This is a genomic window from Klebsiella sp. 1SOBk10mer (assembly GCF_046602535.1).
GTDB lineage: Bacteria > Pseudomonadota > Gammaproteobacteria > Enterobacterales > Enterobacteriaceae > Klebsiella > Klebsiella quasipneumoniae.
In genome coordinates this window covers 1-57,671 of record NZ_JBKIUP010000004.1, presented here as the reverse complement: position 1 = coordinate 57,671, position 57,671 = coordinate 1, and the positions used below count along the sequence as shown (strand labels likewise).

At 59.7% G+C, this 57,671-nt stretch carries 48 protein-coding genes and 1 pseudogene (1 of these 49 running past the window's edge); 20 read left to right on the top strand and 29 right to left on the bottom strand.

What is annotated here, in order from left to right; translation table 11 throughout:
• Both argA and ACLH1I_RS12615 read left to right on the top strand, forming a co-directional pair.
• Positions 1–201: the 3' portion of an amino-acid N-acetyltransferase gene (gene argA / locus ACLH1I_RS12620; RefSeq protein WP_004149616.1), read on the top strand. It extends 1,131 nt beyond the left edge of the window; the window shows 201 of its 1,332 coding nt (coding positions 1,132–1,332); the start codon falls outside the window, past its left edge; it ends in the stop codon at positions 199–201.
• 229 nt (positions 202–430) lie between these two features.
• Positions 431–751, top strand: a complete 321-nt coding sequence (locus ACLH1I_RS12615) for a hypothetical protein (RefSeq protein WP_017899229.1) — start codon at positions 431–433, stop codon at positions 749–751.
• A gap of 57 nt (positions 752–808) precedes the next feature.
• Here the strand turns inward: ACLH1I_RS12615 and recD are convergent, their stop codons facing one another.
• From recD to rppH, 12 genes are all read right to left on the bottom strand, one after another.
• Positions 809–2,653: an exodeoxyribonuclease V subunit alpha gene (recD, locus tag ACLH1I_RS12610; protein ID WP_048325616.1), complete on the bottom strand. Its 1,845-nt coding sequence runs from the start codon at positions 2,651–2,653 to the stop codon at positions 809–811.
• Positions 2,650–6,186, bottom strand: coding sequence for an exodeoxyribonuclease V subunit beta (gene recB / locus ACLH1I_RS12605; protein WP_048325618.1), 3,537 nt, complete (start codon positions 6,184–6,186; stop codon positions 2,650–2,652). The genes recD and recB overlap by 4 nt, the downstream gene beginning before the upstream one ends.
• Positions 6,183–9,068: a pitrilysin gene (ptrA, locus tag ACLH1I_RS12600; protein ID WP_048325621.1), complete on the bottom strand. Its 2,886-nt coding sequence runs from the start codon at positions 9,066–9,068 to the stop codon at positions 6,183–6,185. Before ptrA ends, recB begins: the two co-directional genes overlap by 4 nt.
• Before the next feature lie 120 nt (positions 9,069–9,188).
• A complete protein-coding gene (gene recC / locus ACLH1I_RS12595; protein ID WP_004205451.1) occupies positions 9,189–12,566 on the bottom strand; it encodes an exodeoxyribonuclease V subunit gamma in 3,378 nt (1,125 codons plus the stop codon).
• A 12-nt stretch (positions 12,567–12,578) separates the two neighbouring features.
• Positions 12,579–12,902 (bottom strand): prepilin-type N-terminal cleavage/methylation domain-containing protein, encoded by a 324-nt coding sequence (locus ACLH1I_RS12590; RefSeq protein ID WP_004205450.1) that lies wholly within the window; start codon positions 12,900–12,902, stop codon positions 12,579–12,581.
• Complete coding sequence (locus ACLH1I_RS12585) at positions 12,887–13,294, bottom strand: DUF2509 family protein (protein ID WP_017899234.1); 408 nt, start codon at positions 13,292–13,294, stop codon at positions 12,887–12,889. The genes ACLH1I_RS12590 and ACLH1I_RS12585 overlap by 16 nt, the downstream gene beginning before the upstream one ends.
• Complete coding sequence (locus tag ACLH1I_RS12580; RefSeq protein ID WP_004205448.1) at positions 13,291–13,848, bottom strand: prepilin peptidase-dependent protein; 558 nt, start codon at positions 13,846–13,848, stop codon at positions 13,291–13,293. The genes ACLH1I_RS12585 and ACLH1I_RS12580 overlap by 4 nt, the downstream gene beginning before the upstream one ends.
• A complete protein-coding gene (locus tag ACLH1I_RS12575) occupies positions 13,845–14,396 on the bottom strand; it encodes a prepilin peptidase-dependent protein (RefSeq protein ID WP_004205447.1) in 552 nt (183 codons plus the stop codon). Before ACLH1I_RS12575 ends, ACLH1I_RS12580 begins: the two co-directional genes overlap by 4 nt.
• A gap of 190 nt (positions 14,397–14,586) precedes the next feature.
• Entirely contained in the window at positions 14,587–15,381 is a 795-nt protein-coding gene (thyA, locus tag ACLH1I_RS12570) for a thymidylate synthase (protein ID WP_023319077.1), read from the bottom strand.
• Positions 15,382–15,387: 6 nt separating this feature from the next.
• Complete coding sequence (gene lgt, locus ACLH1I_RS12565) at positions 15,388–16,263, bottom strand: prolipoprotein diacylglyceryl transferase (RefSeq protein WP_004205445.1); 876 nt, start codon at positions 16,261–16,263, stop codon at positions 15,388–15,390.
• A gap of 243 nt (positions 16,264–16,506) precedes the next feature.
• The gene (gene ptsP, locus ACLH1I_RS12560; RefSeq protein WP_004205444.1) at positions 16,507–18,753 is read right to left on the bottom strand and encodes a phosphoenolpyruvate--protein phosphotransferase; all 2,247 of its coding nucleotides are present in this window, start codon (positions 18,751–18,753) and stop codon (positions 16,507–16,509) included.
• A 12-nt stretch (positions 18,754–18,765) separates the two neighbouring features.
• The gene (gene rppH, locus ACLH1I_RS12555) at positions 18,766–19,296 is read right to left on the bottom strand and encodes an RNA pyrophosphohydrolase (RefSeq protein ID WP_004205443.1); all 531 of its coding nucleotides are present in this window, start codon (positions 19,294–19,296) and stop codon (positions 18,766–18,768) included.
• Between the two features lie 453 nt (positions 19,297–19,749).
• Here rppH and ACLH1I_RS12550 point away from each other — a divergent pair.
• The 5 genes and pseudogenes from ACLH1I_RS12550 to ACLH1I_RS12530 all read left to right on the top strand — a co-directional run.
• Positions 19,750–19,890, top strand: a pseudogene (locus ACLH1I_RS12550) (hypothetical protein); the annotation flags it as partial.
• A gap of 88 nt (positions 19,891–19,978) precedes the next feature.
• Positions 19,979–20,674, top strand: a complete 696-nt coding sequence (gene mutH / locus ACLH1I_RS12545) for a DNA mismatch repair endonuclease MutH (RefSeq protein ID WP_048325625.1) — start codon at positions 19,979–19,981, stop codon at positions 20,672–20,674.
• Between the two features lie 63 nt (positions 20,675–20,737).
• Complete coding sequence (locus tag ACLH1I_RS12540; RefSeq protein WP_004205441.1) at positions 20,738–21,451, top strand: TerC family protein; 714 nt, start codon at positions 20,738–20,740, stop codon at positions 21,449–21,451.
• Between the two features lie 123 nt (positions 21,452–21,574).
• Positions 21,575–21,793, top strand: a complete 219-nt coding sequence (locus ACLH1I_RS12535) for a YgdI/YgdR family lipoprotein (RefSeq protein ID WP_002915974.1) — start codon at positions 21,575–21,577, stop codon at positions 21,791–21,793.
• A gap of 221 nt (positions 21,794–22,014) precedes the next feature.
• Positions 22,015–23,055, top strand: coding sequence for an NADP(H)-dependent aldo-keto reductase (locus ACLH1I_RS12530; protein WP_048325627.1), 1,041 nt, complete (start codon positions 22,015–22,017; stop codon positions 23,053–23,055).
• A 198-nt stretch (positions 23,056–23,253) separates the two neighbouring features.
• On the opposite strand, the gene lplT is transcribed toward ACLH1I_RS12530, so the two are convergent.
• Both lplT and aas read right to left on the bottom strand, forming a co-directional pair.
• Complete coding sequence (gene lplT / locus ACLH1I_RS12525) at positions 23,254–24,447, bottom strand: lysophospholipid transporter LplT (RefSeq protein WP_048325629.1); 1,194 nt, start codon at positions 24,445–24,447, stop codon at positions 23,254–23,256.
• Positions 24,440–26,599, bottom strand: coding sequence for a bifunctional acyl-ACP--phospholipid O-acyltransferase/long-chain-fatty-acid--ACP ligase (aas, locus tag ACLH1I_RS12520; protein WP_004205437.1), 2,160 nt, complete (start codon positions 26,597–26,599; stop codon positions 24,440–24,442). Before aas ends, lplT begins: the two co-directional genes overlap by 8 nt.
• 620 nt (positions 26,600–27,219) lie before the next feature.
• On the opposite strand from aas, the gene galR reads away from it, so the two are divergent.
• Positions 27,220–28,236 carry an HTH-type transcriptional regulator GalR gene (galR, locus tag ACLH1I_RS12515; RefSeq protein WP_002915981.1) on the top strand — a complete coding sequence of 339 codons (1,017 nt, stop codon included), beginning with the start codon at positions 27,220–27,222 and terminating at the stop codon, positions 28,234–28,236.
• Here galR and ACLH1I_RS12510 read toward each other — a convergent pair.
• From ACLH1I_RS12510 to ACLH1I_RS12495, 4 genes are all read right to left on the bottom strand, one after another.
• Positions 28,197–28,676 carry a GNAT family N-acetyltransferase gene (locus tag ACLH1I_RS12510; RefSeq protein ID WP_017899241.1) on the bottom strand — a complete coding sequence of 160 codons (480 nt, stop codon included), beginning with the start codon at positions 28,674–28,676 and terminating at the stop codon, positions 28,197–28,199. The two genes, galR and ACLH1I_RS12510, sit on opposite strands and share 40 nt — an antisense overlap.
• Positions 28,673–29,446: a GntR family transcriptional regulator gene (locus tag ACLH1I_RS12505; RefSeq protein ID WP_004205433.1), complete on the bottom strand. Its 774-nt coding sequence runs from the start codon at positions 29,444–29,446 to the stop codon at positions 28,673–28,675. Before ACLH1I_RS12505 ends, ACLH1I_RS12510 begins: the two co-directional genes overlap by 4 nt.
• Positions 29,447–29,513: 67 nt before the next feature.
• Positions 29,514–30,941, bottom strand: coding sequence for a glycoside hydrolase family 1 protein (locus ACLH1I_RS12500; RefSeq protein ID WP_049004102.1), 1,428 nt, complete (start codon positions 30,939–30,941; stop codon positions 29,514–29,516).
• A 7-nt stretch (positions 30,942–30,948) separates the two neighbouring features.
• Complete coding sequence (locus ACLH1I_RS12495; RefSeq protein ID WP_004205429.1) at positions 30,949–32,286, bottom strand: PTS sugar transporter subunit IIC; 1,338 nt, start codon at positions 32,284–32,286, stop codon at positions 30,949–30,951.
• 299 nt (positions 32,287–32,585) lie between these two features.
• Between ACLH1I_RS12495 and ACLH1I_RS12490 the strand changes: the two genes are divergently transcribed.
• Positions 32,586–33,587 carry a LacI family DNA-binding transcriptional regulator gene (locus tag ACLH1I_RS12490; RefSeq protein ID WP_004229436.1) on the top strand — a complete coding sequence of 334 codons (1,002 nt, stop codon included), beginning with the start codon at positions 32,586–32,588 and terminating at the stop codon, positions 33,585–33,587.
• On the opposite strand, the gene lysA is transcribed toward ACLH1I_RS12490, so the two are convergent.
• Positions 33,580–34,842, bottom strand: a complete 1,263-nt coding sequence (gene lysA, locus ACLH1I_RS12485) for a diaminopimelate decarboxylase (RefSeq protein WP_004205426.1) — start codon at positions 34,840–34,842, stop codon at positions 33,580–33,582. The genes ACLH1I_RS12490 and lysA overlap by 8 nt on opposite strands.
• Before the next feature lie 136 nt (positions 34,843–34,978).
• On the opposite strand from lysA, the gene ACLH1I_RS12480 reads away from it, so the two are divergent.
• Complete coding sequence (locus tag ACLH1I_RS12480; RefSeq protein ID WP_023319085.1) at positions 34,979–35,905, top strand: LysR family transcriptional regulator; 927 nt, start codon at positions 34,979–34,981, stop codon at positions 35,903–35,905.
• Here ACLH1I_RS12480 and ACLH1I_RS12475 read toward each other — a convergent pair.
• Positions 35,871–36,584, bottom strand: coding sequence for an aspartate/glutamate racemase (locus ACLH1I_RS12475; RefSeq protein WP_004205421.1), 714 nt, complete (start codon positions 36,582–36,584; stop codon positions 35,871–35,873). The two genes, ACLH1I_RS12480 and ACLH1I_RS12475, sit on opposite strands and share 35 nt — an antisense overlap.
• A 139-nt stretch (positions 36,585–36,723) precedes the next feature.
• Between ACLH1I_RS12475 and ACLH1I_RS12470 the strand changes: the two genes are divergently transcribed.
• The 5 genes from ACLH1I_RS12470 to ACLH1I_RS12450 all read left to right on the top strand — a co-directional run bounded on the left by ACLH1I_RS12470 (position 36,724) and on the right by ACLH1I_RS12450 (position 41,730).
• Positions 36,724–37,050 carry a cupin domain-containing protein gene (locus ACLH1I_RS12470; protein WP_004205420.1) on the top strand — a complete coding sequence of 109 codons (327 nt, stop codon included), beginning with the start codon at positions 36,724–36,726 and terminating at the stop codon, positions 37,048–37,050.
• Between the two features lie 451 nt (positions 37,051–37,501).
• Positions 37,502–38,392, top strand: coding sequence for a carbohydrate ABC transporter permease (locus tag ACLH1I_RS12465; RefSeq protein ID WP_004205419.1), 891 nt, complete (start codon positions 37,502–37,504; stop codon positions 38,390–38,392).
• Positions 38,385–39,287 carry a carbohydrate ABC transporter permease gene (locus tag ACLH1I_RS12460; RefSeq protein ID WP_004205418.1) on the top strand — a complete coding sequence of 301 codons (903 nt, stop codon included), beginning with the start codon at positions 38,385–38,387 and terminating at the stop codon, positions 39,285–39,287. Before ACLH1I_RS12465 ends, ACLH1I_RS12460 begins: the two co-directional genes overlap by 8 nt.
• Before the next feature lie 12 nt (positions 39,288–39,299).
• Positions 39,300–40,427: an ABC transporter ATP-binding protein gene (locus ACLH1I_RS12455; RefSeq protein WP_004205417.1), complete on the top strand. Its 1,128-nt coding sequence runs from the start codon at positions 39,300–39,302 to the stop codon at positions 40,425–40,427.
• A gap of 16 nt (positions 40,428–40,443) precedes the next feature.
• The gene (locus tag ACLH1I_RS12450; RefSeq protein WP_004205415.1) at positions 40,444–41,730 is read left to right on the top strand and encodes an ABC transporter substrate-binding protein; all 1,287 of its coding nucleotides are present in this window, start codon (positions 40,444–40,446) and stop codon (positions 41,728–41,730) included.
• 55 nt (positions 41,731–41,785) lie between these two features.
• On the opposite strand, the gene ACLH1I_RS12445 is transcribed toward ACLH1I_RS12450, so the two are convergent.
• The 4 genes from ACLH1I_RS12445 to ACLH1I_RS12430 form a co-directional block, all read right to left on the bottom strand.
• A complete protein-coding gene (locus ACLH1I_RS12445) occupies positions 41,786–43,129 on the bottom strand; it encodes a carbohydrate porin (RefSeq protein WP_017899249.1) in 1,344 nt (447 codons plus the stop codon).
• Positions 43,130–43,250: 121 nt separating this feature from the next.
• Positions 43,251–44,684 (bottom strand): glycoside hydrolase family 32 protein, encoded by a 1,434-nt coding sequence (locus ACLH1I_RS12440; protein ID WP_017899250.1) that lies wholly within the window; start codon positions 44,682–44,684, stop codon positions 43,251–43,253.
• 19 nt (positions 44,685–44,703) lie between these two features.
• Positions 44,704–45,945 carry an MFS transporter gene (locus tag ACLH1I_RS12435; protein ID WP_004205406.1) on the bottom strand — a complete coding sequence of 414 codons (1,242 nt, stop codon included), beginning with the start codon at positions 45,943–45,945 and terminating at the stop codon, positions 44,704–44,706.
• Between the two features lie 12 nt (positions 45,946–45,957).
• On the bottom strand, positions 45,958–46,092 hold the full coding sequence (locus ACLH1I_RS12430; protein ID WP_017899252.1) for a hypothetical protein: 135 nt from the start codon (positions 46,090–46,092) through the stop codon (positions 45,958–45,960).
• A 94-nt stretch (positions 46,093–46,186) separates the two neighbouring features.
• On the opposite strand from ACLH1I_RS12430, the gene ACLH1I_RS12425 reads away from it, so the two are divergent.
• Positions 46,187–47,182 carry a LacI family DNA-binding transcriptional regulator gene (locus tag ACLH1I_RS12425; protein ID WP_198079869.1) on the top strand — a complete coding sequence of 332 codons (996 nt, stop codon included), beginning with the start codon at positions 46,187–46,189 and terminating at the stop codon, positions 47,180–47,182.
• Here ACLH1I_RS12425 and ACLH1I_RS12420 read toward each other — a convergent pair.
• On the bottom strand, positions 47,179–48,600 hold the full coding sequence (locus tag ACLH1I_RS12420; protein WP_004205402.1) for a sugar porter family MFS transporter: 1,422 nt from the start codon (positions 48,598–48,600) through the stop codon (positions 47,179–47,181). The two genes, ACLH1I_RS12425 and ACLH1I_RS12420, sit on opposite strands and share 4 nt — an antisense overlap.
• A 296-nt stretch (positions 48,601–48,896) precedes the next feature.
• Entirely contained in the window at positions 48,897–49,658 is a 762-nt protein-coding gene (gene kduD / locus ACLH1I_RS12415) for a 2-dehydro-3-deoxy-D-gluconate 5-dehydrogenase KduD (RefSeq protein WP_151629031.1), read from the bottom strand.
• Between the two features lie 484 nt (positions 49,659–50,142).
• Here kduD and ACLH1I_RS12410 point away from each other — a divergent pair, with 484 nt between their 5' ends.
• Entirely contained in the window at positions 50,143–51,318 is a 1,176-nt protein-coding gene (locus ACLH1I_RS12410) for an oligogalacturonate lyase family protein (protein WP_004205399.1), read from the top strand.
• A 134-nt stretch (positions 51,319–51,452) separates the two neighbouring features.
• On the opposite strand, the gene ompK26 is transcribed toward ACLH1I_RS12410, so the two are convergent.
• From ompK26 to ACLH1I_RS12395, 3 genes are all read right to left on the bottom strand, one after another.
• On the bottom strand, positions 51,453–52,148 hold the full coding sequence (gene ompK26, locus ACLH1I_RS12405; protein WP_004205398.1) for a KdgM family porin OmpK26: 696 nt from the start codon (positions 52,146–52,148) through the stop codon (positions 51,453–51,455).
• A gap of 248 nt (positions 52,149–52,396) precedes the next feature.
• Complete coding sequence (locus ACLH1I_RS12400) at positions 52,397–53,575, bottom strand: acetyl-CoA C-acetyltransferase (protein ID WP_004205397.1); 1,179 nt, start codon at positions 53,573–53,575, stop codon at positions 52,397–52,399.
• A gap of 118 nt (positions 53,576–53,693) precedes the next feature.
• Positions 53,694–54,563 (bottom strand): LysR family transcriptional regulator, encoded by an 870-nt coding sequence (locus ACLH1I_RS12395; protein WP_004205395.1) that lies wholly within the window; start codon positions 54,561–54,563, stop codon positions 53,694–53,696.
• Positions 54,564–54,665: 102 nt separating this feature from the next.
• On the opposite strand from ACLH1I_RS12395, the gene ACLH1I_RS12390 reads away from it, so the two are divergent.
• From ACLH1I_RS12390 to ACLH1I_RS12380, 3 genes are all read left to right on the top strand, one after another.
• Positions 54,666–55,127 carry a multidrug/biocide efflux PACE transporter gene (locus ACLH1I_RS12390; protein ID WP_004205393.1) on the top strand — a complete coding sequence of 154 codons (462 nt, stop codon included), beginning with the start codon at positions 54,666–54,668 and terminating at the stop codon, positions 55,125–55,127.
• A gap of 123 nt (positions 55,128–55,250) precedes the next feature.
• Complete coding sequence (locus ACLH1I_RS12385) at positions 55,251–56,480, top strand: amino acid permease (protein WP_004205392.1); 1,230 nt, start codon at positions 55,251–55,253, stop codon at positions 56,478–56,480.
• A gap of 120 nt (positions 56,481–56,600) precedes the next feature.
• Positions 56,601–57,479: an aldo/keto reductase family oxidoreductase gene (locus ACLH1I_RS12380; RefSeq protein WP_049092883.1), complete on the top strand. Its 879-nt coding sequence runs from the start codon at positions 56,601–56,603 to the stop codon at positions 57,477–57,479.
• Positions 57,480–57,671: the final 192 nt, after the last annotated feature.

The window sequence follows — 57,671 nt, the reverse complement described above, 5'->3', positions numbered from 1 at the left end:
GGAGAGGTGCTGCTGGAGCGTATTGCCGCCCAGGCCAGACAGATGGGCCTGAGCAAGCTGTTCGTGTTAACCACCCGCAGCATCCACTGGTTCCAGGAGCGCGGCTTCACGCCGGTGGATATCGACCTGCTGCCGGAGAGTAAAAAGCAAATGTATAACTATCAGCGCCGGTCGAAGGTGCTGATGGCCGACCTCGCTTAGCTCCTTCTCCCCCCTTTCTAACGGCCCGGGATAGCGCGACGCTCATCGCGTTATCCCCGAGGCCGGTATCCCCCTCTTCGCGCCGATCTGACGTGCGGCACGCGGGCTAAATTCCTGGTTTCCGCGCAGACCATATCTTTCTCGCTGGCTCACCGATATGCTACTGGCTGTCGACAGGATATCGACTGGCGCCACGGCCACCACCCGCCCTGCAAGGATCGCTTAACGAATGGAAACCCAACCGAACTGGCTGGTCAGACATATCAACCTCATTACCGCCGCGGTCGCCCTCTATCCGTGGTTGCTGTTGATTTTGTTGCTCTGGGACAACCAGCGCCATCATCAGAATGGCTATGCCGCGCTTGGCGCCGCCGTGGCGATATTATTTCTGCTGGCCCTGACGTCCGGCATGAATCTTCTCATCTCCTCGCTGGTGATTTTTTGTGCCCGCTGTTCCACCCCACCGCTGGCCGGCGGCGCAGCAGTCCGCTTTTTCGCCATGAACTCGATCTCGGCGCTCTGGCTTATCCCTCTGTTCTTCAGTTACTGATTTTTCCGCCAGCCCGGGCAACGGCTGCAGCATTTTCCATCGCCCGGACCCGGCGTATCAGGGGGCTTCACGCCCGGCGAAAATCTCCGCCAGGCCGCTGCGCCGCTCGGTGCGGGTCACAATGGCCTGGGAGAGCACCTGCTCGTCGGCATAGAGCGACAATCGCCGTTTTGCGCGGGTGATCGCGGTATAAACCAGTTCGCGTGTCACCAGAGGAACGCTGCGCGCCGGCAGGATCAGCGCCGCATGGTCGAACTCAGAGCCCTGCGATTTATGCACGGTCATCGCCCAGGCGGTGTCATGCTCCGGCAGGCGGCTCGGCTGCACCGACTTGATGTCGCCGTCGGGCATCAGGAACCATACCCGCAGCTCGCCGTTGCGCTCCAGGGCGATGCCGATATCGCCGTTAAACAGCCCCAGCGCGCTGTCGTTGCGCGCGATCATAATCGGCCGGCCGTCATACCAGCGGGAGTGGCGCGGCAGAGCGATCGCCCGCTGGCGGTTGAGCCGCTGCTCCAGCCGCTCATTGACGCCACTCACGCCGTACGGCCCTTCCCGCAGCGCGCACAGCAGCTGAAATTCGCTGAAGGCGGCCAGCATGGCCTGCGGTTCCGCCCGCTCGCGGCGCAGCTTCAGGTAGCGCTCATAACCCTGCTGGGCCGCGCCGAGCATGGCTTCGTACTCTTCGGTCGTACTGAGAGGATGAAGCGCGATATCGTCAAACGGCTGGCGCAGCGTGGCCTTCACCTCCGCGCGCGCGCCAGCGTTCACTGCCCGCGCCAGGCTCCCGATGCCGGAGTGACTGCCGAAGCGATAGCTCTTTTGCAGCAGGCACAAGCTGTCTCTCAGCGCGCCAGCGATAGCCCCCTCGCCCGCTGGTACCGGCGAACCGGTCAGCCGGGTCAGCTCCTGCGCCCGCGCGGCGGTGTAGCCCGAGCTCGCCCAGGCGCAGATATCCCCCAGCACCGCCCCCGCTTCTACGGAGGCCAGCTGGTCACGATCGCCGAGGAAGATCACCCGCCCGTGAGCCGGCAGCGCGTCGATGAGCCGCGACATCATCGGCAGGTCGATCATCGAGGCTTCATCCACCACCAGCACGTCGAGATGCAGCGGGTTGCCGGCGTGATAGCGCATGCGCTGGCTGCCTGGCTGGGCGCCCAGCAGACGATGCAGCGTGCTGGCCTCGGTGGGAATCAACGCTTTCTGCGCGTCGGTCAGCGGCAGTTTTCTCAGCGCCGCGCCCAGCGATTCGGTCAGGCGCGCCGCCGCTTTCCCCGTCGGCGCCGCCAGACGAATACGACAGCGCGGACTATCTTCAATCTGGATCAGCGCCGCCAGAAGTTTGGCCACGGTGGTGGTCTTCCCGGTCCCGGGACCGCCGGAGATCACCGAGATGCGGCGGGTCAGCGCCACCGCCGCGGCCACTTTTTGCCAGTCGGTTTCGCCGGTAGCAGGGAACAGGGCATTGAGGGTTGCCGCCAGCCGGGCCTCATCCATCTCCAGCACCCGGTTGGCTTCGTTGAAGAAGCGGGCGACGGTCAGCTCGTTGCGCCACATCCGGTTCAGATAGAGCCGGTCGCCGCATAAAATCATCGGCGCCGGGGCATCGCCGCAGCTCACCGCCGATGAAGCGAGCAGCAGCGCGGGCCAGTCCTCCGGCGCGCCGGCGTCGGCCAGCAGCCGATCGCGGATCTCCCCCGCTTTCCCGCTTAGCGCCTCGTCGCCGCTCAGCCGCGAGAGCGGCAGGCACACGTGCCCCTCTCCGGCATCACGGCTCAGCAAGGCCGCCGCCAGCTTGACCGCCGGCGGGTCGTTTTGCGCCACCATCAGGGCAAACTGGACGTCCAGCGGCCGCAGCAGACGCTGCTCCACCGCCGCCAGCAGTAGTTGATCAAAAGTCATGAGGCCTCCTCCTGAGTTTCTCCGGCAAAAAGCTGATCCAGACCGTCAATCAGCGGTCGCACCGGCCGGGTAGTGAAGATCCCCTGCCCCCCCTCCTGACCGTCCATGCCGCGCAGGAAGAGATAAATCACGCCGCCGAAGTGGCGGTTATAGTCGTAATCGGCCAGCCGGTGGCGCAGATAGCGGTGCAGCGCCAGGCTGTACAGCTGATACTGCAGATCGTAGCGGTGGGCCCGCATCGCCTGCTCCATCGCTGGCCGGGTATAGGCCTCGCGATCTTCCCCCAGCCAGTTGGATTTGTAATCCAGCAGGTAATAGCGGCCTTCGTGGCGGAAGACCAGATCGATAAAACCCTTCAGCATGCCGCGCACCTGGCGGAAATCCAGCGGCGGCGTGTCGGCGGAAAGGGGATCGTACTGGCGGATAAGCGCATCAAGGCGCTCCGCCGTCAGCAGCTGCGCGATGGGCAGGTAAAATGCCATTTCCACCTGTTTATCCCGCGCCGCAAGCTGATTGAGCGCGATATCCGGCCCCGGCAGGCGGGTCTTCAGCACGCCCCCCAGCCAGTCGGTCAGCACCGGCGCCCACTGTGCGTCAAACCCGCTCAGCTGCAGTTTCTCCGCCATCCATCCGTCCGGCACCGGCTGGGTAAAGTCCAGTTCCTCAAACAGACTGTGCAGGAAGGTCCCCGGCGCAGCGCCGCGCGGGAACTGGTGCGGGGTCAGCTGCGGCTCTTCCACCACCTCGCCGACGCCGACGGCATCGATATCCAGACGTGGCAGCAGATCCTGCCCGCTGCTGAAGCCATGCTGCTGCAGACCGGAATAGCTGGTTACCCGCCAGTCATCGGCGATGCGGCGCTGCAGCTCGCGCGCCGACAGCGGGGGGATGCTCGCCGCCGGCGCCTGCCACGGGGTCAGATCCAGCTCGCCCGGCCTCTGCAATGCAATATCGCCATGGCAGAAGTCCGCTAAGCGCGCGGCCAGCCCGGCGGCATCCATGGCTTCGCCCGCCTGCAGCAGCCGCCCCAGGGCGCTCAGATGAAAATCGCTGTTGCCGGACTTTCGGCTGCTGAGGGGCGCTACGCCGAGGCTGCAGTGCCAGACCGCGCGGGTCAAGGCGACGTACAGCAGGCGCAGATCTTCCGCCAGCCGCTCCGCCTCCGCCAGTTCGAGGCTGGCCTCATCCTGGCCCAGATCCAGCACCGCCGCGAACGTCTCGCGATCGTGATAGAACGCCTGGTCCTGTTTGCGAAACCGGGCGATAAACGGCAGCCAGACCAGGGGATATTCCAGCCCTTTTGACTTATGAATAGTGACGATTTGCACCAGGTGCTTATCGCTTTCCAGACGCATCTGCTGGCTGGCGGCGTTGCTGTCCGGCTCGGCGATATGCTGCGTCAGCCAGCGCACCAGGGCGTGCTCGCTTTCCAACTGGCTGGCCGCCTCCTGCAGCAGTTCGCTGATGTGCAATATGTCGGTTAAGCGCCGCTCGCCGCCCCGGGTCGCCAGCAGGTTCTCGGCGATATGCCGGGCCGTCATCAGCGCCCGCAGCATCGGCATCACCCCGCGCTGACGCCAGATCTGACGGTATTCACTGAACTCCTCCACCAGCGCGTCCCACGCCTGCTCATCCTGATTGAGATTTTCAATATCCAGCGCGGTCAGGCCAAACATCGAGGTCGCCAGCGCGCTGCGCAGGGTATTTTCCCGCTCCGGGGACAACACCGCCTGCAGCAGCCAGAGCAGCTCCTGGGCCTCCAGCGTCTCAAAAACGCTGTCGCGGTTGGAGAGGTAGACCGAAGGGATGCCCAGCGTCTGCAGCGCTTCACGCACCTGCGCCGCCTCCAGCCGGTTGCGCACCAGCACGGTAATATCCGAAGCCTGCACCGGGCGCGAGGTTTCCCCACGCCACAGCAGCGCGCGCCCCTGCTGGCCGGCGCTCAGCCAGTCGCGGATCTGCGTGGCGCAGAGCTGCGCCATAAACGTCTGATAATCGCCGGCGCCCACGGTCTCGCCGGACATCAACCAGACGTTCATCGCCGGTACGTCCGCCGCGTCAACGGTAAAGCGCAGCCCCTGGTTCTTCGCCGCCGCCTTCACCGGCAGGAACGGGATCTCGCGAAACATGAAGGGGTTATCGCTGAGGCTGAACAGCCGGTTGACGCTGCCCACCATGCCCGGCGAGGAGCGCCAGTTGGTGTCTAGCGTATAGTGCGCGGCAACGTCGCCGCGCGCTTTCATATAGGTAAAGATATCGGCGCCGCGAAAGGCGTAGATGGCCTGCTTCGGATCGCCGATCAGCAGCAGCGCCGTCTCCGGCTGCTGGCGCCAGATACGGCGGAAAATCCGGTACTGTTGGGGGTCGGTATCCTGAAATTCGTCGATCATCGCCACCGGAAAACGCTGGCGAATGGCGCTAGCCAGCGCCTCGCCGCTGTCGCCGCGCAGCGCCTCGTCAAGCCGGCTGAGCATATCGTCAAACCCCAGCTCGCCGCGGCGGCGCTTTTCGCGCGCGACCGCATCGCGGATCTCGACCATCGCTCTCGCCAGCACCAGATCGGTGAGCGTCAGCGACGAGGCCAGCAGCGATTCTACGGCGCTAAACAGAGGATGTACGGGCGGTTCGCCACCGGCTTTGGTACGCTCAAGCAGAAACGACTGGGCAAATTTTTCCAGCGCGTCGGGTAACTGATAGCTCAACGTCTCTTCCTGCGCCCAGGCGGTCACTTTCTCAAGCCATTTGCCCTGGTTGCCGCGATTGAACTTCCGCCGGTCAAGACCCGAATCTTCAAGCACGCCTTCGATCTCGCCCACCTGCTCGCGCCACTGCTGCTTGAGCGAGTCAATGCGGTCGATGATTTGCTGATGGCGTTCGGCCAGCGTCTCGTCGGCGGCTGGCGGCGACTTAAGCTGCGGCGCTTCGCCCTGCAGCCAGCGGTCAAGGGACTTCAGCAGATCGCGCGGCCCTTTCCAGACATCGTGGATCACCGCCGCGATATCGCGGGTCAGCGGATAACAGTGACGGCGCCAGAAGTCGGCGCAGGCCTGATAGCGCAGGCGGGATTCATCCTCTATCAGCTGCTGCTCGAACAGCATGCCCGATTCGAAGGCGTTAAGGCTCAGCATCCGCTGGCAAAAACCGTGGATGGTGAACACCGCCGCCTCGTCCATCTGCCGTTCAGCCAGCAGCAATGTCTTTACGGCGTCCTCTTTATCGACGATCTCCGCCAGCAGCGCGCTGTAGAGCGGGTTATCGGATTCACCGCGCATACAGGCGATGCGCAGCTCGTGGATGTTGCTGCGGATACGCCCGCGCAGCTCTTCGGTCGCCGCCTCGGTAAAGGTCACCACCAGCAGTTCTTCAACGCTGATGGCGCGGGGATAGGCGGCCTCGCCGCCCAGCCCCAGCAGCAGCCGCAGATACAGCGCGGCGATGGTAAAGGTTTTTCCGGTGCCCGCAGAGGCTTCTATCAGGCGCTCGCCCCTCAAGGGCAAGCGCAGGGGATCCAAAGACTCAGCGGTGTCGGTCATTCATTCTCTCGCATCAGGGGTAAGGATTGCTGCAATGCGCTGACGTTTTCCCACACTTTGCCGCCTGCCGGCTGGGCATAGTCCGCTTTGCCATTCTGGCTACCGGAAATCTGGGACAATATCGTCATGCCCTGCGGCTCCACCACCGTCTGATGGAAGAAGTCAGCAAGTTTTTGCGGCGTCAGCAGTTTAATCTGAGCCACTACTTTATCACGTGAATCAAAACGCATATTACCGCGATCGAAATCTTTGCTCAGTTTCGATGCCTCTTCGCCCAGCGTCTGCGGCGCCTGCATCATCTGGCTTATCACCGCTTGCTGGAGCTGGGCAAACTCTTCCGGCTTCATCGCCCGCAGCTTCGCCTCCGCGGTGGGGAAGAAGGCCTGGAACCGCTGCCAGAGGAAAGCCGGCTGCTTATCGCTACTTTGCAGCAGGAAGCCCATGCCCCACTGACGTCCCACGTTCATCGGGAAGGCAAAGACAGCGTAGCCGAGCTGCTCTTCGGTACGCAGCTGGTTATAGAACCACGGCTGAATAATCTGTCCCAGCAGGGTGCTGGCGGCGGTGCTGCTGAACTCATCCACGTTGGGCGGTGCGAACACCGCGGCCAGCGCAGAGTCGGTGCTGTTGCCCGTTTTGTTGAAGATCGCCAGCTGCTGCCGGTTCACCACTACATCTTTATTGCGGCACCATTCGTTGCCGTCAGCGCCCAGCTGCTGCTGGATCTGGCGAGCCAGCGTCGTGGCGGCATCGGCGGACATATTGCCGATCACCATCAGTTCAGGGCGTCCCTTGGTTTTCAGGTTGGCGCGGTAGTCGAGCACCTCCTGCAAGGTGATGGAAGGCAGCAACGCCCGGCGTACTTCGCGCTGGAAATACGGAACCTGGGAGACCATCTGGATCGGCATTATCGCCTGATCGTAGGCTTTGCCCTTCTCAGCGGAGTCCATCATTTGCGCATACCACGATTTGGCCTGCTCCAGCTGCTCCTCGGTCGGCGTATAGCTGAAGTACCCCTGCAGCAGGTCGCTGAACAGCGCCGGCAGGTGCTGGGTGTAGCCGTTGGCATTGACCATTAACCCGTTATTGGCGCCGGTGGAGAACGAAATGCCGCCGACCGCCGCCTGGTTACTGAGCTGATCGAGGGCGATGCCGGCGAGATAATCGTTGAGGGCAAACATCACCTGCCGGCGAGCGCTGTCCATCGCCTGGGGATTACGCAGCACCAGGGAGATATCCGCCTTCGGCTCGCTGGCGAAATACTGGCTCGGGGCATAAACCACCCGCAGCGTCGGTTCATCGAGGATCAGCTGCGGGTGCGGCCAGGCTTTATCGCTTTTGATGAGGGTGAAATCATCCGGAATATAGGGGTTGAGCACCGGCAGCTGCAGCTTGATGGCCTGCGCTTTTTGCTGCCAGTCAGCGAAGGTCTGCTCGCTAATCTTATCCACCTGATACGGCGCATCGACAAAATAGGCGGTCTTGTTATGCGGTTCCTGCGGGCTGATATACCAGATGCGCGCGTTCTGCGGGGTCATCATCGCCAGCCGGTCTTTAATCGCCTGCGGGTCGTACCGATCGGCAATGTTGACCACGTCCAGCGCATGCTCGACCGGCACCCGGATCATGGTATCCGCCAGCCATTCCACGTAATCCATATCACGGTTGATCGACGGATAGCGGAAATCCAGCGCCAGCACATGCGCCAGCTCGTCAAAGTAACGTTTGTCGACGCCCTGGGTACGCAGGAGGTCGAGGTAGCTGAATATGGCCGCCGTCACTTCGTCGCGGTGCGCCAGGCCTTTATCGGTGAGGGTGGCAGAGATCGCCAGCACGCCGCTGTTGCCGTTCACCACCGGGTCAGAATCCGCGCGGATGCCTTCCGCCAGTCCCTGCTTTTGCAGCCAGTCGGAGAGCGTCCCCGGGCTGCGGTTGCCGATCAGGTAAGTGACCAGCTCATCGGTTTTGCTGCGGAAGCGATCGCTGTTGTTGTCGATGCGAAACTCGACGCGCAGCACTTTACGCGGCATCGCCGGCACATAGTGAATAATGATGCCTTTTTGCGCATCGGTTACCACCGGCACGCTTATTTCCGGCCTGCTGATTTGACGATTCGGCACGCGGCCAAAGGTGTCAGCGGCCATGCGCGCCAGCTCCGGCAACGGCTTGTTGCTGTAGATCACCGCCTTCATCAGATTGGCGGAGTACCAGCTATCGCGGAAGGTATGCAGCGCATCAAGTACCGGGCTGCCGGGCTTATCGCTGAGCGTCTCGAGGTTGCCGCCAGAAAAGTGGGCCGCCGGGTGAGCCGGGTTAATGGTTTCTGCGCTGACCTGAGCCATGCGCATCCCGTCTCGCGTCCGGGCCATGGTTAGCTCGGCGTTGACCGCGTTACGTTCGCGGTCGGCATATTTTTTATCCAGCAGCGGCGCGGCAATGGCATCCGCCAGGCGGTCTACGGCCCCGTCCAGCGCATTATTCTCCACTTCGAGATAGAACGCGGTGCGGTAGGGCGCGGTGCTGGCGTTATGGCTGCCGCCGTGCAGTTTAAGAAACTCTGCCAGCCTGTCAGGCTGGGGATATTTTTGTGACCCCATCAGCGTCATATGTTCCAGAAAATGCGCCAGCCCCTGATGATCGGCCGGATCCTGCAGGGATCCCACCGGCACCACCAGCGCCGACAGCGATTTCACCGCCTGCGGATCGGAAACCAGCAGCACGACCATGTCGTTATCAAGACGGATCGCCTGATACTGACGCGTATCTTTTTCGCTTTTGCGGATCGTCTCCTGAACAGGCTGCCATCCGGTGTCGGCCTGACTAAACGGCGCCCAGAGGGCGGCCAGCACAACAAAAATCTTGAACCATAAACTGCGGGGCATTCACGAACCTCATCATTAACAAACTTGCGCTGCACAGCGTGCAGCCTTTTATGTCCATCAGTCCGTGATACGTTGCGCATAATAAATGAACCGCCATTCACTGCGCAATTTTTATACTATTTAAATTTGTGTGGACTGATGGTAACGATATAGCGGTAACAGATAACGCTGCGTCTGGGCAATGATTTCTTCGTAATGCGCCGGCTCCAGCGAACGCCACAGGCGTTGATACCAGATATCGGCCCCCTCCCCGCTGACCACCATGTTACCTTCGTAGGTCTGCAGGAATTTGCTCCGCGCTTTCTGCTGCGTCTCTTCGTCCATTAAAATGACATCCTTTTCGGCGTCATAACAGGCTTTCAGCCAGGCGCCACCGCTTTCCGGCAGCAGCAGCAGCGGCTGCGACATCCCCAGCAAATAGCCATCCACCAGCTCATTCAGGTACGCCTGCGCCTCGGCGGGCGCCAGCGGCGGAAAACGCCACTCTCCCTCTTTACGCACAAACAGCCGGCTCTCGCCGGTACCGCCGCTGGCACAGTAGACAAGGTGTTCCAGCCAAAGTTGCATCCCCTGGGAGACGCTCAGCAGCGAAGGCCGCCAGCGCAGCAGCCCGTCCGGCTGCACCTGCTGCAGCCAGCCGGTCAGATTTACGCCGCCGCACTGGAGATCGATCTCCATGCTCTGCGCCTGCTGGCGCTCGGCCATCACCCGCTCGGCCAGGGCCTGCATCTCCAGTCGCTGCGTCTCCCACACCAGTTCGCCAAAGGCGCCATACGGCAGCTCGCCGGCGGCGCGGAAGCGGCGGAACATGGCCGAGACGTCCTGCTCCTCGATAAGGGTATTAAGCAATTGCTGGTTCAGTTGATAACGGCTCAGCCCTTCCAGGGTGAAGGGCTCGTCATCGGGAATATCATCCTCTTCCGCACGGAAATTGACCCGCAGACGCTGCTGAAAGAACGCGCGAACCGGGTGCTGCCAGAAGCGCAGGAGCTGCTCGAACGGCAGGCTGTCTATCGGCGGCGGGGTAAGCGGTTGAATGAAGTCGCTATGCGCCTCCCCCTGCTGGCCGGCGGCAGCCAGCCATTCCCGGGCGTAGCTCTTATTCTCGTTATCCTGGAAATTAGCGACGTCGAACGGCATGCGGGTATGCAGATGGGTGATGTGGGCTTTAACCCGCGCCTCGCTGGCGTCGCAATCAAGCTCCTCATCGCCGGCGAGACAGTGGCTCTGGCCGACGTAATCCACCAGCTCCTGCACCAGCACCGAGGGAAAGCGCTCGCTGTTGTCCTGGATAGAACGGCCGATGTAGCTGATATACAGCGTCTGTTCGGCGGACATCAGCGCCTCCAGGAACAGGTAGCGGTCATCATCGCGCCGGCTGCGGTCGCCGCGCTGCGGCTTCTGGCTCATTAAATCAAAACCCAGCGGCGGCAGCGTTCGCGGATAAACCCCATCGTTCATCCCCAGCAGGCAAACCACTTTGAAAGGAATAGAGCGCATCGGCATCAGGGTGCAGATATTGACCGGGCCGGCGAGAAAGCGCTGGCTGATCCGTTGCTGATCGAGGCGCTGGGCCAGCTCATCGCGCAGCAGCGTCAACGGCACCTGGTCGCCATACTGCGCCTCCAGACCGCTATCAATCACCGCCAGCCACTGCTGCTCAATCAGCGCCAGCGCCGCTTCGGTCTCACTGTCCGGCAGGAAAAAGTCATTCAGCAGATCGCGACAGACCGGCAGCCACTCCGCCAGCGGCCGCTGTTGGGCGAGACCGCGTCGCCACAGGTTAAGCTGCATCAGCAGCGATGCGAGGTTACCTACCAGCTCGGCGATCAAACCGCTGGATTCGTCATAGGGCAGCACCGACTGCCATTCGCCCTCCCGGCTGTCCATCGCGTAGCCCAGCAGCATGCGGGTAAGGCCGAACCGCCAGGTGTGCTGGCCGGTCGCCGGCAGGTCCAGCTCACGGACGTTGTCGTCATCCATTCCCCAGCGGACCCCGGACTCGTTGACCCACTGGCGCAGGTAGCGCAGACCCTCTTCATTGATGTTAAAGCGCGCCGCCAGCACCGGCACGTCCAGCAGCGCCAGCACATCTTCGCTGGCGAAGCGGCTGTCGGGCAGCGAGAGCAAAGTGATAAACGCCTGCAGCACCGGGTGCGACTCGCGGGCGCGGCGATCGGAGATCGCCCACGGCAGCCAGCGGTCGCCGCTGGCGGCGCCAAACACCGCCTGTATATAGGGGCTGTAGCTGTCGATATCCGCCACCATGACGATGATATCCCGCGGCGTGAGCGTCGGATCCGCCTCCAGCATCGCCAGCAGCCGATCGTGCAGAACCTCCACTTCACGCTGCGGACTGTGGCAGACATGAATGCTCAGGCTGCGGTCATCCTGCGCCAGCGGACGTTTGTCGCGACTGTGGGCGAAAGCCTCCGCGCTCTGCCCGGCCACCGCCGCGTTGCGCAGTTCCAGGATATCCGACTGTAGATTATGCAACAGGTTATCGGGAACGATATCGACAAAGGCGTCCAGCTCCTCATAGCGCTCCAGCCCCGCCAGCAGGTAGATATAATCGCGCCCCAATTTACCCCAGGAGGCGAGCAACGGGTTGCCGACATCCTGCTCCCCGGCGTCATTAAACAACCCCGGCGCCTGCTCGGTGTCGCGAAACAGGGGTAGCGCGCGCGCCTCGCGGTGATGGCGCCGCTGACGCGATAGCAGCTTCGCCAGGAACGCCGGATCTTTAATATCACCCCAGTAATAGCGGCAGGGGTTGGTGAACAGCACATAGACATCGACATGCTTACCCAGCGCCTGCAGCGCCTGAAGATAGACCGGCGGCAGCGCGGAAATTCCACAGATAAAGACGCGCGACGGCAGCCCGGCGGGCGGTTCATCCGCCTTTTCCAGGGCGCTGATAAAGCGCTGATAGAGATTGGCGCGGTGCCACTGCGGCTGCCCCAGCTCGGCGGTATAGCGCACCAGCGCTTTCCACAGCGGCGCCTGCCACTGCTGGGCGTCGCCGAGGCCGTCAACCCGCTGGTCGGCCTCCCAGCGCATCAGCCATTCCGGGCGATAAACCAGATATTGGTCATAGAGGTCCGCTACCCGGGCGGCCAGCTGAAACAGCTTGCGCTTGTCGCCGTCATCGCTCAGATACTGGCGCAGCAGGATAAAATCGTCCTCTTCCAGGTGCTGCGGCAGGAGAGTCATCAGCTTCCAGCTCATGCTCTGCTTGCTGAAGGCGCTTTCGCCAGGGATATCCTTCAGGACGCGCACGAACATATCCCAGATAAAGCTCGCCGGCAGCGGGAACTCGATGTTGGCGGCAATGCCGAAGCGCGAGGCCAGGGTCATCTGCAGCCACTGCGCCATACCGGTACTCTGCACCAGCACCATTTCAGTCTGAAAAGGGTCATCCAGCCGCTGGCGCTCGACGATAAACTCCATCAACGCTTCGAGAACATCCAGCCGGTTTGAGTGGTAAACCCTTAACATAATTGCTCCTGACTACTGGCTGACCGGGCAATGCAGCCGGGTCATCTGCGCCCGCTTTGCAACGGGCATACTGATCGTTACCGTGATGCTGACACATCTTTGCGCCGATGTCTGCATACGGCTTACCTGTCCGCCTGCCGGCGGAGACGGCGCAGAGAGCTGACTATAGCGCCAGGCGTCGCGCCATAGCTGACGCGTCTTGTTCAGCTGGTGAACCCCTTGCGCCATTCCGCGCTGATAGCCGCCCAGCGCGGTGACCGTTAGCACCATCAGCGCCATCGCCAGAACGGTCTCCGGCAGGCTAAAACCCCGCTGGCGCTTCATGGCATTTGACATAGGCTCACCTCCCTGAGCGGGCAAAAATCGCTCCAGCCATGGGCGGAGAAATGCACTTGCCCGCCGCGCACCTCGCCGGACTGCCAGACCTGCACCTCGCCGCTGGCGCTGCTGAGCAGCAGCGAACCGTCGTCGAAGATGCGCAGACAGGCGCGCCAGCCCTGCTGCGCCTGCTCGCGGCAGGCCAGCGGCGCCTGCGCCGACCAGGCCTGCTGTTTTCCCCACTGTAGCGCCGAATGGGCCACCGCCGTATCGCGGATCGCCTGCGTTTCGCTGGTGGTTTGCGCCAGCAGCGCCCGCTGCTGCAGGTTAAGCCCCTCCAGGAGCAGGCTGCCGAGAGTCAGCAACAGGAGCACCATCAACAGCGACGACATTCCACGCTGGCGGATCACAGGTTATACCCCGTCACCCGCTGCTCCACCTCGGCCGCCAGACCCATCTGCCGGGCAGAGCGCGCTGCCAGCGTCACGCTCAGCTCCGGCGCGAAGCCCTCGGTCAGCCGATGCTGCACCGCAAAGCGCGTCACCACGATAGCGGCCGGATTGGTGATTTTCTCCCATCCGCTTCCGCGGCAGTCGCTGGCTCCGCGCAGAGTCTCCAGCGCGCCGTCGCGCAGGCGAAAGCCGGTGCTCTCCGCCGCTGCCGCGGGGGAGGTTTCCCATGTCCCATTGCTGTTCGCGTCCCAGCGCACAATCAGGCACTCGCCGTCGGCGGCGAGCTCCAGCCCGGCTCCGCCGCACACTCCCCGGCAGTATCCGGCGCGCTGCAGATGCTTCCCCACGGCATGCACCCGCTGCCACAATTCGTTCTCCAGGGCCAGCTGTTCGCCCTGACGCAGAATATGGCGCTGCAGAGCGGGTAGAAAGCGGCAGGCGCCGATCAGCAGCAGCGAGCCTATCGCCATGGCAATAAGCGCCTCCGCGAGGGAAAATCCGCGGCGGCTCACTGACATCCTCCTGCGCTGTCACTGCGGCATAAACGAATCCGCCCCCAGTGTGAAATCACAATGCTCCAGCTGCCGGCCTCGCTCTGCAGACGCAGATTCCCCGCCCAGGCGGTGCTGCGCAGGCCATAGAATCCCAGGCCAGGGGTGACGCCTGCCAGCGAGATCCCCGGCCAGCGCGGGCGCAGCGTTAAGGGCGACCCGGAGGCGCACGCCGGCCCCTCCCCCTGGGCACTCAGGCACCATCCCTCTTCATCCTGGCCGACGCGAAGCACGCGGTCCCGGTTGTAGGCGTTGGCGTCATCGCGCAGGAAAACCAGGAAATCCCGCACCTGAACGGCGGTTTGCCACAGTCGTTGCTGCTGCTGCCAGCGCTGCCAGCCGTACAGGCCGCCGACGCTGAGGATCATCATTAACGTCAGCGTCACCAGGGTTTCCATCAGGGTATAACCATGTTCTCTGTTCATGGCGCAGAGTATGCCGCTGCGGTTAGCCCTGGCGCGACGACGGAAAATGGCTTTCCCGGCCAGACACGCAAAAAAGGTTTGCATGACCAACAGCAGAACATTTTTTTGCGAGCCTCTTTCCAGCTTTCCCGCCCACCAACGCCTGCGGCCAGCGGGCGGGATGAAGCGTTCCTATCGTAATGGCAACGAGGGTAGCCACCCCTATTCAGGTGGTGAAAACGGCATAAAAAAACCGGCGCCATCGGACGCCGGTTGGTCATATCTGCAGAGGGGGTTAAATCGCCACCGGCGCTTTGATTCCCGGGTGCGGATCGTAACCTTCAATCTCGAAGTCTTCAAAGCGGTAGTCGAAGATCGACGCCGGCTTGCGTTTGATGACCAGCTTCGGCAGCGGACGCGGTTCGCGGCTCAGCTGCAGATTGGTCTGCTCGAGATGGTTGCTGTACAGATGAGTGTCGCCACCGGTCCAGACGAAATCGCCGACCTGCAGATCGCACTGCTGCGCCACCATATGCACCAGCAGCGCGTAGCTGGCGATGTTGAACGGCAGGCCGAGGAATACGTCGCAGGAGCGCTGATACAGCTGGCAGGAGAGCTTGCCGTCAGCGACGTAGAACTGGAAGAAGGCGTGGCACGGCGCCAGGGCCATTTTATCCAGCTCGCCGACGTTCCACGCCGAGACGATGATCCGGCGGGAGTCCGGGTCGTTTTTCAGCTGGTCCATCACTGTGCTGATCTGGTCGATATGACGACCGTCCGGCGCAGGCCAGGAACGCCACTGTTTGCCGTAGACCGGTCCCAGGTCGCCATTTTCATCTGCCCACTCGTCCCAGATGGTGACGTTGTTGTCGTGCAGATAGGCGATGTTGGTGTCGCCCTGCAGGAACCACAGCAGTTCATGGATGATGGAGCGTAAATGACAGCGCTTGGTGGTCACCAGCGGGAAGCCTTCCTGCAGGTTAAAACGCATCTGATGGCCGAAAATAGAGATCGTGCCAGTGCCGGTGCGGTCATTTTTTGGCGTGCCCTCGGCGAGCACTTTCTGCATCAAATCAAGATACTGTTTCATGGTTCCTCAAGAATTCAGTTGCTGCGGACGGTGGCGGTAAGCCCAAACCATCATGATGATACCCGCAAGCACCATCGGGATCGAAAGAATCTGCCCCATGCTGATGTACTGCACCCAGCCGCCGGTGAACTGGGCGTCGGGCTGGCGGAAGAATTCCACGATAATGCGGAACAGGCCGTAGCCAATCAGGAACAGGCCGGAAACGGAACCGGTCGGGCGCGGTTTACGGATAAACAGGTTCAGGATCAGGAACAGCACCACGCCTTCCAGCGCCAGCTCGTACAGCTGCGACGCGTGGCGCGGCAGCGCGCCGTAGGTATCAAACAGCGATTGCCATTCCGGATGGGTCGGCAGCAGCGCCAGGTCTTCGGCACGGGAGCCCGGGAAAATCATCGTGTAGTGGAAGCTCGGGTCCACTCGGCCCCACAGCTCGCCGTTGATAAAGTTGCCCAGACGCCCGGCGCCAAGGCCAAACGGGATCAGCGGCGCGATAAAATCGGAGACCTGGAAGAAGGTGCGTTTGGTGCGTCTGGCGAAGATAATCATCACCAGGATCACGCCGATCAGGCCGCCGTGGAACGACATGCCGCCGTCCCAGACGCGGAACAGATACAACGGATCGGCAAGAAATACCGGCAGGTTGTAGAACAGCACATAACCGATACGGCCGCCCAGAAAGACGCCGAGGAAGCCCGCGTAAAGCAGATTTTCCACTTCATTTTTCGTCCAGCCGCTGCCCGGACGATTCGCCCGACGGGTGGCCAGCCACATCGCAAAGACAAAGCCCACCAGGTACATCAAACCGTACCAGTGGAGGGAGACCGGGCCTAGAGAAAAAATGACCGGATCGAACTCCGGAAAATGCAGGTAGCCACTATTCATCTGTCACCATAAAGACTTGTTATTCCGCCGAAAGTGGACAGCGGTGATGATCCATGCCCGATTAAAACGGGCACGCCGAAGGAGGCGAATCATAGCATAAGCCAGGAGTGCGATCCGCGCCGGCGTGTAAAAGATATGTATACGGATGCTAACAGAAGCCGTTTCACCGGCTGTGCTGTGTTTTGCCGGATGGTGTGAACAGAGGATTCCCGGGTTACGGCTTACGCCTCACCCGGGCTATCGCTACCGCCCGCCGCGGATCAGGCCGCCGAGACCGCGACGCTCCATAAAGGCCGCCACCTGGTGGCGCACCTCGGCGGTCATTTGGGCTTCGAGGCTGCGACGCGACAGCTCCTGCGCCTCTTCGATATCGATGCGGCGCAGCAGATATTTCACCCTCGCCACCGAGCGGCCGTTCATCGACAGGTGGCGATAACCGAGACCGACAAGGATCGTCACGCACATCGGGTCGCCTGCCATCTCGCCGCACAGTCGCAGATCGATGCCAAAGCGCTCCGCGTCATGAGCGATCATCGCCAGCGCCCGCAATACCGCAGGATGCAGGCTGTCATACATGCTGGCGACCCGGGTATTGTTACGGTCGACGGCCAGCAGGTACTGGGTCAGGTCGTTCGTTCCTACTGAGATAAAATCGATCCGGCTGGCCAGCTGCGGCAGCATAAAGACCATCGACGGCACCTCCAGCATCACCCCCAGACGCGGACGCGGGATGGCGTAGCCGATCATCTCTTCCACTTCCCGACTGGCGCGGTCGATCAGTCGGCGGGCCTCATCGACCTCTTCCAGACTGGTCACCATCGGCAGCAAAATGCTGAGGTTGCCGGTGGCGGCGTTGGCGCGCAGCATCGCCCGCACCTGGATCAAAAAGATCTCCGGCTGATCGAGGGTGATGCGGATCCCGCGCCAGCCGAGGCATGGGTTCTCTTCACTGATCGGCATGTACGGCAGCTGTTTATCCGCGCCGATGTCCAGGGTACGCAGGGTCACCGGTTTGCTGTTAAACATCTGCAGCATGCCCTGATACTGGGCGACCTGCTCCTCTTCAGAGGGGAAGCCGCTCTGCAGCATAAAGGGAATTTCGGTACGGTACAGACCAATGCCGTCCACAAAACTGCCGAGCTTCTCTTCGTGCTCCGGGCTTAAGCCGGCGTTGAGCATGACTTTTACCCGCTCGCCGCTTTTCAACTCCGACGCACGCTGGAGATCGTCCTCCGCCAGGCGGCTGAGCTCGTTCTCTTCACTGATAAGGCGCTGATATTCCTGTAACAGAACAGGTTCAGGATCCACCAGCAGCTCACCGCGATAGCCATCGACAATCAGCGTATGGCCATGCAACAGCGAGGGCTGAATATCGGCGCCCATCACCGTTGGGATGCCAAGGGCCCGCACCATAATGGCGGCATGGGAGTTGGCGGCGCCATCGCGCACTACCACGCCGGCCAGGCGATCCTGCGGTACTTCGGCGAGGGTGGTGGCCGACAGCTCGTCCGCCACGAGGATAATGCGCGCCGGCCAGGTGTTGGGGCCCTGAATACTGTCGTCGAGATGGAACAGCAGACGCTGACCCAGCGTGCGCAGGTCGCCGGCCCGCTCTTTCAGATAGCCGTCGCTCAACGCGGCAAACTGTTCGGCGAACTTCTCAATGATCTTTTTGACCGCCCACTCGGCGACGGCGCCTTTGTCGACTTCGGCAAAGAGCTCGCGACGCAGGCGGGCGTCGGAGAGCAGGTGCGAGTAGAGATCGAAGATCGCCGCCGTCTCTTTTTGCGCGCCGGCGGCGTAGCGTTTGCTGTAGCGACGAAACTCGTTGGCCGCTTCTTCCAGCGCGCCGGTCAGGCGTTCACGTTCCGAGGCGGTATCCAGCGTCGAGGCTTCATACACCTGTTCCATCAGCGGCAGGCTGACGTCCATCCAGCCCTCGGCGATCGCCACCCCGGAAGAGGCCGGCAGCGCGCGAATGCGCGTCTGACGATACTGGCCAAACAGGGCGTTCAGCTGGGACTGGGAGAGGATCGCCGCCATCTGGGTGGCGAGGGTGACGAGGAAAGACTCCTCGCTTTCATCAAACTGGCGCAGCTCACGCTGCTGGACCACCAGCACGCCCAACAGCTGGCGGCGCTGGATGATCGGCACGCCAAGGAAGGCGCGGAAGCGGTCCTCTTTGACGGCGGGGATATACTTGAAGCTGGGGTGTTTTTGCGCATCGGCGAGGTTGATGGGCTCCGCCAGGCGGCCAACCAGCCCCACCAGGCCTTCATCGAATGCCAGCGCAACGGTGCGCCCGCGAGGTTTTTTTAACCCGCGGGTGGCCATCAGGTAATAGCAGCGTCGGTCATTGTCAGCCAGGTAAACCGAGCAGACTTCCGTCTCCATCGCCTGGCAGACATCTGTCACCAGAATATCCAGCGCCTCGTTTAAACGCGGCGCACTCGCGACCTTCTCGACTATTTCTCGCAACCGAGTGAGCATAATGTGCGTGGCTTAACCTCTTTTACGTCGATAAGCAGGCGCGCTTTGCGGCTTAGGGGCGCTCTCCGCCAGCGACATGGTTACGCTGGCGAACTCTTTCATCACCCGGCGGTAGACGTCGCGTTTGAACGACACCACCTGACGAACCGGGTACCAGTAACTCACCCAGCGCCAGCCATCAAATTCAGGCGTGCTGCTGGTTTGCATATTGATGTCCGCGTCGTTACCGATCAACTGCAAAAGAAACCACTTTTGTTTCTGGCCGATACAAACCGGCTTTGTGTCCCAACGCACCAAACGTTTAGGCAACTTGTAACGCAGCCAGTTACGGGTTGAGGCCAGGATCCGCACATCTTTACGGCTTAACCCGACCTCTTCAAACAATTCCCGATACATCGCCTGCTCTGCGGATTCTCCTGGATTTATGCCCCCTTGCGGGAACTGCCACGAGTGCTGACCATAGCGTCGGGCCCACATGACCTGGCCCTGACGATTACAGATTACAATACCGACATTTGGGCGGTAGCCATCGTCATCAATCACCGGACTACCTCAAGATAAGCTTCAATGTGAATGATTGTTTCACACTCGTCGGAAACGGTAAACCACTCTGTTCGCACACTGAGAACGGATAACATTTGAATAACTCACAGTAATTGCCAGAGTTATAAACAGCAAAAGCGCCCGACGGCCGATTTTATTCACTTTTTCTGTGGATAGAGTTGTGAAGAAGTACGGAATTAACCCGGGAAAACCCGGAGTAATCTGAACATCGCACCGCTAACACCTTATAATAATGATAGCATATTCATTAAGTTAGAATATATTCCTTTCACTTATTACAGCATAACGTGACGATCATCACACATACGATCCGCCGACTGATGAAAGATCGAACAATGTCGATTTTATCCACAGATTACGCGCAGGTCGCGGGCAGATTTTCTCTAAAAATTCGATTTTCGTCGCACGTCAAGGCTGTAAATCGAACCAGTAGTGGGGCTTTTCCCCAGTTATCCCACTTTTCTGTGGATAACATGGTGTAAGATCCTGTTTATTGTCAGTGACCAGTTCTGGAAAACCTGTTTTCATGGTTTTCACCTGCAGCGCAATGACCTTAAAAAGGCATATAAATCATGGGATTGGTATAGTTACTCAGAAAACGGTAAACTCTATCCACAACGCGCAAAATTAGCGCTCATTTTTTAGCCAAAGGTGTCGCCCTATGCCCGCTATCGCTCCTCTCTCCTCTCCGCCGCAAAGTCAGGAACAGCTGTTGGCCCAGGCCCGACAGCTGGCCGGCTATACGCTGGGCGAGCTGGCGGCGCTGGCCGGGATCCCCATTCCCCGCGACCTGAAGCGTGATAAAGGCTGGACGGGCATCCTGCTTGAGCTGTGGCTGGGGGCCAGCGCGGGCAGTAAACCTGAACAGGATTTCGCCGCGCTGGGGGTGGAGCTCAAAACGATCCCTATCGACAGCCGGGGTCGTCCGCTGGAGACCACCTTTGTCTGCGTCGCTCCGTTAACCGGCAATAGCGGCGTCACCTGGGAGAGCAGCCATGTGCGGCATAAGCTGCAGCGCGTCCTGTGGATCCCGGTGGAAGGAGAGCGCACCATTCCTCTGGCGGCGCGGCGCGTCGGCGCACCGCTGCTGTGGAGTCCGAACGAAGAAGAGGAGCGCCAGCTGCGCATGGACTGGGAAGAGCTGATGGATCTTATTGTCCTCGGTGAGGTGGAGCGCATTACCGCCCGCCACGGCGAGGTGCTGCAGTTAAGACCGAAAGCGGCCAACAGCAAGGCGTTGACCGAAGCCATCGGCACCCGCGGGGAGACGATCCTCACCCTGCCGCGCGGTTTCTACCTGAAAAAGAATTTCACCGCCGCCCTGCTCGCCCGCCATTTCTTGTTACAACACGATTAATTTTTTGTTCTGCGTTGGGGCGTGCATATAATTGCTGCTTTCTATTTTGCAGGACTTTGAACAATGTTATTTGCATGGATAACCGATCCTAACGCCTGGCTGGCGCTGGGCACCTTGACGCTGCTGGAGATCGTGCTCGGGATCGATAATATTATTTTTCTCTCTCTGGTCGTGGCCAAGCTCCCCACCGCCCAGCGCGCTCACGCGCGACGGATCGGTTTAATGGGGGCGATGGTCATGCGCCTGGCGCTGCTGGCCTCTATCGCCTGGGTCGTTAAGCTGACCAACCCGCTCTTCACCGTCCTCGGTCAGGAGATTTCGTTTCGCGATCTGATCTTGCTGTTAGGCGGACTGTTCCTTATCTGGAAAGCCAGTAAAGAGATCCATGAGTCTATCGAAGGTGAAGAGGAGGGGCTGAAAACTAACGTTCACTCCTTCCTCGGCGCCATCGTGCAGATCATGCTGCTGGACATCATCTTTAGCCTCGACTCGGTGATCACCGCCGTCGGTCTGTCGGACCATCTGTTTATTATGATGGCGGCGGTCGTGATTGCGGTGGGGGTAATGATGTTCGCCGCACGACCTATCGGCGATTTCGTTGACCGTCATCCGTCGGTGAAAATGCTGGCGCTGTCGTTCCTGATCCTCGTCGGCTTTACCCTAATGCTGGAAAGTTTCGACGTCCATGTGCCGAAGGGATACATCTACTTCGCCATGTTCTTCTCTATTGCCGTTGAGAGCCTTAACCTGCTGCGCAATAAGAAAAACCCGCTGTAAACCACAAAATTGCAGCCTGGTCACAGGCTGCAACCCTTTTTCAGACTTTACTGCTTTTTATGTCTCACAAATCAGGCTATTAATAGACGGGTATGGGGTGCAGCTACTCAAGAGGTGATGACGATGAAAAAATGGGCAGTATTGATTTCCGCCGTAGGACTGGCGTTCTCGGTTTCCGGTTGCAGCAGCGATTACGTCATGGCGACCAAAGATGGGCGCATGATCCTGACCGACGGTAAACCTACCGTGGATGACGATACCGGTCTTATCAGCTACGAAGATCAGCAGGGTAATAAAATGCAGATCAATCGTGACGACGTTTCACAAATCATTAAGCGTTAATTTTTCCCCGTCGGCCCCAGCCTCTGTTGACGCTGCGCTTACCGACAACCAGTCTCCTGAGAAGAGTCGGGACACACCAGGATACCGCGGGTTTCACCCACCGCTCCTCCTCGTCACCCGGCTTTTTTGATTTTTTTACTTCCTCTTTTTCTCACCCTCTGCCATGTTGATACTCCTTTGTCGGGGAATGCCTGACCTTATAAATAAAAAGGAAGCTGGCTATGCAGTATCACCGTATCCCACACAGTTCACTTGAAATCAGCACCCTCGGGCTGGGAACCATGACCTTTGGCGAGCAGAACAGCGAAGCCGATGCCCATCAGCAGCTCGACTATGCGGTCGCCAACGGCATCAATCTGATCGATGTCGCCGAAATGTACCCTGTCCCGCCGCGCCCGGAGACCCAAGGGCTGACCGAAACCTACGTCGGCAACTGGCTGGCGAAACGCGGCAATCGCGAAAAGCTGGTGCTCGCCTCGAAGGTCAGCGGGCCCGCGCGCAATAACGACAGCAGTATTCGACCAAACCACGTCCTGGACCGGAAAAATATCCGCGAGGCGCTGCACGCCAGCCTGAAGCGTCTGCAGACCGATTATCTCGACCTGTACCAGGTACACTGGCCGCAGCGCCCCACCAACTGCTTTGGCAAACTGGGCTACACCTGGGCCGACGCCGCCCCTGCGGTGACGCTGCTGGATACCCTCGAAGCGCTGACCGAGTTCCAGCGCGCCGGCAAGATCCGCTACATCGGCGTATCGAATGAAACCGCCTTCGGCGTGATGCGTTATCTGCACCTGGCGGATAAGCACGACCTGCCGCGGATCGTGACCATTCAGAACCCCTACAGCCTGCTGAACCGCAGCTTTGAAGTCGGCCTCGCGGAAGTGAGCCAGTTCGAAGGCGTGGAGCTGCTGGCCTACTCCTGCCTGGCTTTCGGCACCCTGACCGGGAAGTACCTCAACGGCGCGAAGCCGGCGGGGGCGCGCAATACGCTGTTCAGCCGCTTTACGCGCTACAGCGGCGAGCAGTCGCAGAAAGCGGTGGCGGCCTATGTGGATATCGCCCGACATCACGGCCTCGATCCGGCGCAAATGGCGCTGGCCTTTGTGCGTCGGCAGCCGTTTGTCGCCAGCACCCTGCTGGGGGCGACGACCATGGCGCAGCTGCAGGCCAACGTGGAAAGTTTGCAGCTTGAGCTGAGCGAAGAGGTATTAGCGGAGATTGAAGCGGTGCATCAGGTTTATACCTACCCGGCACCGTAGCACGACCTGTCGACGCCAGCTTCTGGCGTCGCGTTGTTGCCCGGTGGCGGCTACGCCTTACCGGGCCTACGCTACCCAGGACGGGTAGCCGCCTCAGTAGCCGCGGTAGCCCGGATCAGGCGCAAGCCGCAACCCGGGGGCTTCTCTCTGCCGCGCGCCTGGCAGGGGCGACGATTTCAAGTCAACCGCGACGAGAAGTTATTTACGCCGCCCCCAGACCCACAGCGCGGCGATGGCCACAGCAAACACCGCGCCAAAGCCTATTCCCACAGCGACCGGCGGCACGCCCACACTTACCGCCAGAGAATAGAGCCCCAGCATCAGCAGCATCGCCACGTTTTCGCCCAGGTTCTGTACCGCAATGGCGTTACCCGCCCCGACCGAATGTTTCCCGCGCTCCTGCAGCAGCGCATTCAACGGCACGATAAAGAAGCCGCCGAACACCCCGAGCAGCAGCAACAGACCGAACGCCGGCAGCAGCGACTGCTGCACGGCAAAGGCTATCACCGCGATACCGATCAAAATCCCGGCCGGCATACAGCGCGACACCGTCTCCAGGGTCACCAGCTTCGCCGCCGCCCCGGCACCCAGCACAATCCCCACCGCCACCATCGCATTAAGATAGGTAGGCATGGCGTTGCTGGTAATGCCCAGCGCCACCGGCACCCAGATCACCAGCAGGAAGCGCAGGGTCACGCCAGCGCCCCAGAACAGGCTGGTGCCCATCAGCGAAAAGCGGGTTTCGCCGTTGCGCCACAGCGTGCGGCAGGCGCTGAAGAAGCTGTGCGTCATCGGCTTGAAACGCCATGACTGCCCCGGACGCGCCGCCGGCAGCCTGGGTATCCACAGGTTAGCCACCACCGCCCCACCGTAGACCAGCGCGCAGACGATCAGCGCCGCCAGCACGTGCCAGTCGGCGAGGATCCCGCCGGCCATGGAGCCCAGCAGGATCGCCGCGATGGTCGAGGACTCCATCAGTCCGTTAGCCTTCACTAACTTATCGCCGGTGGTCAGTTCGCCGAGAATGCCATACTTGGCCGGCGAATAGGCGGCGGCGCCAATCCCCACCAGCGTATAGCCGATAAACGGATTCACGCCGAAGCAGACACAGCCGGCGCCAAGCAGCTTCAGGCCGTTGGCCACCATCATTACCCGGCCTTTGGCAAAGCTGTCGGCGAACTGGCCGACAAAGGGGGCAAAAAGGATGTAAGCGCCCACAAACAACATCTGCAGGACCGGCTGGCTCCACTCCGGATAATAGAGCTGCTTCATCAGCGCCAGGGTGGCGAAGAGAAGCGCATTGTCGCCGAAGGCCGACAGGAACTGGGCGCAGATCACCGCCATCATCCCTTTCGAATACAGCGACGGGTTAGTATGCACTGACTCACTCATGGGTTGTTTCCGCCTCGTCGACCATATTTTTCAGGGTGACATAGTCTGGCTTGCCGCTGCCGAGCACCGGCAGCTGTTTCAGCCAGCGTATATCGCGCGGCACCGCCAGCTCCGGTACGCCGTGCTGGCGAGCGTAGCGCAGCAGGGCTTCGCGAGTCAGTTCATTATCGGTGGTAAACAGCACCAGCGCCTCGCCTTTGCTGGCGTCCTGTTTAATCGCCGTGGCGTGCATTTTGTCCGGCGACGCGCCGAGGGCCACCTGCTCCACCATCTCAAGAGAGATCATTTCGCCAGCGATTTTGGCGAAGCGCTTCGCACGGCCCTGGATGCGGACATAGCCCTGCTCATCGAAAGTCACGATATCGCCGGTGTCATACCAACCCGCTTCCTTTTCACCGTGCTGATTTTCCGCCGTCGGCGCTTCCAGCACCCCGGGATTTTCCACCCGCAGGTAGCCTTTCATAATGTTCGGCCCTTTCAGCTGCAGTCGTCCCCCCTGCTCAATGCCAGGCATCGCCAGCAGGCGGGCGTCCATCCCCGGCAGAATCCGCCCCACGGTGCCGACCTTCGCCGCCATGGGCACGTTGATCGAGACCACCGGGGCGCACTCGGTCACACCGTAGCCTTCGAGAATACGCAGGCCGAATTTATCCTGCCACAGCTGTTTGGTGCTCTCCTGCAGCTTCTCCGCCCCGGCGACCACGTAGCGGAGACGATAGAAATCATAGGGGTTAGCGAAGCGAGCATAGTTGGCGAGGAAGGTCGAGGTGCCGAACAGCACCGTGCAGTTGCGATCGTAGACCAGCTCCGGCACCACGCGATAGTGCAGCGGGCTGGGATAGAGAAACACCTCCGCGCCGGTAAGCAGCGGCGTCAGCAGGCCGACGGTGAGGCCAAAAGAGTGGAACAGCGGCAGCGCCGACATAAAGCGGTCGTTAGCGGTAAAGTCGGCGATGGTTTTGATCTGCTCGACGTTGGCCAGCAGGCTTTTATGGCTGTGCACCACCCCTTTCGGGTTGCCCTCCGAGCCGGAGGTGAAGAGGATCATCGCCGCGTCTTCCGGCTGCTGCTTAACCTGCGCCAGACGCGGCGCCAGCAGATGGCCGAAAATCCACAGTTTGTCTGCGGGGGTGATATCGCCTTTGAGATCTTCCAGGAACACCCAACGCACCTGGGTCAACTGCTCCGGCAGGTGCCAGAGCTTGCCTTTATCGAGGAAGGTGCGCGAGGTAAAAATGGTCTTGAGTTCCGCGGCGGCGATGGCGCTGCTGAGTCCTTTCACCCCGGCGGTATAGTTCATCATCGCCGGAATGCGCCCGCGGGCGATCGCGCCGAAAATCACCGCCGCGCTGATGCCGGCGTTGGGTAGCATCAGGCCGATCTTCTCGCCCTGCTGACTGTATTTTTCCAGAATGCGGGCGACAAACAGGGTTTTGGTCAGCAGCTTGCGATAGGTATCCGGCTGGAAGTTGATATCCTCCACGCAGGGTTTGCGCGCGCCGAAGCGGTCTTGCGCCGCCAGCAGCGACTCATACAGGGTTTCCCGCGGGCGCACCGCCATCCGGGCCTCCATCATGATCTGATGCAGCATTTCCCCGGCGATTTTGCGCCGGTCGCGGGCGCGCGGCGCCTCGGGCATCGGCAGATGGGTAGGCGGCAGCAGGTGCAGCTGAATCCGCGGGAACAGGCGACGCTTTACCAGCCCCTTCAGCCGGCTGAAGGGCGTCAGTTCAGCGCCTTCAATGCGCAGCGGCACGATGGTCGCCTGCGATTTGGCGGCGACAAAGGCGGCGCCGTCATAAATTTTCATCAGCGAGCCGCTGACCGAGATTCGCCCTTCCGGGAAGATGACCACCGGCCGCCCCTGTTCGATCAGGCGCACCAGATGTTTGATCGACATCGGCTTGGTCGGGTCCAGCGGCACAAAATCGATAATCGGCGTCAGCGCGCGCATAAACCAGCGCTGGCTGATTGAGGTATAGACGGCAAAAACCGGTCGGACCGGCAAAAACAACGCCAGCAGAATGCCGTCGAGGAAAGAGACGTGGTTCGGGGTAATTAAGACTTTTTGCTGGTGCAAAGCCTGCGTGTCGCCGGTCAGTCTGACCCGGTATAACCCCTTGAACAGCAGTCTGAAAAATCCCAATAGCATAACAACTCCATGTGACCGGTAATGAGTCAAAGCAGGTTACACGAGAAGGCGTGGGAAAGCAGTGCGGCGGGGGGATTTTCAGAATAAAAAAAACCTGCGCATCCGCGCAGGCTGGTGTAAGACGTCCAGTACGAAGAGCGTACCTGAGAAACTCACCTATCAATACCTCTGGGATCTCGATTGTCGCGTTTTTCGCCCGCTTCGGGCCAGCGGGAAAACGCAAGTGAGTGAGCCTAAGTGCAACCAGTTATTACGATTTTCGCTATCTGTAACAACGCCGGCGACGGGCAAAAAAAAACCTGCGCATCTGCGCAGGCTGGTGTAAGTAAAGTGGTCAACTTGACGTTGACTCCACCTATCAATACCTCTGGGAGAGCCAGAATATCAACCTGCTCGGCGGACAAACCAGCGAACATTCGCAACAGCGCATCGCAAAGTGTAAGCAAAGGTTTGTATTTCCCCGAGCCGGTTTCAATTACTGATAGCGTCAATGTAAACAGGTCACCGATAAGCCCGCTCTGAATCACATTTGCGCCATTCCTTCGCCGCCGCGCCTTGAATCTGCCGCTCTTTCCCGTAACATAGCAGTATGTAAACGCTTACCCTATAAAAGGCATGGTATGGCGACAATTAAGGATGTAGCCCGACTCGCAGGAGTCTCCGTCGCTACCGTCTCCCGCGTCATCAACAACTCTCCCAAAGCCAGCGAAGCCTCGCGTCAGTCCGTGGGCGCGGCGATGGAAACCCTCAACTATCACCCCAACGCGAACGCCCGGGCGCTGGCCCAGCAGTCCACGGAAACCGTCGGCCTGGTGGTGGGCGATGTCTCCGACCCCTTCTTCGGCGCGATGGTCAAAGCCGTAGAACAGGTGGCCTACCGCACCGGCAATTTTTTGCTGATTGGCAATGGCTACCACAACGTGCAAAAGGAGCGCCAGGCGATAGAGCAGCTGATCCGCCACCGCTGCGCGGCGCTGGTGGTGCACGCCAAAATGATCCCCGATGAGGAACTCGCCGGGCTGATGAAACAGATCCCCGGCATGGTGCTGATCAACCGCATCCTGCCCGGATATGAAACCCGCTGCGTGGCGCTGGACGATCGCTACGGCGCCTGGCTGGCAACCCGCCATCTGATCCAGCAGGGGCACACGCGTATCGGCTATCTGTGCTCAAACCACGATATCTCTGATGCGGAAGATCGCCTGCAGGGGTACTACGCGGCGCTGGAGGAGAGCGGCCTGCCGTGCAACGACCGGCTGGTCACGTTTGCCGAGCCGGATGAAAGCGGCGGCGAACAGGCGATGACCGAACTGCTTGGCCGCGGCCGCCACTTTAGCGCCGTCGCCTGCTATAACGACTCGATGGCCGCCGGCGCGATGGGGGTGCTGAACGACAACGGTATCGACGTCCCGCGGGAAATTTCGCTGATCGGCTTCGACGATGTCCTGATTTCGCGCTATGTCCGCCCGCGGCTGACCACTGTCCGTTACCCGATCGTCACGATGGCGACCCAGGCGGCCGAGCTGGCCTTAGCCCTGGCGGAGCAGCGCCCGGCGCCGGAGATCACCCACCTGTTCAGCCCGACGCTGGTGCGCCGTCATTCGGTGGTGGCCCCGCAGGAAGGCGATAAGTCGTAGCGATAGAGATGCACGGCGGTGGCCGGGTAATCCAGCCCCTCGCCGATGTAGCGCCAGCCGAAGCGTTCATAAAAATCGCGGCAGGTGGAGTAGAGATAAAGCTCTTGATAGCCCGCGCGGCGGGCATAATCGATCACATGCCGCTGCAGCTGTCCGGCCAGCCCCTGACCGCGAGCGGCGGGCGCGACGTACAGCGCCGCCAGCCAGGGAAACAGATCCTGGCGGCTTATCAAATCGCAGCGCCAGAGGCCAATCGTTCCGAGCAGTTGCTCCCCTTCCACGGCAATAAAGGTCAGCGGTAGCGCCTCCGCCGTCTGGCTATGCTGCACAATGCTGGCGAAAAATTCCCGCGGCAGCGCCTCGCCGCCAAAGGCCTGCCACAGCCAGTCGGTCACCTGCCGGGCGAACTGCGGCGCGGCGTACAGCGGCAGGATCGTCATACCAGCTTCCCCTGAAAAATCGGCACCGAATCGAACAGATAGCCGTCAAAGTCCGGGGCGTCTTCATCGGACAGCTCCAGCAGACTGTTTTTGACGTTTTCCAGATGCTGCCACATCGCCTGCCAGGCGCCCATCACATCGCGACGCCGCAGCGCGGCGAGCAGCGTCTGCCGGTCGCCGAGCCACTTCAGCCGCCAGGCGCGGCTGGCAATATGCACATTGAACTGCTGCCACAGCGGGCTGCTGTCCATCTGCAGCCAGATCCGCTCCACCGTCGCTAACAGCATCTGGTTCTGCGTCGCCCCGGCCAGCACCAGATGGAACAGGCGGGCGTTATCCTGGGCGGTGTCGTTGAGGGCGATAGCCCGCTGCTCCTGCTCGATAATCCGCTTCAGATTGTCGATATCGGCGCGGGTGGCCATTTTCGCGGCAAAGGCGGCGATATTGCTCTCCAGCAGCTGGCGCGCCTGGAGAATTTCAAACGGACCGACGTCGCTGCTGAGCAACTGCTCTTCTTCGCTGTCGTTTTCATGCGGGATACGCATGACGTACACCCCGGATCCTTGACGGATATCCACCGTCCCCTGCAGCTCCAGCATCAGCAGCGCTTCGCGCACAATGGTCCGGCTGACGCCATAGGTTTCGGCAATATGGCGTTCCGGCGGCAAACGCGACCCGACCGGGTAGCGCCCCTGCGCAATCTGGGCGCGCAGGTCATCACCAATCTCCTGATAGGGCTTCTTTTCCGGCGGAATTATCGCTTTTTCCACAAAATCACCTGTGCGTTACATGCCTGCGAGTCAAATACGCCGCTATCTTAGCAAAGATTGCTCCCGGCTAGCGGTATTCATCGTCGATATCCAGCACCAGCTCACGCCGTTCGCCGAGCTGACGAAACCAGTGCGCCGAAGCTTTGGGCCGCCGGGCGCGATGGTTTTGCAGATCGATTTCGATTAGCCCGTAGCGGTTTTTAAAGGCGTTCATCGGCGACACGTTGTCGGTAAACGCCCACAGCATATAGCCCTGGCAGTTGGCCCCTGCCTCGCGGGCGCGCAGGGTGTGCCAGAGATGTTCGCTGATAAAACGAATGCGGTAGCTGTCATCGATGACGCCTTCGCGGTTACGGAACTGGCCTTCGTTTTCCACCCCCATCCCGCTCTCGGCCACGAACCACGGGATGTTGCGATAGTCATTTTTGATCCGCATCGCCATATCAAAGATGATTTGCGGGTAGATTTCCCAGCCGCGGGAGGCGTTCATCCGCCGGCCGGGCAGCTCAAACGGCTCATAATACCAGGCTGGATGGAACGGGGTATGCGGATGCCAGGCCCGCGACGGGGCTTTGACCCGGTGCGGATAGTAAAGGTTAATCCCCAGCTCATCGACGGTGTGCTCGCGGATAATCGCCAGCTCCTCAGCGCTGGCCTCCCACGTCACCTGATGCTGCTCAAGCAGCGCGAGAAGCGCCGGCGGCCAGACCCCGTGCACCAGTGGGTCGAGAAACATACGGTTGTAGAACAGATCGTAGATCTCCGCCGCGCGCAGGTCATGCGGGGCGCGGGAGCGTGGGTAGGTCACCTCCGGATTGAGGATGCAGCCAACGGTCCCGGGATAGCCGAGTTCGCGAAATCGCTTCACCACGCAGGCGGTCGCCAGCACCTTATGGTAGTTCCACTGCATCCAGGTGCTGGTGTTCTGCTCATAGGGCCAGCGCAGGGCATCCAGATAGACCCGGGTCTGCACCACGATCGGCTCATTAAAGGTAAACCAGCGGGTTACCTTCAGGTGGTAGCGGGCAAAGACCTGCTCCGCGTAGCGCACAAACAGCTCAACCACTTTTTTCGACCCCCAGCCGCCATACTTTTCCAGCAGATAGCCCGGTAATTCGTAATGCTCAAGGCAGATCATCGGCGTAATGCCGTTGGCCAGTAGCGCATCGAACAGCTGGTCGTAATAGGCCGCATACTCCTCATCCACCGTGACGTTTTCATAGTCGATCAGAAAGCGCGACCAGTTGATCGAGGTGCGGTAGTGGGTCAGCCCGGCCAGCTTCATCAGCTGCACGTCTTCCTGAAAGCGGTTAATAAAATCGGTAGCCACCGCCGGGCCATAGCCGTTATGCCAGACGTGGCGGTCGTTTTTGTACCAGAGATCGGGCCAGGAGTCCTGCCCCGGTTTTTTTCCGCTCCAGCCCTCGGTCTGCCAGGCGGAAGCCGCCGCGCCAAGGATAAAATCATCGGGAATGGTCATCCGTACGGTAGTCATAGGCTCCTCAGACAGGGTTGGCGGTCTGTTGATTGTCGGCCTGACGCTGTGCGGCATCGGCACGGCGGGAGGCAATTTTGACGAAAGGCAGATAGATAAGCACCGCGACGACGATGCAGATAAGCTGGGTCACCACCGCTCCCATCGAGCCGGCGGTGGACAGCCAGGCGTTGATCAGCGGCGGCGTGGTCCAGGGCACCATCACCACCGCCTTGCCGGCGAAGCCGGTCAGGGTGGCGAAATAGCCGATGCTGCCGGTCACCAGCGGGGTGATGATAAACGGGATGGCGAGGATCGGGTTGAGCATGATCGGCATCCCGAAGATCACCGGCTCGTTAATATTGAACAGCCCCGGGCCTATCGACAGCTTGGCGATCTCTTTCATCTCTTTGCGCCTGGTGGCGATCATCACCGCAATCAGCAGGCCGATGGTCAGCCCCGAGCCGCCGATGCTCATGTAAACATCCCAGAAGGGCATCGTGATGATGTTCGGTACCTCTTTCCCCTGCTCAAAGGCGCTCATATTGACGGTGATCGCCCCCAGCAGCAGCGGCTCGCGGATCGGCTTGATCATCTGGTTGCCGTGAATACCGATCACCCAGAACAGCTGGGCGACGAACATCAGCAGCAGGATCCCCGGCAGGCTCTGCACCACCCGCTCCAGCGGCTGCTGCACCACCTGGTAGACCGCATCGTAGAGATACATTCCCGTCAGCTGGTGGAAGAGAAAACCAAAGGTGGCGATCGCGGTGGTGGTGATGATCGCCGGGATCAGCGCGGAAAAAGAGGCAGAGACGTTCGGCGGCACGGTATCCGGCATCTTGATCTTCAGTCCCTTGCGCCCCTCCAGCCAGCAGTAAATCTCGACCGACAGAATGGCGATGAACATTCCGAGGAACAGGCTACGGGTATCGGAGAACTGACGCAGCAGGACATCTTTCACCACGTGCATCTGGCCATCGACCATCATCTCCACCGTGGTCGGCGTGACGCAGATAAAGCAGATCACCGCCAGCAGGCCGGGAAACAGGCTTTTGATGCCGTTGATCCGCCCCAGCTCAATGCCGATCAGAAACACGGCGCCGATATTGAGGAAGTTGAGCGTGGCGTAGTTCAGCGCGCTGGTGATCGGCTTCAGCGCCGCGAGAAAGGAGAGTGAGGAAAAGCTGGCGAGCCCATTCTTCGGATCCAGCACCATATTGGAGATCAGCACCGAAAAGGCCCCGACGATGATCACCGGCATCAGGGTAATAAACGCCGATTTGATCGCCATAATGTAGCGATAGCTGTTGAATGTCGTCGCGAAACGCCCCAGCGCGTCGATCAGTTTGTCCTGTAATGCCATAAAAGAGTACCTCAGAGTAAAGGGCTTATTGCGGCCAGGTGGACAGCCAGAGACTTTTGGCATACCAAAACATAGTCGCCAGGCAAAAATTGTTCTGTGACAGCGCTCGCAACCCGCTTCGTGGTATCCCAAATATCGATAAAAACAGCCATTGGCATACCAGATAACGCCGGTTGGTTAGTTCCTGCTAAAAGCGTGATCGCGATGGTTTTTCCGCCCCGCCCCGTCGATATGTCCCTTTTCGGTCTGTGATAAACTGCGCCTTACCACGTGAAATCAGGAATCGATGAATGGCTACAATGCTGGATGTCTCAATTCGCGCAGGCGTCTCGAAAGCGACGGTTTCCCGCGTGTTGAACGGCACAGGTCAGGTGAAAGAGAGCACCCGCCAACAGGTCTTTAAAGCGATGGAAGAGCTGGGCTACCGGCCGAATTTCCTTGCCCGCTCGCTGGCCAATCAGACCAGCAACAGTATCGGGCTGGTTGTCTCCACCTTTGACGGCTTCTACTTTGGCCGTCTGCTGCAGCAGGCGTCACGCCAGACAGAAGCCTGGGGAAAACAGCTTATCGTCACCGACGGCCATGATACGCCGGAGCGCGAAGAGGAAGCGGTGCAGATGCTCGCCGACCGGCAGTGCGATGCGATCATCCTCTATACCCGGCATATGAGCGAGAAGGCGATCATGTCGCTGATTAACTCGATCGCCATGCCGCTGGTGGTGATTAACCGTGATGTGGCGCAGGCCCGCGAACGCTGCGTGTTTTTCGAACAGCAGGAAGCCGCCTTCCAGGCCGTGGAGTATCTGATTACCCAGGGCCACCGCGATATCGCCTGCATCACCGTCCCGATGCACACCCCCACCGGCCAGGCGCGCCTGCAGGGCTATCGCAACGCGCTGATAAAACATGGTATTGAATGGGATCCGAGCCGGGTGAAATACGGGGACTCGACGATGACCCGCGGCTACGAGCTGTGCCGGGAACTGCTGGACGAGAAAGCCCGCTTCAGCGCGCTGTTTTCCTGTAACGATGATATGGCGCTGGGGGCCTCAAAGGCGCTGCATCAGGCGGGGCTGCGTATTCCGCAGGATGTGTCGCTGTTTGGCTTCGACGATGCGCCAAGCGCGAAATGGCTGGAGCCGGGGCTGTCGACGGTCTATCTGCCCATCGACAACATGATCACCACGGCTATCGATCAGGCGATCAAGCTTGCTAATCAGCAGCCGATCGAAACGATCCCGCCGTTCACCGGCACGCTGGTGTTGCGCGAGTCGGTAACGACGGGACCTTTTTTTAAATAAGCTCTAAGGCCAGCAGCTCCTGGATGGTCTGGCGACGACGGATCAGCCGCGCCTTGCCGCCATCAAACAGCACCTCTGGCAGCAGCGGACGGCTGTTATAGTTGGATGACATCGAGGCCCCGTAGGCGCCCGTGTCATGGAGCACCAGATAATCCCCTGGGGCCACCGCAGGCAGCAGACGGGTCTCGACTTTACCCCCTTCCTGCTGGGTAAAGACGTCTCCGGACTCGCACAGCGGCCCGGCCACCACGGTCTCCACCTGCGGCGCGGCGCTGAGATCGCGCCCATCCGCCGCCAGAGCGGTGATATGGTGATAGCTGCCGTACATCGCCGGGCGCATCAGGTCGTTAAAGCCGGCGTCAATCAGCACGAAGTGGCGGCTGCCCATCTCTTTCACGCTGCGCACCTGCGACACCAGCACGCCGGACTCGGCCACCAGGAAGCGTCCGGGTTCAATCTCCAGTTTCACCGGGTGCCCCAGATGGGTGGCGATCTGCTCCCGGGCGCGGTTCCACAGGCCGTAATAGTGGGCGGTGTCGATGGCCTCTTCACCCTCGCGGTAAGGAATAGACAGGCCGCCGCCGGCGGAGATGGCCTGCAGATCCTGGCCAAAGTCGACAACCTGGCGCACCATCGCGCCGCACACCTGCTCCAGGTGACCGTAGTCGACGCCAGAGCCGATATGCATATGGATCCCCACCAGCTGCAGCTGATAACGACGCATCACTTCCAGCGCCGCCGGCAGATGGCTGTACCAGATGCCATGCTTGCTGTTCTCACCGCCGGTATTGGTTTTCTGGCTGTGGCCGTGGCCAAAGCCCGGGTTGACGCGTAGCCAGACGCGATGGCCCGGCGACACCTCCCCCAGCTGGCTTAGCATGTCGATCGAACCGGCGTTCACCGGGATCTGTAACGCCTTGACGCGATCGAGGGTGGCGTCGTCGATCAGATCGGCGGTGAAGACAATATCCTCTGGATTCTGCTGCGGATCGTAGCCTGCCGCCAGCGCACGCTCGATCTCCCCCAGCGACACCGAGTCCACCTTCACCCCCTGCTCACGCATCAGACGCAGAATATGGATGTTAGAGCAGGCTTTTTGCGCAAAACGCACCACGTCAAACTGGCTGAGCTGGGCAATCTGGCGGCGAATAATCTGCGCATCATAGACCCAGACCGGGCAGCCAAATTCCGCCGGCAGGCGCAGCAGGTTGTCCGCGGTTAGATCGGTATCAGTGGCGTAAAGCGAATGTGGCATAAAAACTCCGGTGCAGTGCGTGTGTTGGTCGCTGTTTTTTCTGATTACGCCACAGTGCCTGACCAATAAAAAATATCGTTTTATCGCGACTCTATGCAAAAATGATATGGTTACAGCCGAGCCTCAGGGAGACCGCATGCCAGCCGTCAATTTGCGCCATATCGAAATCTTTCACGCGGTGATGACCACCGGCAACCTGACCGAAGCCGCGAGGATGCTGCACACCTCGCAACCCACCGTCAGCCGCGAGCTGGCGCGCTTTGAGAAGGTGCTCGGCCTGCGGCTGTTTGAGCGGACCCGCGGTCGCCTGCAGCCAACCGTGCAGGGCCTGCGCCTGTTTGAGGAGGTTCAGCGTTCCTGGTACGGCCTGGACCGCATCGTCAGCGCCGCCGAGAGCCTGCGCGAGTTTCGCCAGGGCGAGCTGTCGATCGCCTGCCTGCCGGTGTTTTCCCAGTCCTTTCTGCCGCTGCTGTTGCCGCCGTTTCTCGCCCGCTACCCGGAGGTCAGCCTGCAGATCGTCCCTCAGGAGTCGCCGCTGCTGGAGGAGTGGCTCTCCGCCCAGCGCCATGACCTTGGCCTGACGGAGACCCTGCATACCCCGGCGGGCACCGAACGCACCCCGCTGCTGACGCTGAATGAAGTCTGCGTGCTGCCTGCCGGCCATCCGCTGGCGGCGCAGACGACGCTGACCCCCGCCGATTTTCAGGGCGAAAACTACATCAGCCTGTCGCGCACCGACAGCTATCGCCAGCTGCTCGACGCCCTGTTCCTTGAGCATCAGGTTAAACGGCGGATGGTGGTCGAAACCCACAGCGCGGCCTCGATCTGCGCCATGGTGCGCGCCGGCGCCGGGATCTCGGTGGTTAACCCGCTGACCGCCCTGGACTATGCCGATAGCGGCGTGGTGGTGCGCCGCTTCAGCGTTGAGGTACCGTTTACCGTCAGCCTGATCCGCCCGCTCCATCGCCCGCGCTCGGCGCTGGTCGATGCCTTCGTGACGCACCTGCAGCAGAGTCTGCCGCAGATCCTCACGCCGCTGGCGTCGGTCCTGCAGAGAGCATAAAGTTGACCGCATCTTCCGCATGGATCGCCGCGGTGTCAAAGACCGGCAGCGGGCTGAGCTCGGCAGGCACCAGCAGGCCTATCTCTGTACAGCCGAAAATAACCCCTTCCGCTCCCTGCTCCGCCAGGGCGGCGATCGTCTGCAGATAATAGTCCCGCGATGCCTCGCTGAAGGTGCCGAGACAGAGCTCGTCGAAGATGATCTGATTGATCCGCGCCCGATCGTCGGCCTCGGGGATCAGCGTCTCGATGGCAAACTGCTCCTGCAGACGACCGCGATAAAAGGTCTGCTCCATGGTATAGCGAGTGCCCAGCAGCGCGACCCGCCGCTGGCCTTTGGCGGCAATCGCCCGCCCGGTGGCGTCGGCGATATGCAGAAAGGGAACCTGGCAGCGGGCGGCGATGGCATCCGCTACCTTGTGCATGGTGTTGGTGCACAGGACAATGCCCTCGGCGCCCGCCTGCTGGAGCCCGACCGCGGCTTCGGCAAGGATCGCCCCGGCGCGATCCCAGTCGCCGGCGGACTGACAGGCTTCGATGTCGTGAAAATCGACGCTGTGCAGCACCAGGCTGGCGGAGTGCAGCCCGCCCAGTCGCGCCTTCACGCCTTCATTAATCAGGCGATAGTAAGGGATCGTTGACTCCCAGCTCATGCCGCCTAACAGGCCAATGGTTTTCATCTTCTGCTCCTTATGTCGTTTCTGCCAGTGAAACAAACTTGTGATCAACTTTCCACTTCTCTGGCCGCGTATTTCTTTTTCATGAAGAGTGGGATAAGTTAAGTGAAACAACGTTTCATTTTAACAACAGGATCGCCCGATGTTTATTTTCCATAAAGACACCACCCTTGAAGACCTCGGCAATGGCGTAACCCGCCGCATTCTGGCGCACGACGGCAAAATGATGGCCGTCGAGGTGAATTTTGCCGCCGGCGCCGTCGGCCCGATGCATAACCATCCTCACGAACAGCTCACCTATGTGCTCTCGGGCGAGTTCGAGTTCACTATCGGCGAGGAGACGCGCGTCGTCAGCGCTGGCGATACGCTGTATAAGCAGCCGGGGATCATGCACGGCTGCGTCTGTCTGCAGCCCGGCACGCTGCTCGACACCTTTACCCCGATCCGCGAAGATTTTCTCGCACGCTGATGAAAGACGGGGGCGATCGCCGCCCCCGATCCAGGTTTCACAGCACGCGCTAAAAAAGATGCCGCCCCAATCATTATCCTGGTAATAATATTTCCCGCTCAGTTCAGACTGATTATTCCTTGTTTTCAAGCTCCCTCAGATCCTTAAAGTGCTTACCACCTCACCTTTTTGAAACATCGTTTCGACTTTGATCACATTTCCATCCAGATCTGCATGACGCGGAAATAAATCGCAATAAAATGAAATTAAAACGGTGTTTTATAAAAAAAGATCAGCATGAAAAAGAACCTGACGGCCCCTCCCCGCTGGGCCAGATAAAACTTAAGCCATTCATTAACAAGGATATGTTAACCAGAGGAAACGTTCAGACTTTTTGCGTTGGTCGCGGCAAAAGGCCGACAGCGCCGCGTCACCCGATCCGTATTACAACTCGTAAGCCAGGTAGGTATGTATGAATGAAAACAAGCTGCTGGGATTGGCATGGATATCGCCCTATATCATCGGGCTGATTGTCTTTACTGCTTTTCCTTTTGTTTCATCTTTCTTTCTCAGTTTTACTGAGTACGACTTGATGAGTCCGCCGGTATTTAACGGCATTGAAAACTATCGCTATATGTTGACCGAGGATAGCCTGTTCTGGAAATCGATGGGGGTGACCTTTGCCTACGTCTTTTTAACCATCCCCTTAAAACTGGCTTTCGCCCTCGGCATTGCCTTTGTGCTCAATTTCAAACTTCGCGGCATCGGCTTTTTCCGAACCGCCTACTACATCCCGTCGATCCTCGGCAGCTCGGTGGCGATTGCCGTGCTGTGGCGCGCCCTGTTCGCCATTGACGGCCTGCTGAACAGCTTTCTCGCCGTCTTTGGCATCGATGCCGTCAACTGGCTGGGGGAACCCTCGCTGGCTTTAATGTCGGTCACCCTGCTGCGCGTCTGGCAGTTTGGCTCCGCGATGGTCATCTTCCTCGCCGCCCTGCAGAACGTCCCGCAGTCGCAGTATGAGGCGGCAATGATCGACGGCGCCTCGAAGTGGCAGATGTTTATGAAGGTCACCGTGCCGCTGATCACCCCGGTGATTTTCTTCAACTTTATTATGCAGACTACCCAGGCGTTCCAGGAGTTTACCGGCCCGTACGTGATAACCGGCGGCGGCCCGACCTATTACACCTACCTGTTCTCGCTCTACATCTACGATACCGCCTTTAAGTACTTCGACATGGGCTATGGCGCCGCGCTGGCGTGGGTGCTGTTCCTCGTCGTGGCGGTCTTTGCGTCGATCGCCTTTAAGTCATCGAAATACTGGGTCTTCTACTCCGCCGATAAGGGAGGCAAAAATGGCTGATATTCAACAGATGGCGCCGGTGATGAGCGACGCCGATCGTGAGGTCGCCCGTACGCTGCGCCGGGAAAAAGTGAGCCGGGTGGTGCGCTACGTCGTGCTGATATTCGTCGGCCTGCTGATGCTCTACCCGCTGGCGTGGATGTTCTCCGCCTCGTTCAAGCCGAACCATGAGATCTTCACCACCCTCGGGCTGTGGCCGACCCACGCCACCTGGGACGGGTTTATCAACGGCTGGAAGACCGGCACCGAATACCATTTCGGCCACTATATGCTGAACACCTTTAAGTATGTGATCCCGAAGGTGGTGTTAACCATCATCTCCTCCACCATCGTGGCGTACGGCTTCGCGCGCTTTGAGATCCCGTGGAAGAAGTTCTGGTTCGCGACGCTCATCACCACCATGCTGCTGCCGAGCACCGTCCTGCTGATCCCGCAGTACCTGATGTTCCGTGAAATGGGAATGCTGAACAGCTATCTGCCGCTGTATCTGCCGCTGGCCTTCGCCACCCAGGGATTCTTTGTCTTTATGCTGATCCAGTTTCTGCGCGGCGTCCCGCGGGATATGGAAGAGGCGGCGCAGATCGACGGCTGCAACTCCATCCAGGTGCTGTGGTATGTGGTGGTGCCGATCCTCAAGCCGGCCATTATCTCGGTGGCGCTGTTCCAGTTCATGTGGTCGATGAACGACTTTATCGGTCCGCTGATCTACGTCTACAGCGTCGATAAGTATCCCATCGCGCTGGCGCTAAAAATGTCTATCGACGTCACGGAAGGCGCGCCGTGGAACGAAATTCTGGCAATGGCGAGCATCTCCATTCTGCCGTCCATCATCGTCTTCTTCCTGGCTCAACGCTACTTCGTGCAGGGCGTGACCAGCAGCGGAATCAAAGGTTAAGAGGGAAATATCATGGCTGAAGTGATTTTCAACAAACTGGAAAAAGTTTACTCCAACGGGTTTAAAGCGGTGCATGGTATCGACCTGAAGATTGCCGATGGCGAATTTATGGTGATCGTCGGCCCTTCCGGCTGCGCCAAATCGACCACCCTGCGCATGCTGGCGGGTCTGGAGACCATCAGCGGCGGCGAGGTGCGGATCGGCGACAAGATCGTCAACAACCTGGCGCCTAAATCCCGTGGTATTGCGATGGTGTTCCAGAACTACGCTCTCTATCCGCATATGACGGTGCGGGAAAACCTCGCCTTCGGCCTGAAGCTGAGCAAGCTGCCCAAGGCGCAGATTGATCGGCAGGTGGAGGAAGCGGCGAAAATCCTCGAACTGGAGGAGCTGCTGGAACGTCTGCCGCGCCAGCTCTCCGGCGGCCAGGCGCAGCGCGTGGCGGTGGGCCGGGCGATCGTCAAAAAACCGGACGTCTTCCTGTTCGACGAGCCGCTCTCCAACCTGGACGCCAAGCTGCGCGCCTCGATGCGCATCCGCATTTCCGATCTGCATAAGCAGTTGAAAAAATCCGGTAAACCGGCGACCACCGTCTACGTTACCCACGATCAGACGGAAGCGATGACCATGGGCGACCGCATCTGCGTGATGAAGCTCGGCCACATTATGCAGGTCGATACCCCGGACAACCTTTACCACCAGCCGAAAAATATGTTTGTCGCCGGCTTTATCGGCGCGCCGGAGATGAATATTCGCCCCAGCCAGCTGGTTGAGCACGACGGCCGCCTGTGCCTGACCCTTGGCGACCAGCGCCTGCCGTTGAACGACCGTCTGGCGGAGAAAGTCGGCGCCTATCAGCATCAGGAGGTGTTCTACGGGGTCCGCCCGGAATTCGTGTCGCTCTCCGACGCACCGTTCGCCGAAGGCAGCTGCATGGGCGAGATGGTGCGGGTGGAAAACATGGGCCATGAGTTCTTTGTCTATCTGCAGGTCGCGGGCTACGAGCTGACCGCTCGCGTGCCGTCGGACGATGCGAAGCCGATGATTGCTAAGGGACTGAATCGAAAAGTCTATTTCACCTTTGATCTTAACAAGTGTCACATCTTTGACGCCAAAACCGAACAGAACCTCTCTCTGTGAACCCTGGAGCATAACAATGAAAAACGTGCTGATAAGCGCCACCCTCTCCGCCACCCTGGGCCTTAGCGCCTTCTCCTCGCTGGCGCAGGATGTCGACCTGCGCATGTCCTGGTGGGGGGGCAATGGCCGCCATCAGGTGACCCTCAAGGCGCTGGAGGCTTTTCACCAGCAATATCCTGATATCAATGTCAAAGCGGAATATACCGGTTGGGACGGCCATCTTTCGCGCCTGACCACCCAGATAGCCGGCGGCACCGAGCCTGACGTGATGCAGACCAACTGGAACTGGCTGCCGATCTTTTCGAAAAATGGCGATGGCTTTTACGATCTCAATACCCTGAAAGACGAGATCGATCTCAGCCAGTTTGACGCCAAAGAGCTGCAGTCCACCACGGTCAACGGCAAGCTCAACGGCATCCCGGTGTCGGTCACCGCCCGCGTTTTCTACTTTAACGACGAAGCGTGGAAAAAGGCGGGCATCCCCTTCCCGAAAACCTGGGATGAACTGCTGGCGGCGGGAAAAACTTTCGAAAGCAAACTCGGGAAACAGTACTACCCGGTGGTGCTTGAGCACCAGGACGTGCTGGCCCTGCTCAACTCTTACATGGTGCAAAAATACAACCAGCCGGCCATCGATGAGAAGGGCCGCAAATTCTCCTACAGCAAAGCGCAGTGGGCGGACTTCTTCGGCATGTATAAGAAGCTTATCGACAGCCATGTGATGCCGGACACCCGCTACTATGCCTCGTTCGGCAAGAGCAACATGTACGAGATGAAGCCGTGGATCCAGGGTGAATGGGGCGGGACCTACATGTGGAACTCCACCATCAATAAATATTCCGACAATCTGAAGCCGCCGGCGAAGCTGGTGCTGGGGGAATACCCGATGCTCCCCGGCGCCACCGATGCCGGACTGTTCTTCAAGCCTGCGCAGATGCTGTCCATTGGCAAATCGACGAAAAACCCGCAGGCGGCGGCGAAATTGATTAACTTCCTGCTGAACAGTAAAGAAGGGGTGGATATTCTGGGTCTGGAGCGTGGCGTGCCGCTGAGCAAAGCGGCGGTCACCTACCTGACCGAGGACGGGATCATCAAAGCCGACGATCCGGCGGTGTCCGGCCTGAAGCTGGCGCAATCCCTGCCCACCACCCTGCCGGTCTCGCCGTACTTCGACGACCCACAGATCGTCGCCCAGTTCGGCACCACCCTGCAGTACATCGACTACGGTAAAAAGTCGGTGGAAGAAGCGGCCGAGGACTTCCAGCGCCAGACCGACCGCATTCTGCGCCGCGCGATGCGTTAACCTGCCTGAACTCTCCCGCGGCGTCCGCCGCGGGAGAGCCTGCCTGAGCATCTTGTCAGAAGAAATATTTAAAGCGCACCCGGGCACCATAGCGTTCGTCGGGATTCCCGCTCTTCGCCGCCGTGGAATCGAGCCACGAGGCGTAGGCGCCAAGGTAAATATTGAAGTTCGGCATCGCCATAATATTCGGCAACTGCCAGGATGTATGCACGGTATGGATGTCATAGCGCCCCGGCGGGAGGATTGCGCAGTCGCCATCGCACTCGCCATTCACCCCGGCCATGTTGAACTGATCGATTTTGTTATGCGCGTAGATATAGCCCAGCTCCACGCGATGCCACAGGGCATTGATTCCGGCGCTGAAGTCGGTTTCATCCGCCGCGTCCAGCAGGGCAGTACTCAGATTGACCACCGCCCCATCGTGCGGATCGCTTTTCAGGGTGTTCCAGCTCATGGTCATCCCGTAGCCGGTGCGGTTTGACTGGTCGACCCAGCGCCCGCTCTGATTCTGATAGCCGTAGGCGTTGTTGACGAGGTTGCTCTCTATCGCTGCCGCCGCCGACCAGGCGCCGGACTGCCACACCGCCACCGGCCGCACGTACACTACGTTTTTGCGGTTTTCCAGCGCATTACCGTGATAGTTCTGATCGACAAACAGCGAACTGCCGTCCTCCACCAGGGTATTGACCTCGAAATACCAGTTATCTACGGTTTTGCTGAACAGGAGGTTGCCGCCGCTGCTGCTGCGCCCGCGCCCCTCTTTCATCATGTAAATATAGCCATAGCCGTCGGAATAAAGGTCGTTGGCGGTATTTCCTGAATATTCAATAAAGGTATCCTGATTCAGGGGGAACATATCCCAGGCTTCAAAGCGGCCTATTTTTATTTTCCAGTCATCCTGCTGACCAAAGAAAAATACCGCATCGTCGAGATTCATTTTGCCATCCATATCCGCCAGCGGCTGCACGCTGAATCCGGCATATTTCCCGTCGTCGCCATTACGTCTGCCATCAAAACCCAGCAGAATACGGCCGTTAATATCCCAGCGCTCTTTCTCGCCGGGCGCCCAACTTTTATTCGCGCTGGTTTTGACCGACGTTAGGCTACCGGTGCGGCTGGCGCCATCAAGATTAAATTCGACGTCGCCATAAAATTTTAATTCGCCATTGTCGTTCAGCTGCAGGCGCGGCGTAGCCGGCGCCGCGCGGGCGACCGTCGTGGCCTGCTGCTGGCCTTTCAGCGTCTTAATCTCCGCCTCTGCGCTGGCGGCGCGCGCCTCCGTCGCCTTCAGCCGCTGCTCCATTTGCGCCAGCCGCTCTTCCAGCGATAACGGCGCCTGCGCCATCGCCTGTGGCAGATACAAAGACGTGAGAAAACACCCGACCCAGATTTTATTCATCGGTAAACCCTTTTATTATGGAATGAACTGAATTTTTTATTAATGGGTAATGCACGACGATACAGGCAATAATAACCCGCCCATCGTCAAAGACGGGTTATTAACGACAACAGCCTTTTTATTATTCGAGCTGCCAGGCTCCGGCTTCGGTTAATGCCGCCGAACCGCTCCAGGCAAATAACGCTAATTCACGGCGGGGAGCCTGCGGGTAGATACGGCTGCTCAGGCAGGCCTCGCCGTCATTGACAAAAACCTCCACCGAAGAGCTATCGAAAAATATCCGCAGATTGAGATCCGCCCCGGCGGTCAACGGTACGCTGCGCGTCCCGCACAGGCCATACTGCGGATAATGCCGCTCCAGCACCAGACGCTGCTGTTGGGCATCCACGTAGAGGCGCAGGCCATCGCCAAAGCGCAGACCATACTGCTCGGCGCTGCTGCTGGCGCAGTTCCAGCGCAGGTTGACCTCCATCGCCTCGCAGTTGTCGACCATAGTGGTCTGCTGATTGTTCAGGGTGCTTACCGGCCACGGGAACCAGGCGCCGCGCAGGCTCTCCACTTCTTTCGCCGGGCGCATCTGCAGGCGGTTATCCGCGCTCAGGCTCAGCTCGCGCGGCAGGGAGAGCATGCCCGCCCAGCCGTCCTGCTGCTCCGGCAGCGGCGATTCCCACATATCCAGCCAGCCAATCACGATCCGCCGGCCATCGGGGGTGGCGAAGCTTTGCGGCGCATAGAAATCGTGGCCGTGATCCATCTCCGTGAACTCGCCGTGACGGACGAATCGCTGCCCCGGCTGCCACTCGCCGATCAGATAGCCGCTCTGGAACAGGTTACGGTTGCGGAACCCCTCGGCCTGCATCCCCTGCGGGGAAAACATCAGGACGCGTTTGCCGCTGAGGGTGAAGAAGTCCGGGCACTCCCACATATAGCCCATGGTGCTTTCCGCTTCATCCAGCACCCCCGCGTCCTGCCACTGGCGCAGATCGGCTGAACGGTACAGCCGTACCTGACCGGTGTCGCCTTCGCGCGCGCCGACGATCATGTACCAGCTGTCTCCCTCCCGCCAGACCTTCGGATCGCGGAAATGGTGCATGCCCGGCGGAGTGTCGACCACCATCCCCTGGCGCTCGAAGTGGATCCCGTCCCGGCTGGTGGCCAGGCACTGTACCTGATACAGATTGGCTTCGTCGCCAGGGTCGCCGTGGAATTTATGCCCGGTGTAAATCAGCGCCAGGGTATCGCCATCGACCACCGCCGAGCCGGAGAAGCAGCCGTCTTTATCCTCCGGCCCCTCCGGCGCCAGGGCCACCGGCAGATGCTCCCAGTGCACCAGATCCTTGCTCCGTGCATGCCCCCAGTGCATCGGCCCCCACTGGGTGGAGTACGGGTGATGTTGATAAAAAGCATGGTACCAGCCGTCGAACCACACCAGACCGTTTGGGTCGTTGATCCACCCGGCGCGGGCCGCCAGGTGATAGTGCGGATACCAGCGCAGATTGAGCGCCTGGCGTTGTGTCTGGAGTACCTGTTCAGCCCTGGAGATTGTGTAAGTCATCGTTTTCACTCTTTTTGATTCAGATAGCGGTAGGTTGCGACATCAGCGGATCGGCGGAGGATTTGCCGGAGCGCAACAAGAAGATGGAAATAAAGGTGGTGCAGAACACCAGCAGGCCCATGATCAGATAGGACTGGGCGAAGCCATATTTTTCATAGCTGTAGCCCGCCAGCGGCGACAATACGCTGGCGATAATCGAGCTGGTGCAGGCGAAGCCCACCAGATAGAGGGTGGAGGAGAGGCGTTTATCGAAGTTGATGCTGTTGTACTTAAAGATAGCCACCAGCAGTATCGGCAGCTCCACCGCGTGCAGCAGTTTGGTGATGGAGATCAGCAGCGGCCCCTCCACCAGGCCGGAGGCCACCATGCGCATCGCCATCACCATGCCGGCGAAAATCAGACCGTTTTTGGCCCCGATGCGGTTCACCAGCCACGGCGCGCAGAACATGCCGGCCGCCTCGAGGAACACCTGGAAGGAGTTAAGGTAGCCATACATCTCATTGCCTTCCTGCAGGGTCGCGAACTGCGATGAGAAATAGACCGGGAACTGCTGGTCATAGACGCCGTAGATGCAGGTGCCGATGACGAAGAAGACCAGCGCCCAGAAGCGCGGCAGCGTCAGCAGGCGCAGCGCATCTTCCAGGGTCACCTTGCCGCCTGAAACCGCCTCCTGCATCGCATGCGGTGCCGAGGAGACGCGCAGCCGGGCCAGCAGAATAAAAAACACCAGTCCGGAGCAGCTGGCGACGAGGAAGTTAAGCTGCGGGTTGATGTTAAACAGCAGACCGGCGAAGAAGGTGGCCACCGCCCAGCCCAGCGAGCCCCACATCCGCGCCCTGCCGAATTCAAACTGGCTCTGGCGCGCCACGCGCTCGGTATAGGATTCCAGCACGCCAATGCCGCCGTTAAAGGTCAAGCCGATGTAGATCCCGCCGAAGATGCTGCCCAGCAGGACGTTAATTTTCAGCAGATGGCCGAACAGCAGATACGCCGGACCGGAGAGGATCAGCAGCGCGGTGATATACCAGAGCAGATGTTTGCGCAGCCCCAGCTTATCCTGGATAAAGCCATAGCAAACTTGCGCAAACAGCGCGGAAACCGACAGCACGGCGTAGATGATACCGGTATCGCCGGCCTTCAGCCCCACCTCCTGGTGCAGCCAGATGGAAAGCAAGGAGCCGGATGACGACCAGGTCACGAAAAAGAAAAACAGTAAGGCACTGAGCAACGGGTAGCTGTGTGAGTGATGCGCTTTCATCATGACATTCTCGTGTTAGAGGAATGCAATTATGGTAACGTTAACAAAAAACAAAGCGCAGAGGGATTCGCTGCGATATATGATGTTAATCACAAAAGTTAACGTTAACATAATGAAGATGCGATCGCGATCAAAAATCAACCGCAACATCGCTCACGACGGCGTTAGCAGAAAATCGTTTCATGCTTTTACATCAGCGACTTAGTTGTATAGCCTGTACTCTGCAGCAATGGCGGAGGAAAAAATGGCGTCCCTGAAAGATGTAGCAAAACTGGCGAATGTATCTCTGATGACCGTCTCACGGGCGCTGAACACCCCGGAGCGGCTCAAGCCGGAGACGCTGGCCCGCGTGCAGGCCGCCATCGCCGAAACCAACTACGTCCCCGACCTGTCGGCGAAAAAGATCCGCGGGGCGCGGGCCACCCCCAGCACCATCGGCGTGCTGGCGCTGGATACCGTCACCACGCCCTTTTCGGTGGAAATCACCCTGTCGATCGAAGAAACGGCCCGCGCCCACGGCTGGAACAGCTTTGTGGTCAATATGTTTTCTGACGATCGGCCGGAAGCAGTGGTCGACCTGCTCCTCTCCCACCGTCCGGACGGCATCATCTTTACCACCATGGGCCTGCGTCAGGTGCCGCTGCCGGACAAACTGCTGACCCTGCCCTGCGTGCTGGCTAACTGCGAAAGCCTCAGCCAACCGGCGGCCAGCTATATCCCGGACGATGAACAGGGCCAGTACGACGCGGTAAAAGCCCTGCTTGCCGCCGGCTATCGTCGTCCGCTGTGCCTGCACTTACCCGCCAGCCAGCTGGCGACAATCCGCCGCCGCCAGGGGCTGGAGCGCGCCTGCCGGGAGGCGGGCATCGAACCTGAGAGCCTGACCCACTCGTATATGGCCCAGGGCGATGAGCATTACCACGATATTCCCGCGGTGGTGCTGGCGCATATCCGCGAGGGTAAACCCGGCTTCGACTCGGTGATCTGCGGTAACGATCGCATCGCCTTTATGGTCTATCAGACGCTGCTGGGCCAGGGGTTACGCATTCCACAGGACGTGGCGGTGGTGGGATACGACAATATGGTGGGCATTGGCGATCTGTTTCTGCCGCCGCTCTCCACGGTGCAGCTGCCGCACTACGACATCGGGCGCCTGAGCGCCCTGCATATCATTCACGGCGACAACCATCGGGAGACGCGCAAGGTCGCCAGCCCGTGGTTGCCGCGCGCCTCGCATTAACGGTTACCGATATTGCGCAGCTTCTCGCCCGCCATCAGGTTGCGCTCAATGTGTTCGAGGGTGACATTTTTGGTCTCCGGGATCAGCCAGAAGGTGACGCCGATAAAGGCCACGTTGAGCACCGTGTAGAGCCAGAAGGTCCCGGCGGCGCCGATCGCGTCAAGCAGCGTCAGGAAGGTGGCGCCGATGATCATGTTCGACACCCAGTTGGTGGTGGTGGAGCAGGTGATGCCGAAGTCGCGGCATTTCAGCGGCTGGATCTCAGAGCAGAGGATCCACACCACCGGCGCCGCGCTCATCGCATACCCGGCAATACACATCATGGTCATGCCGACGGAAAGCCAGGAGAGGCCGCTGGAGGCGGTGCCATTGTCGAACTGCATCAGGCAGTAGCCGAGCACCAGGGTGCCCAGCGCCATCACGCTGAAGCCGATTTTCAGCGCCGGCTTGCGGCCTGCTTTATCCACCGTGAACACTGCGATAAAGGTGGCAAACATAAAGGTCAGGCCTACCACCAGGGTGGCGATCATCTGCTGTTCGGTAGTGGTAAAGCCCGCCATTTTGAAAATACGCGGGGCGTAGTACATGATGATGTTCATGCCGGTGAACTGCTGCATCGCCTGCAGCAGCATGCCAAGGAACACCGCCCGGCGTACGTTACGATTGACCTTGAACAACGCCCAGCCGCCCTGCTTCAGCTTCAGGCTTTCGCGGATCTCGTTAAGCTCATCGCGCGCCTTCTCCGAGGTATCGCGCAACATCCGCAGCACCTCTTCCGCTTCGATATGGCGCCCTTTCTCCGCCAGCCAGCGCGGGCTGTTCGGCAGAAAGACGACCAGAACGATCAGGATCACCGCCGGCAGCGCCAGCACGCCCAGCATGGCGCGCCAGTTACCGCTGTAGCTAAAGGCGGTATCGGAAAGAAACGCCAGCACAATGCCGAGGGTCACCATCAGCTGATACATACTGATCATTTTTCCGCGCACGTTCTCGCTGGCCATTTCGGAGAGGTACAGCGGCGCGGTGTAAGAGGCGATCCCAACGGCCACCCCCAACACCACGCGGGCCACCAGCAGCACTTCGACGCTGGCGGCAAAAGCGGAGCCTATAGAGCCGGCGACAAAGAGCACAGCTCCCGCCATCAGGCTGTATTTGCGGCCAAGGCGGAACGACAGCCAGCCGTTAAACAGCGCGCCTATCGCCGCCCCCAGCATCATGCTGCTGACCACCCACTCCTGAAGCTGGCTGGATAAGGTAAAGTGGTCGGTAATAAAGGGCAGCGCCCCGGATATCACGCCGATATCCAGGCCAAAGAGCAACCCCGCCACCGCCGCGGCGATAGAAACAAACCAGTTCATCCGCCGGGTGTCACGTTGCGCCCGCGGCGTTAATGCAGAGTCGTTACTGATTGAAGTCATTTTTATTCCTGCCACACAGAGAAAGACATAGGACGAAAGTACGTGACTGGCGGAGGAGTTTGTCAGGCTGGATACGCCAAAGATATGGACTATTTTGCTGGCAAGATGGGTTTTGTGATGGACATTAAACTTTCAACGTAACGAAAAATTCGTTTCGCATCGTTAATAACCCTGTTCATACAGGGCGGTAACATTAATTCTGCATTATGGAATATGGACGATCCTCATTTTACGGTATGGACAATAATTGCTCAGACGGCCGGAGCGGTGTGTGCCGCGCCGGCCGTCACCGTCGGTTAGCGCGCCAGCCAGCCGCCGTCCACCGCCACCGTGTAGCCATTGATGTAATCGGAGGCTGGGGAAGCGAGGAAGACCACCGGCCCCATCAGGTCGGCCGGCAGGCCCCAGCGCCCGGCGGGAATGCGGTCGAGGATTTCGCTACTGCGCTGCTCGTCAGCGCGCAGCTGCTGGGTGTTATTGGTCGCCATATACCCCGGGGCGATGGCGTTGACATTGATATTGTGTTTAGCCCACTCGTTGGCCAGCAGGCGGGTAACGCCCATCACCGCGCTTTTGGACGCGGTATACGACGGCACACGGATCCCGCCCTGGAACGACAGCATCGAGGCGATGTTAATGATCTTCCCGCCGCTGCCCTGGGCGATAAAGTGCTTCGCCGCCGCCTGGGACATGAAAAATACGCTCTTGATGTTGAGGTTCATCACGTCGTCCCAGTCCTTTTCGCTGAACGCCAGCGCGTCCTCGCGGCGGATCAGGCCGGCATTGTTGACCAGAATATCAATATGGCCAAACTCCGCCACCGCCCGCTCCAGCAGCTGAGGGATACCGTCGATCTGGCGCAGGTCGGCAGTCAGGCTGAGAAAGCGGCGTCCCAGCGCCGTCACCCGCTCGATGGTTTCCACCGGCTCGACAATATTGATACCGACGATATCGCAGCCCGCTTCCGCCAGCCCGAGGGCCATCCCCTGACCTAAACCGGTATCGCATCCGCTCACGACGGCCACTTTTCCCCGCAGGGAGAATGCATCAAGAATCATAATGTGTTCCTTAGTCGTTCAGAGCCTGCTGTATGCAGGCAAGGTTCTCTCGGCCCGGCTCGCGCCGGCGGCGCGACTGAGCGTAGGGCGAACTCACGGGCAGAGCCCATCATAAAAAATAAAACAGAGTTCCGTTTTACTGATGGGTGCCATCTTAGCCCCGCACTCTGTCATTTTCAATGATACTTAAAACGTTGTTTCATTTTTTATGACAGAGATTACAAAAAAAGAAAACGCGAACAGATCCGGCAACCCGCACCGGACAGGAAGCGGTTTTAAAAGGATGATGATTCAGCCGGTTGTCCAGAGAGGCGGCCAAAGTGAGGCCAGCAGGCCGCAGAAGATGCAGGAATTACGCTGAACTGCGTGGGATATCACAAATAATGAAACGTTGTTTTGATAAATTAACACCCATCTTTTAAAACATATCAATCAGCGACACGCCTCTGGTCCAGCGGCATCGCAGGAAAGAAAGGAGCACTACATGGCTAAAGGCATGCGGGTCAAACTGAATTACCACGTCAGCCGCGATCCGGATACCGGGGCGGAAGTCACCCGCTTAACCCCCCCGGAGGTCACCTGTCATCGCAACTACTTCTATCAGAAGTGCTTTTTTAACGATGGCAGCCATTTACTGTTCGCCGGCGAGTTTGACGGCCACTGGAACTACTATCTGCTGAATATCGCCAGCGCCGAAGCCGTCCAGCTGACGGAAGGCGCCGGGGATAACACCTTCGGCGGCTTCCTCTCCCCGGACGATAAGTCACTCTATTACGTGAAAAATGACCGTACCCTGCTGGAGGTGAACCTCACCACCCTCGCCGAGCGTGAAGTTTACCGCGTCAGCGAGGCGTGGGTCGGCTATGGCACCTGGGTGGCAAACAGCGATTGCAGCAAACTGGTAGGCATTGAGATTGCGAAAAGCGACTGGACGCCGCTCAACGACTGGCAGATTTTCCATGACTTCTTCCACAAAGGACCGCATTGCCGCCTGCTGCGCGTCGACCTGTGCAGCGGTGAGAGCCAGGTGATCCATGAGGAAAAAATCTGGCTGGGACACCCGATCTATCGTCCCTTCGACGACCATACCGTCGCCTTCTGCCATGAAGGGCCGCACGATCTGGTTGACGCCCGCATGTGGCTGGTCAATGAAGATGGCAGCAACGTGCGTAAAGTCAAAGCGCATGCCCCGGGGGAAAGCTGCACCCATGAATTCTGGGTCCCGGACGGTTCAGCGCTGATCTACGTCTCCTATCTGAAAGGCCAGCAGGGGCGGACGATCTATCGCTTTGATCCGGAGAGCGGCGTCAACGAGGCCCTGATGACGATGCCCGCCTGCTCGCATCTGATGAGCAATTTCGACGGTACGCTGCTGGTGGGCGATGGATCAGGCACGCCGGTGGATGTCAAAGATACCGGCGGCTACTCCATTGATAACGATCCTTATCTGTACGTCTTTAACGTGGCGGAGAAGCGCTACTTCCGCGTCGCGCGCCATGATACCTCGTGGGCGACGGTGGCCAACAGCCGCCAGGTGACGCACCCGCACCCCTCGTTTACGCCGGACGACAGCGCCATTCTGTTCAGCTCTGATAAAGACGGCAAGCCGGCCATCTATATCGCGAAATTACCTGACCATCCGCCGATGCTGAGCGCCTGAGCCCCGGCGAACGTTTTTCTGTAACTGGCCTTGCCCTCCTTCGCGGAGGGCTTTTTTTTGTTCCCCCGCTTTGGCCCATAAAAAACCCCGGCTGACGGCGCCGGGGAAAACAGACGATGAGGGCCTGATGGAAATCAGAATGAGTAAGCCACCCCGACGCGGAAACGGGTCTGGCGATCGCTGCGGTCATTCACGCCGACGTTGCCGATTTCACCATACGGCGACCAGTTGTTATCCAGCTTATAGGCCACCTTCACGTTATATTCCTGCGAGTAGGGTTTGTTGTCGTTACGATTCACCCCTTCCGAACTGCGGGCATAGACATAGTTCAGCTCGGTGCGCCAGTCGCCGAGAGCAAACCCGGCCCACGCGTCGCCGCGATTCACCTTGTCATCATCTTTGCCGGCATCATTCGGATAGCGGGTGTACTCATAGCGATAGCGAGCGGCGACATAGAAGCCATTGTCGAAACTGTATTGTACGTGCAGGTGCGGCTTGTAGATGGAGCGGCTGTCGTTGCTCTCTATGGTAAACCCGGGGGTGAGGAACAGGTTCGATGTCGCTTTCCAGCGCCAGCTGATGGTGTCTTCATGGCCGTTGCCCACCACGTCCGAATAGGGTTGCGAACCGTTGTCGCCGCCTGAACGCCATTTGGCCTCTACGGTAAAGCCTAGCCCGTTGGCGAAGCGGTGGGACACCGAGACGCGGTCAGCATTGCTTTTATCGCTCTTGCCGCCATCAATAAATTCATGACGTAAATCTATCGTGACCGCGGTTGCCGCAAAAGACATACCGCAGAGGGCGGCCAGAACCAGAGATCGTTTCAACATAGGGTACCCCTTATAATAAATAAAATGTCATTTCGTTTTTATGAAACGTTATTTTATTTTTTAAGCACCTTAGTTTTAGTGACCAGGATCGTAGTTATTTGTTTCAAAAAAGGTGGCACAACAAGACGTGACGGAGCTCAATAAATTGGCGGTGGGTGAGGGAAATACGGGAGAAAAAAGAGGGGTCGGCAAAGCGCGGCGCATAAAAAAGGCCTCCCGCAGGAGGCCATGGAAATCGACATGCAGCGCTACGCGCGTTCTACCGCCAGCGCCACGCCCTGACCGCCGCCGATGCACAGCGTCGCCAGCCCTTTACGCGCATCGCGCTTGATCATTTCATGCACCAGCGACACCAGAATCCGACAGCCGGAGGCGCCGATGGGGTGGCCGAGGGCGATCGCGCCGCCGTTAACGTTGACCCGTCGCTCATCCCACTCCAGTACCCGGCCAACGGAGATAGCCTGAGCGGCAAAGGCCTCATTGGCTTCGATCAGATCGACGTCGTCCAGCCGCCAGCCGGCCCGCTCAAGACAGCGACGAGTGGCGTGCACCGGCGCGATGCCCATCAGCGCCGGATCGACGCCGACACTGGCGAAGGCGCGGATCCGCGCAAGGATCGGCAGCCCCAGCGCCTCGGCTTTCGCCTCACTCATCATCATCACCGCCGCCGCGCCGTCATTGATGCTGGAGGCGTTGCCGGCGGTTACCGATCCGAGACGATCGAAGGTAGGCTGAAGGCTGGCCAGCCCTTCCGCGCTGGCATCCACCCGCGGTTGTTCATCGGTATCCACGGTGCGCGCCGCGCCGTTATGCTCGGTAACGACCGGGACAATCTCATCGCGAAAGCGTCCGGAATCAATCGCCTTGCGCGCCTTCTGCTGCGAGCTGAGCGCCCAGGCGTCCTGCAGTTCGCGGCTGATGCCATATTCCCGGGCGAGGTTCTCCGCCGTGACGCCCATATGATAATCGTTGAAGGCGTCCCACAGGCCGTCATGGACCAGGCTGTCAATCAGCTGGCTGTTGCCCAGCTGGGCGCCGGTGCGGCTGTCGGTGAGGACATGCGGAGCGCGGCTCATGTTCTCCTGGCCGCCGGCGATCACCACGTCCGCCTCCCCGCACTGGATCGCCTGGGTGGCGAGGTGCAGGGCTTTCAGGCCAGAACCGCAGACGTCGTTAATGGTGATCGCCGATACGGTGTTGGGCAACCCGCCGCGAATAGCAGACTGACGGGCCGGATTTTGCCCGGTTCCCGCGGTCAGCACCTGGCCGAGGATCACCTCATCCACGCTCTGCGGATCGATTCCCGTCTTCTCCACCAGCGCCTTCACCACCACGCTGCCCAGCTCAACGGCTGAATGGCGCGATAACGCGCCCTGAAAGCAGCCAATCGGCGTACGTAGCGCCCCGACGATCACGACATCCTTCATCCTCTACCCCTGCCCGTGCTTTTGCGCAAAGAAACAGCGATATACTAGATAATTGTTATCAAAAAACTTTGTAATTGTTTAAAAAAAGTGAAGCTAATCACAAAGAAATAGCTATTCGTTAACGCTCACGCCGCTGCAGATGCTGACGCAGCCAGCTGCCGGCCGCCCCGGGCGGCGCTTTCTTATTCCACAGCAGATCCACCGAAATCGCCCGCGGCCAGCCGGGGATATCGAGCGCCACCAGTCCGCCCTGCGGCGCAAACTCCGCCACCAGCGCACAGGGCAGAATGCACCAGCCGAAGCCCTGCACCGCCATGCTGAGCAGCAGCAGGTAGTTTGGCGCCGACCAGACCTGCCCGGCGGCAGGCTCCGTCGCGCTGGCCAGAAAGGTGCTCAAACGCAGCTCGCGCCAGCTGCGCAGCTCATCCCAGACAACCTTGCCCTGCCCCGCCAGCGGATGGTCAGGCGCCACGTAAATGCCCATCGCCGTCTGCAGCGGCAGGCGGGTGCTGCCGATATCGGTCGGGTAGCGCTCTCTCGCCTCAATCAGTCCCACCTGGGCGCGGGATTTTTGCAGGAGATCGATCACGTCCTCATCTTCGCCAATCAAACATTCAAATTCGGTATGAGGGAAGCGGCGGTCAAACTGCACAAGCAGATCTTCCAGCACGTCCGGGTGCAGGGTGTCCGAGAGCACAAAGGTCAGCCGCGGCTCCGTCTCGCCGGACAGCGATACCGCCAGCTCATCCAGCCGCTCGCTGGCGGCGAGGATCGCTTTGACATAGCTCAGCACCTGCTCTCCCTGCGGCGTCAGCGTCGGCTGCCGCGTTGCCCGATCGAAGAGGGTCACCCCGAGGTCAGCCTCCAGGTTGGCGATAGCGGTACTGATCGTCGACTGGCTTTTGCGCAGGCGACGGGCGGCGGCGGAGAACGACCCGCTGTCAACGGCCTCGACAAAGGCGGTTAACGCTTCCGGTGAATAACGCATGATGTATCTACTTTATCGATGGTTTCTATCTTTTGTTTATCACATTTTTCCATAAACTGCCGGGTAATTTCCTGTTCAGGCTAAAACTGGAGGTAGCTCGCCATGCAACAGACCCCACATCAGCGCAAGACGCTCACCGAGCGCGTTATCCACGCCATCACCTTCGAAGGGCTGGCGACGCTGATCCTCGCCCCCACCGCCGCCTGGCTGATGCAGCGTTCGGTGGTGGAGATGGGCGGACTGAGCATTCTGCTCGCCACCCTGGCGATGGTATGGAACATCATTTATAACGCGGCTTTCGATCGCCTGTGGCCAGTCTCCCGCGTCCCTCGCCGGCTGAAAGTGCGGGCGCTGCACGCGATCGGCTTCGAGACCGGCTTTGTTATCATCGGCGTCACCATGGTGGCCATCGTGCTGGGGGTATCGCTGCTGCAGGCGTTTATGCTGGAGATCGGCTTCATGCTCTTCTTCCTGCCCTACACCATGGCGTTTAACTGGGTCTGGGACACCCTGCGCGAGCGCGTGATCCGTCGCCGCCGCCCGCGCCAGGCGGCGCGCGGCTAGCCTCGCGGCGGATCCTTCGCGATCCGCTGCCACTTTATTACCAAAAACTATCGCAACAGACGAACCATAAATATGGTAAATTGCACTCCTTTTTTTTGGTTTGACGGTTGATAAAGTCGCATAATGTCTAAAATTTGGTCTAAAGAAGAAACTCTATGGAGTTTTGCCTTATATGGCACTGCAGTAGGCGCTGGGACGCTATTTCTACCGATCCAGCTGGGTTCGGCTGGCGCCATTGTCCTTTTCATCACCGCGCTGGTCGCCTGGCCGCTCACCTACTGGCCTCACAAAGCGCTGAGCCAGTTTATTCTCTCGGCCAATATCGCGCCGGGAACCGGGATCACCGGCGCAGTAAATCACTACTATGGTAAGAAAATTGGCAACCTGATCACCGGGCTCTATTTCCTCGCCTTCTTTGTGGTCGTGCTGATCTACGCCGTGGCCATCACCAACTCGCTGGCCGAGCAGGTGGCACATCGCACGCCGATGACGCCTGCGCTACGCGCGCTGCTGAGCCTGGGGGTCGTGCTGGTCCTTAACCTGATCTTTCTCATGGGCCGGCAAATCACCATCAAGGTGATGGGCTTTCTGGTCTTCCCGCTTATCGCCTGCTTCCTGTTTCTCTCCCTCTATTTAATCCGCGACTGGCATCCGGAACATCTCACCAGCCAGATGCAGTTCAGCTCGCAGACGCTCCACCAGGTCTGGATCTCCATACCCGTGATGGTTTTCGCTTTTAGCCATACGCCGATCATCTCGACTTTTGCTATCGACCAGCAGGAGAAGCACGGCGACCTGGCCATGGGTAAATGCAAAAAAATCATGAAGGTGGCCTATACCATCATCTGCGCCAGCGTGCTGTTTTTCGTCTTCAGCTGCCTGCTGGCCATCCCGGCGACCTATATTGAGACCGCCCGCGATCAGGGGGTGACCATCCTCTCCGCCCTGTCGATGGTGCCGGGCGCGCCGGGCTGGCTGGCGGTGACCGGCATTATTGTCGCCGTGGTCGCCATGTCGAAATCCTTTCTCGGCACCTACTTCGGGGTCATTGAAGGCGCCAGCGAAATCGTCAAAAGCTCGCTGGGCCTGATGGGCGTGCGCAAGAGCCGCGCCTTCAACCGCGCGATGTCGATCATGCTGGTCTCTGCCTTCACCTTTGCGGTGTGCTTTATCAACCCGAATGCGATCTCGATGATCTACGCCATCAGCGGACCGCTTATCGCCATGATCCTGTTTATCATGCCCACACTGTCAACCTGGCTTATCCCGGCGCTGAAGCCGTATCGCTCGGTGGGTAACGCCATCACTCTGGTGGTCGGCCTGCTCTGCGTCTCCGTGATGTTCTTCGGCTAATCCGTCTCCGGCGACAGCGGCTTGCCTGAGCCGCTGTCGCACATTCTGACAATATTCTCACCCTTCTCTTCCTTGTTAGCGCATTACACTTACGGCTTAGCCACCGTGAGGAGAGTTCCTATGTCCAGTGTCACCTTATCCGGTCGCGGCACGCTCGGCGATCGCCAGGTCTATCGGTTGGGTTACGGCGCCATGCAGCTGGCCGGCCCCGGCGTTTTCGGCCCGCCGAAAGATCCAGAAGAAGCGGTGCGCGTGCTGCAGGCCGCCGTCGAAGCCGGGGTAAACCATATCGATACCTCGGATTTCTATGGCCCCCATGTGACCAATCAGCTGATCCGCAAAGCGCTCCACCCCTACCCCGACGATCTGTGCATTGTCACCAAGGTCAGCGCCCGCCGTGACGAGAAAGGCAACTGGCTGCCGGCCATGTCGCCCGCTGAACTGACCCAGGCCGTCGAGGACAATTTGCGTCACCTGGGGCTCGACGTGCTGGAGGTGGTGAACCTGCGCAGTATGCTGAGCCCCCACGGCCCGGTAGAAGGGTCGCTGGAGGCGCCGCTCGCCACCCTGCTGGAGCTGAAGGAGCGAGGATTGATCCGCCATATTGGCCTCAGCAACGTGACGGCAAAGCAGGTGGCGGATGCACAGAAAATGACGCCTATCGTCTGCGTGCAAAACCTCTATAACATTGCCCATCGCGCCGACGACGCGCTGGTGGATGCGCTGGCCGCCCAGCACATCGCCTGGGTTCCCTTCTTCCCGTTGGGCGGTTTTACCCCCCTGCAGGCGCAGGAGCTGAACGAGGTCGCGGCCTCGCTTGAGGCGACGCCGATGCAGGTCGCCCTCGCCTGGCTACTCCAGCGCGCGCCCAATATTCTGCTGATCCCAGGCACCTCATCCCGGACGCACCTGGCGGAAAATATTGCCGCCGCCGGGCTAATTCTGCCGGCGGATGCGCTGCACACCCTGGATAATATCGCCACCCGCAAGCATCCCTGACCCATCAGGCCGAAAGGAGGGAACGACTTCCCTCCTCAATATTTGCCTGGAAAAACCTCATCACTGCTGGCACTATAGATCGGCTTTGTTGAATAAATCAGATTTCGGGTAAGTCTCCCCCGTAGCGGGTTGTGTTTTCAGGCAATACGCACGCTTTCAGGCATACCTGCTTTCGTCATTTTGTTCAGCGCT

Bases quoted from the DNA above. Each gene is read 5' to 3' on its own strand.
- ACLH1I_RS12490 (WP_004229436.1), top strand. From the start codon at position 32,586: ATGCTGGATGTCTCAATTCGCGCAGGCGTCTCGAAAGCGACGGTTTCC.
- ACLH1I_RS12385 (WP_004205392.1), top strand. From the start codon at position 55,251: ATGTCTAAAATTTGGTCTAAAGAAGAAACTCTATGGAGTTTTGCCTTA.
- ACLH1I_RS12435 (WP_004205406.1), bottom strand. From the start codon at position 45,945: ATGATGAAAGCGCATCACTCACACAGCTACCCGTTGCTCAGTGCCTTA.
- ACLH1I_RS12425 (WP_198079869.1), top strand. From the start codon at position 46,187: ATGGCGTCCCTGAAAGATGTAGCAAAACTGGCGAATGTATCTCTGATG.
- ACLH1I_RS12460 (WP_004205418.1), top strand. From the start codon at position 38,385: ATGGCTGATATTCAACAGATGGCGCCGGTGATGAGCGACGCCGATCGT.
- ptrA (WP_048325621.1), bottom strand. From the start codon at position 9,068: ATGCCCCGCAGTTTATGGTTCAAGATTTTTGTTGTGCTGGCCGCCCTC.
- lgt (WP_004205445.1), bottom strand. From the start codon at position 16,263: ATGAATAGTGGCTACCTGCATTTTCCGGAGTTCGATCCGGTCATTTTT.
- ACLH1I_RS12470 (WP_004205420.1), top strand. From the start codon at position 36,724: ATGTTTATTTTCCATAAAGACACCACCCTTGAAGACCTCGGCAATGGC.
- ACLH1I_RS12465 (WP_004205419.1), top strand. From the start codon at position 37,502: ATGAATGAAAACAAGCTGCTGGGATTGGCATGGATATCGCCCTATATC.
- ptsP (WP_004205444.1), bottom strand. From the start codon at position 18,753: ATGCTCACTCGGTTGCGAGAAATAGTCGAGAAGGTCGCGAGTGCGCCG.
- ACLH1I_RS12615 (WP_017899229.1), top strand. From the start codon at position 431: ATGGAAACCCAACCGAACTGGCTGGTCAGACATATCAACCTCATTACC.
- recD (WP_048325616.1), bottom strand. From the start codon at position 2,653: ATGACTTTTGATCAACTACTGCTGGCGGCGGTGGAGCAGCGTCTGCTG.
- ACLH1I_RS12500 (WP_049004102.1), bottom strand. From the start codon at position 30,941: ATGACTACCGTACGGATGACCATTCCCGATGATTTTATCCTTGGCGCG.
- lplT (WP_048325629.1), bottom strand. From the start codon at position 24,447: ATGAGTGAGTCAGTGCATACTAACCCGTCGCTGTATTCGAAAGGGATG.
- recC (WP_004205451.1), bottom strand. From the start codon at position 12,566: ATGTTAAGGGTTTACCACTCAAACCGGCTGGATGTTCTCGAAGCGTTG.
- ACLH1I_RS12390 (WP_004205393.1), top strand. From the start codon at position 54,666: ATGCAACAGACCCCACATCAGCGCAAGACGCTCACCGAGCGCGTTATC.
- galR (WP_002915981.1), top strand. From the start codon at position 27,220: ATGGCGACAATTAAGGATGTAGCCCGACTCGCAGGAGTCTCCGTCGCT.
- ACLH1I_RS12510 (WP_017899241.1), bottom strand. From the start codon at position 28,676: ATGACGATCCTGCCGCTGTACGCCGCGCCGCAGTTCGCCCGGCAGGTG.
- kduD (WP_151629031.1), bottom strand. From the start codon at position 49,658: ATGATTCTTGATGCATTCTCCCTGCGGGGAAAAGTGGCCGTCGTGAGC.
- ACLH1I_RS12420 (WP_004205402.1), bottom strand. From the start codon at position 48,600: ATGACTTCAATCAGTAACGACTCTGCATTAACGCCGCGGGCGCAACGT.
- ACLH1I_RS12475 (WP_004205421.1), bottom strand. From the start codon at position 36,584: ATGAAAACCATTGGCCTGTTAGGCGGCATGAGCTGGGAGTCAACGATC.
- ACLH1I_RS12450 (WP_004205415.1), top strand. From the start codon at position 40,444: ATGAAAAACGTGCTGATAAGCGCCACCCTCTCCGCCACCCTGGGCCTT.
- ACLH1I_RS12480 (WP_023319085.1), top strand. From the start codon at position 34,979: ATGCCAGCCGTCAATTTGCGCCATATCGAAATCTTTCACGCGGTGATG.
- ACLH1I_RS12440 (WP_017899250.1), bottom strand. From the start codon at position 44,684: ATGACTTACACAATCTCCAGGGCTGAACAGGTACTCCAGACACAACGC.
- ACLH1I_RS12535 (WP_002915974.1), top strand. From the start codon at position 21,575: ATGAAAAAATGGGCAGTATTGATTTCCGCCGTAGGACTGGCGTTCTCG.
- ACLH1I_RS12575 (WP_004205447.1), bottom strand. From the start codon at position 14,396: ATGCAAACCTTTTTTGCGTGTCTGGCCGGGAAAGCCATTTTCCGTCGT.
- mutH (WP_048325625.1), top strand. From the start codon at position 19,979: ATGCCCGCTATCGCTCCTCTCTCCTCTCCGCCGCAAAGTCAGGAACAG.
- recB (WP_048325618.1), bottom strand. From the start codon at position 6,186: ATGACCGACACCGCTGAGTCTTTGGATCCCCTGCGCTTGCCCTTGAGG.
- ACLH1I_RS12455 (WP_004205417.1), top strand. From the start codon at position 39,300: ATGGCTGAAGTGATTTTCAACAAACTGGAAAAAGTTTACTCCAACGGG.
- ACLH1I_RS12530 (WP_048325627.1), top strand. From the start codon at position 22,015: ATGCAGTATCACCGTATCCCACACAGTTCACTTGAAATCAGCACCCTC.
- ACLH1I_RS12445 (WP_017899249.1), bottom strand. From the start codon at position 43,129: ATGAATAAAATCTGGGTCGGGTGTTTTCTCACGTCTTTGTATCTGCCA.
- ompK26 (WP_004205398.1), bottom strand. From the start codon at position 52,148: ATGTTGAAACGATCTCTGGTTCTGGCCGCCCTCTGCGGTATGTCTTTT.
- ACLH1I_RS12540 (WP_004205441.1), top strand. From the start codon at position 20,738: ATGTTATTTGCATGGATAACCGATCCTAACGCCTGGCTGGCGCTGGGC.
- lysA (WP_004205426.1), bottom strand. From the start codon at position 34,842: ATGCCACATTCGCTTTACGCCACTGATACCGATCTAACCGCGGACAAC.
- ACLH1I_RS12395 (WP_004205395.1), bottom strand. From the start codon at position 54,563: ATGCGTTATTCACCGGAAGCGTTAACCGCCTTTGTCGAGGCCGTTGAC.
- aas (WP_004205437.1), bottom strand. From the start codon at position 26,599: ATGCTATTGGGATTTTTCAGACTGCTGTTCAAGGGGTTATACCGGGTC.
- thyA (WP_023319077.1), bottom strand. From the start codon at position 15,381: ATGAAACAGTATCTTGATTTGATGCAGAAAGTGCTCGCCGAGGGCACG.
- ACLH1I_RS12410 (WP_004205399.1), top strand. From the start codon at position 50,143: ATGGCTAAAGGCATGCGGGTCAAACTGAATTACCACGTCAGCCGCGAT.
- ACLH1I_RS12430 (WP_017899252.1), bottom strand. From the start codon at position 46,092: ATGTTGCGGTTGATTTTTGATCGCGATCGCATCTTCATTATGTTAACG.
- ACLH1I_RS12400 (WP_004205397.1), bottom strand. From the start codon at position 53,575: ATGAAGGATGTCGTGATCGTCGGGGCGCTACGTACGCCGATTGGCTGC.
- ACLH1I_RS12495 (WP_004205429.1), bottom strand. From the start codon at position 32,286: ATGGCATTACAGGACAAACTGATCGACGCGCTGGGGCGTTTCGCGACG.
- ACLH1I_RS12380 (WP_049092883.1), top strand. From the start codon at position 56,601: ATGTCCAGTGTCACCTTATCCGGTCGCGGCACGCTCGGCGATCGCCAG.
- ACLH1I_RS12590 (WP_004205450.1), bottom strand. From the start codon at position 12,902: ATGTCAAATGCCATGAAGCGCCAGCGGGGTTTTAGCCTGCCGGAGACC.